The sequence below is a fragment of the Saccharibacillus sacchari genome, from assembly GCF_037722395.1.
Classification (GTDB): Bacteria; Bacillota; Bacilli; order Paenibacillales; family Paenibacillaceae; genus Saccharibacillus; species Saccharibacillus sacchari_A.
In genome coordinates this window covers 346,029-403,699 of the sequence record NZ_JBBKAR010000033.1, presented here as the reverse complement: position 1 = coordinate 403,699, position 57,671 = coordinate 346,029, and the positions used below count along the sequence as shown (strand labels likewise).

Here is a 57,671-nt window from a genome sequence, read left to right as displayed (position 1 = left end):
AAATAGATAAGGCAGGTAGAGCAGAACGCCTGACCCTGCCACGTTCAACGCTTCGGATACAGCCGGAAGCCCCCACGCTCCCCAGGGGAGACTGCCTGCGCTGAGCAGAATAGCCGCCGCAGGCAAGACCATCGTCGGGATCATCACGGCCCGGCCGAGCTGTTGAAGCGAACCTAACCAATTCAAAGACGTCCCTCTCCTCTCTTCCTCCAAATGTTAAGCTTTGAAAGAACGTTTGTCAAAGAAATTACGAGGCTGCCAAGGAAAGAAAAACAAGCATCCAGGCAGGATGAAGATATGGAAATCCGGCAAGCGAAGGTCCTTTTGCCGTGTATGCCCGTGATCGAAGATTGCAATTAAAAAAAGCGACCGCACTCGGGTGAAGTGAGGTCGCTTTTTTCATAAAAAGATGGACGCATAACTACAAATTTCGCTTATGGGATACAAATCACCGTCGGCTTCCGGCACCCGTTACAGCGTCTTCAACCTTGATGCAGCGATCCATGATGACCGTCAGGCCTGCTGCTCCGGCAATATCGGCAGCTTCGTCGCTAAAGACGCCGGATTGCAGCCAAAGCGTCTTGGCGCCTACCGCTACAGCTTCCCGGGCGACGTCCGCGCAAAATTCGCTGCGCCGGAACACGTCCACGATATCGATCGGTTCAGGCACGTCGGCCAATGAAGCATAACAGGTCTCACCGAGGATTTGTTGGCCGGCGGCAGTCGGGTTCACAGGAATGATCCGGTAGCCGCGAGACTGCATCGCTTGCGAGACCATATAGGATGTCCGGTCTGTTTTATCGGAAAGTCCGACCACGGCGATATTGCCTGCTTGTTCAAGCAATGTACCGATCTCGTCCCGGCTTGGGTTTTGAAAAGGCATAGCTATTCCTCCTTTTCTTATTCTTTTACCCATTCGACATTTGCGCCAAGCGCGATCATGTCATCAAAGAATCCCGGATACGACTTGGCAACGTGATGCGCATCCGTGATGGTCACCGGCTCGTCTGCTCTTAGTCCCACGATCGTCAGGGCCATAATGACACGGTGGTCGTAATGCGAATCGATCCGAACGCCGCCCGCAACGCCTTGCGGACGCCCGTGCACGATAATCTCGGCCTGCTTTTCCTCGACGTCGGCACCGGCTTTGCGCAGCTCGTTCAGATAATCGGTAATGCGATCGCACTCCTTGTAACGAAGATTCTCCACATTGTAAAAACGCGACGTACCTTCAGCAAAAACAGCCGCCGCTACCATCGCAAGCACGGCATCCGTCGCGGCATCGCCGTCGAATTCCAAAGCTTTCAGCCGACCGTTCCCTTTGACTACCGCAATATCATGTTCATGCGTCAATGGGGTTTCCATCATTTTCAAAACATCCACCACGGCTCGTTCCCCTTGCTTGCTGTGTACGGCCAAACGGCGCACGGTAACGTCGGACGGCACTACGGCAGCCGCCGAAAGAATCGCCGCCGATCCCGGATAGTCGCCTTGAACCGAATACTCGCCCGCACGATACGCTTGACCTCCAGGTACGCGGAACAGCGAGTAATCTTCGTTCGCTTCGACCCGGATGCCCGCTTGCTCCAACACTTCCAGCGTCTGGCCGACCACGACTTTCGATTTTAGGTCGCCGGTAACGGTGATCTCGCTATCCGCTTCGAGTAACGGCGTCAGGAACAGAAGAGCACTCAAATACTGCGAGCTGACTTCGCCCGATACCGTGATTTTGCCGCCTTGCACAGGTCCTTTAACCGTGATCGGCAGACGGCCGCCGTTGTCGTCGATTGTCGCGCCCATCTGCCGCAGAGCGTCGATCAGATCGTCGTGCGGGCGCTTGCCGAGGGAATCCGGGTACGTATTAACGAAATGAACCTCTTCCGACAAAGCCGCAACCGCGAGTAGGAAACGAAGCACCGCGCCTGCATTGCCTACATTGAGTTCCGCGACGCGCTTCGGATTGCGGCCAAAGCCTTTGATCACGATTTTCTCGTCGTCTTCTTCAAGCTCCGCGCCAAGCTCTGCAATACAGCGGCGCATCGCGTCGCTATCTTCGCTGTGTGCCGGGAAACGAACCGTGCTTGTTCCGTCCGCAAGCGCGGCAACCAGCAGGTAACGGGTTGTATAGTTTTTGGAAGAAAGTGCCTCGATCGTTCCTTCAAGCTTTTCTGTTCGTCTCACAATCACGTCCATACCGATATTCCTCCAATTCGGTTGCCTGACTTCCAGCGTAAATCGCGTTTTTAATCAGACAACCTGCTATATTTAAATTTGACACATCTTTTTCCTCTTCGCTATCATGGATTTATCCCAACCGAAAGAAAGGCAGGATTGCCATGAATTCTATTGCACAAATCCAACCATCGGAGCTGCGCGAGCGCCTCGAACAAGGTAATGTACCGCTGATGATCGATGTCCGCGAGCCCGAGGAAGTCGCTCAGGGAATGATCCCTGGCGCTATCCATATCCCGCTTGGCCAATTGGCTGGCCGATTGGACGAACTCGACCAAGACCGCGAGACTGTGTTTATTTGTCGCAGCGGCTACCGCAGCGAACGAGCTTGTGAATATTTGGAGCAGTCCGGATTCGACAAGGTGATCAATCTCGAAGGCGGCATGATTGCCTGGAGCGAAGACGAAGCCTGATCCGGAAAGGTAAAGTAAGTTCCTATTAGTAGGGGAGCTGGACGCTGCGGGAGAAATTCGTTCAAAACGCTGTTTCACTCGGAAAATGGATTGGGTTTGAATAAGGAATTTTCCGAGTTCAAAGGCGTTTTTCACTGAATTTCTCCCTCCGCTGGGCGCTTGGCCAGGAATAAGAACTTTATACCGTTGCACGTCTAGGAGCCGTCAGGCTCCTTTTTGGTGTACAGATAAAACCCTGAGTTGAATAGCTTGTGAGCTTGCCCGCTTCTTGTACTATACATGGTTTTGCTTTCTCATTCAACAATTAGACGCTGTGAAGCGTTAAAATATCGTTTGAATTCTACATAAATAAAAACGGCGGAGGGCAGTCCCGGAAGACGGCCCCCGCCGTTTTTGCGAATTCGATCGAGTTGAGCGTAAACGGATCGAAAGGATTGGCTTGAAAATTCGGGTCTTAGTTGTCCAGTTGCAGCCACTCGTGGTGGAACACGCCTTCTTTGTCGATACGTTTGAAAGTATGCGCGCCGAAGTAGTCGCGTTGCGCTTGCAGCAAGTTGGCTGGCAGGCGTTCTGTGCGGTAGCTATCGTAGTAAGCCAATGCGCTGGAGAAGCCAGGAACCGGAATACCGTTGGTTACAGCTGTCGCGATGACTTTACGCCACGAATCCTGGTAGTTCTCAACAACGTCCTTGAAGTAGTCGTCGAGGAGCAGGTTTGCGAGTGCGGCGTCTTTGTCGTAAGCGTCCTTGATATTTTGCAGGAACTGCGAACGGATGATGCAACCGCCGCGGAAGATCATGGCGATGTTGCCGTATTGCAGATCCCAGCCGTATTCGTCGGAAGCTGCGCGCATTTGAGCGAAGCCTTGTGCGTACGATACGATTTTACTTGCGAACAGTGCTTTACGCACGTTCTCGATAAACTCGGCGCGGTCGCCGGAGAAAGCTTCGGTTTTAGGTCCGCTCAGCACTTTGCTTGCCGCAACGCGCTCTTCCTTCATTGCGGACAGGAAGCGTGCGAATACGGATTCTGTGATCATGGACAGGGGAACACCCAGGTCGAGTGCGCTTTGGCTTGTCCATTTGCCTGTGCCTTTTTGGCCAGCGGAGTCCAGGATCACGTCAACCATCGCTTTGCCTGTTTCTTCGTCTTTTTGCGAGAAGATATCCGTTGTGATCTCGATCAGGTAGCTGTCGAGCTCGCCTTTGTTCCAATCGCCGAAGATTTGGTGCAGTTCGTCCGTGTCGGCACCTACGACGTCTTTCAGCAAATGGTAAGCTTCGCCGATCAACTGCATGTCGCCGTATTCGATACCGTTGTGTACCATCTTGACGTAGTGGCCTGCGCCGCCCGGTCCGATGTATGTGCAGCAAGGATCGCCGTTTACATGAGCCGAGATTGCCGTCAGGATCGGTTCAACCAATTCATAAGCACTCTTAGGTCCGCCCGGCATGATCGAAGGACCTTTCAGCGCGCCTTCTTCGCCGCCCGATACGCCCGTACCGATAAAGCGGAAGCCTTTGGCTTCAAGGTCTTCGCTGCGACGTTGGGTGTCAGGGAAGTAGGCGTTGCCGCCGTCGATGATGATATCGCCTTGATCCAGGAAAGGAATCAGCTGTTCGATGGTTGCGTCCGTTGCGGGACCCGCTTGAACCATGATGAGGATTTTGCGCGGTACTTCGAGGGATTGAACGAATTCTTCCACCGAGAACGTGCCGATCAGGTTTTTGCCTTTTGCTTCCTCGACCAGATCATGCGTCTTCTGCGGGGAGCGGTTATATACCGAGACGGTAAACCCTTTGCTTTCGATATTGAGTGCCAAATTTTTGCCCATGACGGCAAGGCCGACTACGCCAATTTGCTGTTTCGACATTTTAGGTTCTCCATCCTTCGCTTATGAAATAGAGTTGCAATATTTTTCATTGTACCCGTTTTGTTTAGTAAAGTGAAGTCCTCGGGATTAGGAATACATTCAAAATGATATATTTAATCCGTGTATTTCCAAAAAGATTGGGTCGCTTTAACGTCGCAAAGTCCGTCAGTAAGCCAAAAATGCGATTTTGTTCACCCGGAATCTTTTCAGAAAATAAATCCCGGCTTCATAAACTCTTCATGTTCCCCCTGCTTGTTCGCCCCCCTCCCGCCTATGCTATAATGGCCGATGAATCGCTTGGTACAGAGTATGCGCTTGTTCAAGCGGGTTATTTTGAAAGGGGCATAAACATGGATTTCCAGGGTTTTGTTGAAAAAGACTTTGCTGTTTTCGAAATAGAGGGGTTGGAGCCCCGGATGGACGCTCTGATCGCGAATGTTCGTCCAAAGCTGACTGAGTTGGGCAACACGCTGACTCCGTTTTTATCGGCCACCTGCGGCGAAGAAATGTTCCCGCATGTCGCCAAGCACGCTCGCCGTACGGTTCACCCTCCAGCGGACACCTGGGTGGCCTGGGCATCCAGCAAACGGGGCTATAAAGCTTTGCCGCATTTTCAGGTAGGCATGTTCGCGGATTATTTGTTTATCGTGATGGCGGTCATCTACGAGAGTCCAAATAAGACCGTGCTAGCCAAGTCCTTGATCCAACACCAGCGTCAAGCGCTGAATCTTGCACCCAACGAGCTGCGGGATCAGTTCTATTGGTCGATCGACCATACCAAACCGGGCGGCACGAAGCACTCGGAACTGGGCAAAGAAGGGTTGCAGGCTATTGCAGAACGTCTTGGCACAGTCAAAAAATCCGAAGTGATCTGCGGACGTTTTTTGCAAAAGGACGATACGCTGCTGCGAGACGGCGAAAAGCTTGTGAAAACGATCGAAGATACGTTCGAGACGCTGCTTCCTTTGTATAAAATGTCCTTTTGATTCGAAAAAGACCGCTGCTCAGCCGCATGTTCGATATGCGCGGGCAACGGTCTTTTGAATGTCCGGGATATCCAAGGACGCCTTGAATTTACGCGCCCGCTCATCTTGCTTACATCCCTTTGAACGAACCTCCGTTAACCGGATACTCCGCTCCGAACGCGTATTCCGCCCGATCCGACGAAAGAAACACGATCATCGACGCGATATCCTCCGGCTGCCCGATCCGTCCGACCGGCAGTTCGCGCACCTCGTCCACGAAGAAGCCGATCACCTCTTCTTTGGGCTTATCGAACTTCTCCGAGATCGCGTCGATCATTCCGCCCGGCTGGTCCCAAATATTCGTATGCGTCGGTCCTGGCGATACGGTGTTGACGCGCACGCCTTTTGCTCCAAACTCCATCGACAACGCTTTGCCTACGCTCAGCAATCCCGCTTTGAACGCCGAATAATCGACCGACATCGGCTGAGGCTGGCGCGCGTCTTCCGAAGCCACGCTGATGATGACGCCTTTGCCCTGCTCTACCATATGCGGAATCGCCGCTCTCGAAGTCCGTACCATGCTCATCAGGTTGTTCAGGTACGTTTCTTCCCACTGCTCGTCCGTCGTCCCCAAAAAACCGTCCAACCGGGAATGGGAAATACCGGCGTTGTTGATCAAAATGTCGATACGCCCGAATTTTTCGATAGCGGCTTGAATTAACTTTTTCGGGCCTTCCGCCGTACTCAGATCCGCTTCCACCGCCAACACCTCATCCTCGCCGCCCAATTCCCGAATTTTCGCGGGATGCCGGCTCGCCCCGACGACGACTGCCCCTTCTTCCACAAACAACTTCGCCGTAGCCAGTCCGATCCCCGAACTCGCCCCTGTCACGACCACGACTTTCCCGTTCAAACCAAGCTGCATCCGATATTCCTCCTCGTTGATTTTACGTATACGCGCCAAACAAAACTCACCTTTTTTGTTTAACCGTTTTAAGATTTTTTAACCGCAAGCCGGATTATGGAATATACAGGAAAACAAAAACCGCCTTGACGGCGGCATTACTGGGAAAGTCGTCTCGCGCGGGACATCGAAGCATGGATCAGCAGCAAGAAGGTCATGGAAATCGCGCTGGCCCAGAACGGAGCTTGCGGTCCGATATGGTCCCAAGTCCAACCTCCGGCCAGAGGCCCGATCACGGTACCCAGTCCCTGAAGCGTAAGGAATACCCCCCAGATCGCCCCGCGTTCTTTTTCGGGTACCAGTTCGGCCAAAAGCGTGTTCCAAGCCGGCAGAATCATCGCAAATCCCACTCCTGCCGTCAGTACAAAGCTCCAAACCAACAGCATGTCGTGGGTCGAGGCCAATCCGCATAACGCAACCACCGCAAGCAGAAAGCCGAGATGCAAAAACCAACGCGTGCCGAACTTATCGACGAGTTTCCCCACAGGGATCATCCCGACGACCGCCACGCCGCCGCCTACGATCAGCAACAGGTTAAACTGACCCGGCGTCATCCCCAGCTCGTTACGGATATAAACGGAAATAACCGGACTCAAAATCCCGATGACAAACGATTGCAGAAACATCGCCGGGTACAGCAGCGGAGTCAATTTCAACGCCGTCAACGCCCGGAATACTTTGCGCACGGAGTATACCGAACGGACGGTATGACGCTTGACCAGACGATGGACTTTTTTCGAAAAGGAAAACCCGGCATGCGGACGACGAATCAGCTTAGGCGTTAGCGGGGCGGTCATTTGGCGGGGCAGCAACACGGCGGCGGCGGTTACCACGGCCATGACGCCGAGCAGCACCCAAAACACGACCCGATACGTATCCCCGATAATCAGATTGGACACGACCGGGCCCGCTCCGGTTCCGGCCAGGGTGGCAATCTGAATGCTCGCCATCTTGGACCCTGTTCCTCCGTTTTGCTGAGCATCTATGCTAATCGTGCTCATGACGACGGGCCAGATCGGTGCCGTTCCGATTCCGAGCAGCGCGCAAGCGGTAATCAGGGAAGGCCCTGTCATAGAGAACGCCATCACGACCACCGCCGCCCATGACAACAATAGCCCGCCCATAATCGTACCTCGCAGGCCAACGTGTTCAGCCATCCATCCCGCCGGGCTGCGCAGCACGTTTTCACCCACGTATTGCAAAGAAAAGGCCACGCTGATCGTCAACGCCGACAAGCCCAACGTATCGTTCATGTATACAGGCAGCACGGCTACCAGCAATGCGCCTTTTACAAACTCAACCAGGAAAACGATGATCCACAAACAGGTAAAGACAGAAAAAAGTTTCGGCATCGACTTCCGGATCTCGATCCGTTTGTTCATAACATGTTGCCCCTTTCGGGCCGCTTGCGTGGTTATCGCAGCAGGCCTCTCCACATCCCGCGCCCGGTTGAACGCGGTTTTCTATTTATCGATCTGCCGATCATAGGTCATAAGTTTCTTATGCTATTATATCGGCTCGGCTGATTAGAAGTCTAACGAGTCGCCTGGCGCATGAGACAATAGGATCGATTCCGGCGTTCGCGATACTGACGTTCATCGTTCCCGTTCCCCCCGCATATCGGGCTCCGCAAAATTGCCTTCTTGCAATCCGGCCCCGTTTTGCTATACTCAGTTTGTTTGATTTTTTTATTCGTGCTTCAATATACTCTACGCACACGAAAGGTTGTGACAACCCTAATGGATCATGCTCGTACTCCGCTTTTCACTGCGCTTAAGCGCCATGCGGATCAAAATCCGGTACAGTTTCACATTCCAGGTCACAAGAAAGGAATGGGGACGGACCCGGAATTTCGTGAATTTATTGGGGATAACGCCCTTTCCATAGACCTGATAAATATCGCTCCCCTTGACGATTTGCATCAGCCTATGGGCGTGATCGAAGAAGCGCAGCAGCTTGCCGCAGACGCATTCGGCGCTACGCACACTTTCTTCTCCGTTCAAGGCACAAGCAGCGCGATCATTACGATGATCCTGTCTGTGTGCGGTCCCGGCGACAAAATCATCGTCCCGCGCAACGTGCACAAGTCGATTCTCGGCGCCATCATTTATGCAGGAGCAAAACCGGTATTTATTGCGCCGGAACGCGATACGAACCTCGGGATCGATCACGGCATTACGGTCAGCTCGGTGAAAAAAGCACTGAAGCTGCACGGCGATGCCAAAGCTCTGCTTGTTATCAATCCAACCTACTACGGCGTGTGCGCGGATCTGCAGCAGATCGTCGCATTGTCGCACAGCTACGGCGTTCCCGTGCTGGTCGACGAAGCTCACGGCGTCCTGATCCATTTCCACGACCAGTTGCCGTTATCGGCGATGCAGGCCGGAGCGGATATGGCAGCGACGAGCGTGCACAAATTGGGCGGCTCGATGACGCAAAGCTCGGTACTGAACGTAAATACGCGCAACGGTTACATCAATCCCAAACGCGTGCAGACGGTGATCAGCATGCTGACCACCACGTCCACCTCCTATATCCTGCTGGCCTCTCTGGACACGGCCCGTCGTCAGCTCGCGCTGAACGGATATGCGATGGCTGAGCGTGCGCTCGACTTTGCCGACTATGCGCGAAGCGCGATTAACCAGATCGAAGGACTGTATTGCTTCGGCGAAGAAATTCTCGGCAGCGAAGCGACGTACGACTACGATCCGACCAAGATCACGATTCAGGTGAGACGTCTTGGGATCACCGGATACGAGGCCGAGAACTGGCTGCGCGACAATCATAACATCGAAGTCGAAATGAGCGATATGTATAATGTGCTGTGCCTGATCACGTCCGGCGATAACGAGGGCACGGTCAAAATCCTGCTGAACGCGCTGCGCGAGATGGCCCAGGAATTCCGCAGTCAAGGCAAAGCGATCAAAGAACTGGCCGTAAAGATTCCGGAAATCCCGCACTTGGCCCTGCTTCCGCGCGACGCCTTCTACGGCGAGACCGAGTCGATTCCGTTCAAGGATTCCGCGGACCGGATTATCGCCGAGTTTATCTACGTATACCCGCCGGGCATTCCGATCCTGCTGCCGGGCGAAGTCATTACGCAAGAGAACATCGACTACATTACGGACCACGTCGAAGTCGGCTTGCCTGTCAAAGGGCCGGAAGACCGCAGCGTGCAGTTTGTAAAAGTTATTGTAGAACCGGGCGCGATTCGTTAAAAGAAATATTGCGCACGGTGTTCGGGGAGGCCGCTTATGCGGCCTTTTTGTTTTGTGTAGATAACGCAAAAACGGATGCGCTCGTTCGAGACATCCGTTTTTTTGCATCAAAAAAGCGGCCTCGCTCGGGGAGGCCGCTTCTTCTTATTATTCGCCTTGCGCCGCAACCAGCTCGTTGTAAGCCGCTTCGACCTTCGCCCACTCTTCTTCTTCCTCGATGTTGACGAGAACGGTCTCGCCGTCTTCTTCTTCGAGACGCAGAATAAAGCCGTCGGCTTCCGGATTATTGCGCTCAAGCAACAAAGCATAAACGTCTTCGCCAACGTCGAAAGTCTGTACGAGAACCATTTCTTTCTCGTTGCCTTCTTCGTCGCTGAATGCGACTACGATTTCTTCGTCGTGGCTATGGTCATGGCCGCAATCTTCGCCGTGCACGTGATTGTGGTCATGGTTGTGTTCATGTTCGCTCATTGTGGTAAAACCCCGTTTCTACAGCGTATCTGCTTATGCCTACACGCCCTGAATTTAATAGACACAAGTTATCCTACCATTTCACTTCGCGGAGGTCAATTTGCCGCAAAATCTTCATTTATTCAACCGCTAATCAACCGCGTTGATCGTCTTTTGCGCGACCATCGAATAGGAACCGCCGCTCTTTTTGATATAAAACTCGACATAATATTTGCCTGCCCGGCTGAAGTCATACGTGAAGTCGTACGTCTTGAACCAGAAGTTGTCCTTGCGGGAACTCAGTTCTTGCGACTGAATGTCTTTGACTTCTCCGGACGGATTGCGAATCGCTACTTTTACGGCTTCGATATCGGTATTCAGATTGTCGATTTGGGAAAAGATATAGAATTTCAGCTTCCCTACGCTGACGTTACCGAACGGCGTATCTCCTTTGAAAAGAAAAATATCGACGTTGGGTTTGGTAAAAGTTACGGTTTTCGTATTGTCGTTATACTCGGCCAAACCGTCGAACTCGCGAACCGGCACATATGTAGTTCCGTCGATCAGGTAACCGCCCGTGCTTACCGCGCTACCGTTGATCAGAACCCGTATTTTTTGAAAAGCCGAATCGGCAAACACGACGGAGCCGCTGAGCAGCGACAAAGCCAGCGTACAGACTGCAATTCTTTTCCACCTCATTTTCCGGCGTCATCCTCTCTTTTTCGTTGGAATCTTCGCAAGTCGAGGCACTTCCCCTCTGCATCGCTTGCAGGCCTTTTCATAAAAGCCTTTCTTGTATATGTATACTCCGTCGCCGCTGTCAAGTTGCGGTGCGTTTGTTGATTCCGACAGGGAAATCGTCCATAATAATGCAAAAGAAACGGCACGCGTCGGACAGGTCGCCGATGCTCGTCAACTACAGAAATGGGGGCCTTCGCAATGAAGCTGCAAATGATCGGAACAGGAAACGCTTTTGCCAAGAAATACTTCAATAACAACTCATTGATTGAACAGGACGGATTCAAGCTGTTGATCGACTGTGGCATTACCGCGCCTCTGGCGCTGTACGAGCTGGGCATCGGCATGGAGGAGCTGGATGCGGTGCTTATTACGCACACGCACGGCGATCATGTAGGCGGTCTGGAAGAGTACGGATTTCAAATGAAGTTCAAGCATGGACGCAAGCCTGTGTTGTACGTGGCCGACACGTTGGTCGAGCCGCTGTGGAACCATACGTTATCCGGCGGAATGACGCAGGAAGGCTTGGAAAAACTGGAGGACGCGTTTGACGTCAGACCATTGCGGGCGGGCGAAGTGCAAGAGCTTGCGCCGAATTTGTGCGTGGAGCTGCTGCGGACTCAGCATATTGCCGGTAAAAAAAGCTACTCCGTTATTTTGAACCGGGATGTGTTCTACAGCGCAGATATGACGTTCGATCGGGAATTGTTGACGACGTTAGTGCGGGATCGCGGCGTACGCCGGATTTTCCATGAGGTTCAGTTGGAAGGACCCGGTCAGGTGCATACGACGCTGGATGAACTGCTGTCGCTGCCGGAGGAAATTCAGGAGCTGACGAAGCTGATGCACTATGCGGATAATAAGGATCAGTTTGAAGGGCGAGCGGGGAAGATGAGTTTTCTTGAGCAGGGGGAGGTTTATTCGATCTGAGTTGGTGTTTAGGTGGGCGGGGCTGCGGGAGATTCCGTTTCGGTCGCGTGTTGCAATCGGGAAATTTGAATTGGGTTTTATTCGAATCAATCACATGAAGACCCATTACGTTGAAGGCGGAGGGCGAAAGACTTTAATCTTGCGAATCGGCAATAATAGAGCCGGATTCGGACTCATCCGGCTCTATTATTGCAAAAAAGCAAGAATTTATCTTGATTTCGGCTTATACGGCGGTAAAGTCCCTACATTGTTGCTTATTGGCATGAATAGAGCCATACGCCTATTTTTCGGGAAGCAATTGTTGCTTATTCGCAGGAATAAGCGCTTTTGCTTATAGAATCTCTTTCTGCTGACAACGGGCTAATACTCTGTCTGCGATGAAGGTAAGATGACTCTCGCCCGAAACGACCGTAAAGTGTGTACGTTTCAAGCGAACGTAACCCTCAAATCCCGGTCCACACATCCTTCACATAACGGCCGGATTTTTGAAGCTCGTCGAGCCAGCGAACGGCCTCTTCCCCGCTCGTCCCGTGCACGTCGCTATAAGCACGGCGCAGAGTGGCTTCGACGTCGGGAGCCATGTGGGTGCCGTCGCCGCAGATGTAGAAGATGCCGTCTTCGTCCAGCAAGCGGATGACTTCGGCGGTGTTTTCGGCCATCCGGTGTTGGACGTAGGTCTTCGGTTGGCCTTCGACTCGGGAGAAAGCGGTGTGCAGGTGCACGAGGCCTTCTGCGGCGTAAGCTTCCAATTCCTGCCGATACAAGTAATCCGTCTCCGGACTGCGGCAGCCGAAGTAGAGTTGGGCTTCGCCGAGAGCGACGCCTTGTTCGTGCTGGACATGGCGGGCTTGCAGGAAGCCTCGGAATGGAGCGATGCCTGTTCCGGGTCCGACCATGACGATCGGGGTCGTCGGGTCTGACGGCAATGCGAAGCCGCTGCCTGGATCGCGGATAAAAGCGGATAGTTCGGCGCCTTCAGGGAGCGAAGCCAGATAGTTGGAAGCGACGCCCGCATATTCGCCGTTGCCGCTGCGCGCAGGACCGCGGACGACGGCTACGGTCAAGGTCAGTTTGCTTGCATCGAGCTGCGGCGAGCTGGAAATGGAATAGTAACGCGGCTTCAGTGGCGGAAGCAGCGTCAGCAAGCGTTGGAATTCCATTTCGCAGGCTCGGTATTTTTCCAGAATATCCAGCATGGTCAGACGCTTGAACAAGACCTCGCGTTTATACGTCTCATCGTCGTTCATCAGAGCTTGTATTTCGACGCGATGCGGCGGGCAAACGGTTTTTTCCGCAAGTTCCTTGAGCTGGGCTCGGGTAGCGGGCTCCTGAAGTTCGACGCTGCTTGTCAGCAGTTCGCGCAGCCGTACGGGACGATCCAACGGCAGATGTGCCGCTGCGCGACCGCTGCCTTGAAGCCGAACTTGCGCATCTCCTTGAAGGCCGAACCGGGACAACACCCGATCTACCAATGCACGCGGATTTCGCGGCAGAACGCCGAGGTGGTCACCTTCCTTGTACGAAGCGCCGGACGGTACTTGGAGTTCCATATGCACGGTGCTGCGGCCGCCTTCCGGCTGTTGCAGCTCGAAGCTGCGCAAGATCGTCATCGGCACTGCACCGTACGTATCCGCGAGTGGCGAGAGCGTATCGGAAGCTTCGATAAATTCGACCGCAATCCCTCCTGCTTCGCCTTGTACCTCTTCCGGCATTGTCGCTTCGATCTTCAACGCTTGCAGGGCGGCCGGCCACAGTTGCGTTTTCCAATCGTCAAGCATTTGTTCGAAATCGTCGTTGGCGTCGCCCTCGCCGCGTTCCAGCACCTTTTGTCCGCCGAGCCGTTCCAGCGCATCGTCGACCAGACGGGGAATCCGCTGATAGGTACTTGCCCAATTGCGGTCACCGCAGCCGAATACGGCATAATGTAACCCTTCTGCTTCTTTGGCTTCGGCCTTTTCCACCCAGTCGATAAACTTGCCTGCGTTGGACGGCGGACGCCCGTTGTACGAAGCGGTGACCACGATAAGCAGACCTTCCTTCGGGAGGTTGTCTGTTGCGTTGTCCATTTTCGAAACGGTCGGCTGGAAACCAAAGCGTGCCCCCTCTTCAGCCAGCTCATGGGCGATGCCTTCTGCCGTCCCCAGGTTCGAGCCGTATAAAATCGTTAAAGGCGTCTGATGCTGATCGACTTCGATGGTTTGCTTTTGGGATTCCGCCTCGGCAACCGCTGCTGCGGATACGTCTGATCCCGGGCTACCGAACACCGGACCGACCGGAGCCATCGGCGTATTGGCGCGCGGACGCACTTGCATCGTAAAGCCGTCCGGCTTGAGCGTCAGCGTTTCCTTAATCTTCAGCTCGTAATTCGCACCATCCACCAGTTCAAAATGCCGCAGCAGCACACCCAATACCAGCGTTGCTTCATGCAAAGCAAACTGCTGACCGATGCAAGCGCGCTGACCGTTGCCGAACGGTTTGTACGCATCGTCCGGTACCTTCGAAGGATCTTCGAACCGTTCAGGTTGGAAAGCTTCGACGTCTTCTCCCCACGCGTCTTTGTCCCGGTGCAACACTGGAATCAGCACATTGACCGCTTCGTCTTTTTTCATCGGGTAACGTCCGGCAAGCAGCGTATCTTCTTTGGCTCGCAGGGAAAAAGCGGGAGCCGTCGGCCAAAGCCGCAGCGATTCGCTCAGAATCATACGGATATACTTCATCTCGCGCACCTGCTTGTACGTCGGCGCAGCGGAATCGCTCAGGATACGGTCTACTTCTTCCTGCGCTTTTTTCAACTTGTCCGGGTTATGCAGCAAGAAATACAGGGCAAAAGACAGCAGTCCGCTGGTCGTCTCGTGTCCCGCGATCAAGAAGGTGATGATCTGGTAGCGAATATTTTCATCGGACAACGCGTCGCCGGTATCGGAATCTTCGCCGCTCAGCATATTGTTCAACAGATCGTTTTCTCCCTGATCCCCGCGCTCGCGGCGTTCTTTGACGATCTTGTCGACGAGAGAGAACATGTAGTCGATATCTTGGCGCATTTGCGCCTTTTTGCCGATCATGAGCTTATTCTGCACGCCCAGACGCTGAAGCTGGCTCATGGCCTCGTCCAACGAGCGCGTCATGGCTTCGACAAACGGATGATTGGACTCCCGGTAAAAGCTGTTGAAACGATAATGGAAGCCGCAAAGTCCGATCGTATCGAGCGTCAGACGCGTCATATCTTCCGGGACTTCGACGAATTCGTCGGGATTCAGTCTCGCCCACTTTTGCACAAGCTGCATCGCGATATCGACCATCATATCGTGATAGCCGATCATGGCGCGTTGACTGAAGCTCGGCATTAAAATATTGTGCGCTTTGCGCCAATTCGGTTCTTCCGTCCAGCTTGTGAACAGTCCATCTCCGGCAAAGGAACGGACGTTTTGCAGCGGTGCCCAGACGTTTTTCTCGAACCGGGATTCGTCGCAAGCGTCGCCTACCAGCTCACGGCCGGAAATATAGAGATTGCCCGGACGACCGGGAAGATCCATTTTAAAAATAGGTCCCTGCTCCTCCGCCAGTTTCATCAAAGATTGAACAGGAGCTTTCGTATCGACGAGTGGCAAATTGCCGAGCGGACCGAATGTTTTGGGTTGAGGAATGATATTTTCTTGAGTTGCCATGTTTTCGAACTCCTTTCGAATCGCGCTTAAAACCATGTTTGACTTATCCTTTTGACCGAATGACCATTTCGAACATCCGGTTCTGTTTATTCTTTTAACCTTGTCCTTTTCTGCATGCGATGAATCAAATTCAAGCTAAAATAAGCAAAAAGCCCCCTGTCGCGCAATTGCAACACGACAAGGGACTCAGTACTACCCACTAAAACAAAAAAATGAAAAAGCGCCCGAAGGCGCTAAAGCTGTCGAGAAACTCCAATGTAACTGGAAGCGAGAAGACGGAGAGAAAAATTCAGTGAAAGACGCCTTTGAACTTGGAAAACTTCCACTAAAGTTCCAATCCAGTTTTCCAAGTGAGACAGCGGATTGAACTGAATTTTTCTCGCAGTCTTCTCGCTTCCCCGACCACGTAACTTTCGAGAGCAGTCCAAGCGCCTGAAGGCACTTTTCTCATCTCATAACAAACCTGCTTAATTCGCTTCCTGACCCGATGTTTTCCAAATGACTTCTTCGCCGTATTTTTTGCCCCAGTCGTACATCATGCGCAGGACCGGGGTTAGGCTTTCGCCGTAGGCGGTCAGGGAGTATTCCACTTTGGGCGGAACTTCACGGTAGACTTCGCGGTGGACGAGCAGGTCTTCTTCGAGTTCACGCAGTTGGTTGGTCAGCATTTTTTGCGTGATATTGGGAATCAGTTTTTTCAATTCGCTGAAGCGTTTGGTGCCTTCGAGTCCGAGATGCCAGAGGATGATGAGTTTCCACTTCCCTCCGATGACAGCCAGAGTGAGTTCTTTTTCGCAGTTGATTGCTTGCAGGTCGATCCGTTCTTTGACTTCACTTGCCATCGTTGAACCCCTCCGTTATATGCAATTCATGTCAATATTAGATGCGGTTAGTCCCAATAGTATACATCAGAACCGTACCCTCCCGCAAAGAAAGTAAGGATGAATCGGATACCGCCTTCGCGCAATCCCTTGCCCCGCGCAATAGTATCCTCCACGTAACTTCCTCACTTCAAAGTGCCTTCTTCCGCATCTGTCGGTTCAGGCTTACAATAAATCCACACGGCACGCTGCCAGGTTCGCACGGCGGCTAAGCATAAGTTCAACTGTGCCTTAAACCCACTTAACCGATAAGGAGTGTTACAATATGAAATTGCAATTGGCATTGGATCTGGTCGATATTCCTGGAGCGATCGAAGTCGTTAAAGAGGTAGAATCCCATATCGACATCGTCGAAATCGGCACACCGATCGTCATCAACGAAGGTCTGCACGCGGTCAAAGCATTGAAAGAAGCTTTCCCGCAACTCGACGTCCTGGCCGACCTGAAAGTAATGGATGCAGGCGGTTACGAAGTCATGAAAGCAACAGAAGCCGGCGCGAGTATCGTAACGGTGCTGGGTGCGTCGAACGACTCGACAATCCGCGGTGCGGTGGAAGAAGCGAAAAAACACGGCACGCAAATTCTGATCGACATGATCAACGTGCCTAACCTGGCTGAACGTGCGGCTCAAGTCGACGCGTTGGGCGTAGACTACATCTGCGTACACACCGGCTACGATCTGCAAGCAGAAGGCCAAAGCCCGTTCGAAGATCTGCAAACGATCAAAGCGGTTGTGAAAAACGCGAAAACGGCTGTTGCCGGCGGAATCAAGCTGGACACGCTGCCAGGCGTTATCGCGGCTCAACCGGACCTCGTGATCGTAGGCGGCGGAATCGCAGGCCAAGACGACAAAGCAGGCACTGCCGCCGAAATGCGTCGCCTGATTCAAGAAGGTTCCGCTGCGGCTCAGGTCTAAGTCGATGAGCAGTCAACCTTCGGCACTCGCAAGCACGACGGATTTTGCTGCACATGTGGCTGCCGAGCTGACCGAAGCCGTGCGCGGTATTGATCCGGCGCAGGCGGAAGCCTTCGTCGAGGCACTGGACAGCGCAGCAAACGTCTTTGCGACGGGTGCAGGACGCTCCGGCCTGATGGGCAAAGCGTTGGCGATGCGGCTCATGCACGGCGGTTCCGCGGCTCATGTGGTTGGCGAGACGACGACGCCAGGTATCGGTCCGGGCGACCTGCTGGTGATCGGGTCAGGTTCGGGCGAGACGCGCACACTGGTTCCTATGGCCGAAAAAGCACGGGAGCTCGGCGCCGACGTCGCAGTCGTTACATTAAAGCCCGACTCCACGCTCGCCAAACTGGCGACGCTGGTCGTTCAGCTTCCCGGAGCCTCCAAGTCCCGCGAAAACGACGACTATGCCACTATTCAACCGATGGGTTCGCTTTTCGAGCAAACGCTGCTGTTGTTTTTCGATGCCTCCGTGCTACGCTTGATGCAACGGCGCGGGCTGGACGGGAACAAAATGTACGGCAAACATGCCAATCTCGAATAGCTTTCGTATTGGGTCTTCGCAAAAAGCCGATTCTTCCTTATAAAAGAAGAGTCGGCTTTTTTCTGTTTTCGCCGAAATAGCTTACTTTTTTTCATATCAGGTCGATTAAAAGGTTACGGGCGCTTTTTTAGGTTTATTTTTAGATTAGACGTTTCCTTGCTCCCCTCTTATCCGCACTAACGCTCCTGTCCAATTTGAGAAAAAAAGGAGCCGGACCTCTATGTCCAACTATACCGTCTCGGATGCCATTCGTTACAAAACGCTTGCGTTGTTCGCGGAGCATTTCGGCATCTCGCCCGCGCGAGTATCGGTCATGGCGAACGACAGCTGCGTTATTATCTGCGCGGAACGCTTTCTTCAACCAATCGTGGAGTCGATGATTCACGAAGCTTCGCAAGGAGCGCTGCAATCGACGCGCGAGCTGATGGTCGGTTACCTGATACCGGAGCTATGCCGTTACATTCATAACGATTGCGGGCTTCCCTTAGACATGCACGGCTACGATTGGAACGACGACGATCTGTCTTGCCTGATCTTCATGCTGCTCAGAGAACCGGTCTGTTTGCGCGAAAACGAACCTTACGAGGGGCAGAACAAAATCCATCGCCATATCGCAACGTTGACGTATGACCTACAGCGTTTTCCGGAAAAAATTTATTCGTTTTGGATGGAACGCAGGCTGTTGATCATTATCCGGGACGGTACGCTGACCGAGGTGGAAAAAGCGTTGATCGAAGACGAACACTGCGAAGTGCTTCGCGTATCCAAACGGCGGGTGGAAAAAAAGAAATTTTGCGACGATCCGCCTTTCGGGGGGATCGCAAACCGAAGCGTGAAGGGCGTGTATATTGACTGGATTTTCCCGCACGACCGCAGCGTTTTGGTTTATGTGTTCGACAAAACCCAACCGAAGCTGTTTTACGATTGAAGCGGTCTTTAGGCATACGAGCACTAATTTATTCAAAGGAGAACCTTTCTTTTATGACCCTAAAAAAATTGACGCATTCTATCCAACAAACCGTTTTTTCTCTTTTTGAAAACAATTTTGGCAAAGTACCGGAAGCGGTAACGGTCTCGGCCAACGAACGATGTTTGATTATCCGGATCGAAGGCTTTTTGGGCAGCATTATCGAAACGATGATCGCCGAAAATTCGTATGGCGCGCTGGGTTCTACCCGCGAGCTGATCGTCGGTTATATGCTTTCCCAGCTCCGCGCCGATCTGAGCAGCGAGCAAAATTTGTCGGTGTCGCACTTTTATTACGATTGGAACGACGAGGATCTGAGCTGCATCATTTCCGTCGTGTTGGACGAAGAAGAACATTACGCGTCGGACCATCCGTATCCGGGCAAAGAAGACATTCACCGTGAAGTGTCCGAAATAACGGAAAACGTGCAAAAAGTGCCGGCTCAGCTAAATTCGTTCTGGGTCGACGATTTTCTTGTCATCATACGGCGCGGCTTGCTGATCGAATTGGAAAAAGCTCTGCTGGAAGACGGGCAGGAAGCCGCGCTGCGCAGCGCAAAACGAAAGGTCGAGAAAAAATACTTCGCCGATTCCAATCGTTTTGTCGATCTGCTGGGACGCAAACCGGTCGGCGTCTATCTGGATTGGGCATTCGATTTGGACAGCAGCATGTTGGTGTACGCTTTCGTTCCCGACAGCCGCTAAGCTTGCGCCGAAACGAATTTTGCATACAAAAAAGAACCGGCGAATACGTCCGGTTCTTTTTTGCGCGCTTCTTTTTTGACGACGGCAATCGCCTTATTCGTTTTCGCCGGTCATCTCGATTCGGTCGATTCCCTGAACCGTAATCGAAACCTCGAAACTTCCATCTCCGATCGGACTCATGCGCAGCAAGCCTTTTTCCGCCAAGTAACGGTAGGCCAGCTTCTTCTCCGTCTCACCGTTGATCTCATCACCGCTCAAAATGGAAGGTTCGCCGCCGCGTTCAAACCAGCCGTCGTATAGACGACCGAGTATTTCGCGCCGAAGACCGCGGCGACGATTGAACTGTCCCATGCGTTCCAAAGACCTCTCCTCCTTCGTGTATGGATCGCGGGGCTGTTCGCTTCGCTTCCCAAACGAAAGCCCTCACTCTCTATTACACGATTCAAACCCACTTCTCCCAACAAAGACAAGTAAAAGGGAAGCAAATAACGATGCTGGTTTAGAACGTCTACAGGTTAAAGCCCCGATTGGCGTTCATCCAGCTCTTGCAAAATACCGCGGGCTAACACATTCACTCTCTGAATCTCCAATTCCGTTTCGATATAGGCATACGGATTTTCCGGATCGGCAGGTTCCGGTTCGATAGCCGCAGCCTGTTCGGCCACAGCCAACAGTCGGTTTAACGCTTCCGGCTTGATCGTGTGAGGATCTATGCAGGCACAAGCGGTCAACACGCCTGCAAAAGCCAATCCGATCGGAATCGCTAAATCTTCATACTGCTTCCACTTTTGCTCTGCGAATGTAACCAGCGGCTCAGCCGCAGATGCGGGGCGGAATCGTTGCAGCGCTTCGCAGACGACCTCTTCGTCCGCAAAGCCCAATTCGTTCACCAAGCAGTCTACCGCCGTCTCGGAGCCCAGCTTGGCCAAAGCCTGGTACGCCAGCTTACGCTCGGCTTTCTTTTTGGACGAAGCCAGCTCCAGCAAGGCTGCTTCATCTTGCCGGTCTGCACCTCTGGCGATCAAAGCCGCCTTTAGTTTTTTCTGCTCTTTTACGGTTAGTTCGGGCGTTGCCGCTTCGGCTGCACGGAAAACCGGACGATCAGCCATTCAGCTTCTCCAACAGCTCGTTCAGCTTCTGCTCGCCGTCCGGTTTGGCTGCGAAGCCGACTGCGGCTCGAAGCGGCAGATACCGCCCGACCGCTTCCATCATGCCGGACTGATCGTGTCCGTCATCGTCTTCATCGCCGCTTGGCTCCGCATTGTCATCCTCCGCAGGCGGCGTGAACAATCCGCCTTGCAGGAAATCGTCCAGCAGCGCTTTCTTTTCCGGGGACAGACGTCCCGGCTGCATCAGATCGCCGATCAGCGAGTTCCGATGCACCGGTTCGAGCACAGGCTCGTCGCCTTCGATCTGCACTTCGGCCGTCAGCGCGATATCGCGCGAAGACGATCCGACGCCTACGTCGAACACGCCGCTCTCGACGCGCCAACTGCCTCGTTGAACGTCGTAGTAGGCAAAAGCTCTACGGTCGAGCGTCAACGATACCGTCTTGCTTTCGCCCGGCTCAAGCTCTACTTTTTCAAACCCTTTCAATTCTTGCTGCGGGCGGTCCACGGTGCTCTCCACGTCTCGCACATATAGCTGCACGATCTCTTTGCCTGCAACGCTGCCTGTATTTGTCACCTGCACGCTGACTTCCAGACCCGCGTCGGCCGAGGTTTGCGAAGCGTTCAGCTTAAGGTCGGAGTAGGCAAATTCGGTATAGGACAGACCGAAGCCGAAGGGGAACAACGGCTCGATCGCCTTTTTATCATAGTAACGGTAGCCCACGTAGATACCTTCCCGGTACTCGACGCGGTCGCCGACGCCAGGGAAGCTGAGGTACGCCGGCGTATCTTCGATGCGCACAGGGAACGTCTCGGCCAATTTGCCGGAAGGACTGACGTTGCCGAACAGAATGTCCGCGATCGCGCCGCCGAGTGCCTGACCGCCGAGATAAGCTTCCAGCAGTCCTTTGACCCCGTCCAGCCACGGCATTTCGACAGGCGAACCGTTGCTCAGGACCACGACCAGATTCGGCTGTGCCTTCGACAAGGCTTGGATCAGCTTGAGTTGGTTATCCGGCAAACGCAGATGCGTACGGTCATACCCTTCCGACTCGTAAGCATCCGGCAGTCCCGCATACAATACGGCCGCGTCGGATTCGGCTGCCAGCTTTACGGCTTCCGCGATTTTGTCTTCGTCGACGCTATCGCCTTTGAGACTATAGCCGCTCGCGTAGCTGACCTGAGCCTCGCCTGCTTCCTGCACGAATTCGTCGTACGGTACTTCGAGACGGGTCGGCTTGATATGCGAGCTGCCGCCGCCTTGGTAACGAGGACGCTTCGCCAATTCCCCGACAACCGCGATTTTGCCCGAGCGCTTCAGCGGCAGGAGTTGACCGTCGTTTTTGAGCAGCACCATGCTTTCACGGGCGACGCGGCGGGCGAGGGCATGATGCTCGTCTTGGTCATACGCGGCATTTTCGACTTTCTCGGCCACGGAGCGGAGAACGACGCGCAAAATCCTTTCGACGGCCGCATTCAATTTTTCCTCGGATAATGTGCCGTTCTTGACCGCTTCCACGATCTTGCTATCGCCGATTCCGCCGCTCGACGGCATTTCCAGCTCCAAGCCTGCCGCGAGACCTTCCGCCCGTTCGTTCACCGCGCCCCAGTCGGATACGACGAACCCTTCCAGTCCCCATTCTTCTTTTAAAATATCGTTCAGCAAGTATGGATGTTCGGAAGCATACGTGCCGTTGACGCGGTTGTACGAGCACATGACGGTCCACGGCTGGCCTTTTTTGACCGCGCCCTCGAAGCTTGCCAGATAAATTTCGCGCAGCGTGCGCTCGTCGACGACGGCATCCACGGACATGCGGCGATGCTCCTGGTTATTCACGGCAAAATGCTTCAGCGACGTGCCGACGCCCTGGCTTTGCACGCCCTGGATATGGCTGGCCGCGATCTCGGAAGACAGATACGGATCTTCGGAAAAGTATTCAAAGTTGCGTCCGCACAGCGGCGAGCGCTTGATATTCGCACCCGGTCCGAGCAGCACCGCCACGTTCTCCGCCTGGCATTCTTCGCCGAGCGCCGTACCCATTTGCCGGATCAGGTCGCGGTCCCACGACGACGCGATTCCGGCTGCCGAAGGAAAACAGGTCGCGGGCACGCTGTCGTTCAGTCCCAGATGGTCCGCGCCTTCCGCTTGTTTGCGCAGCCCGTGCGGGCCGTCGGTCACCATCACGGACGGAATACCCAGCCGCTCGATGCCTTTGGTATGCCAAAAATCCTGACCGGAGCAAAGGCCCGCTTTTTCCTCCAACGTCATTTGAGCGATCAGTTCTTGGATATTCGGTGTTTCCGTTGCTTGATTGTGCTGACTCATAGTCGATCTCCTCTCGGTATGGGGTTGGAGCGGCGAAGGTACTTGCAAGACTAACTAAATGGTTTATTGGACCGTTTGGCGGAATTTCAATCGTTCACGATTATTGTAGAGCGTTTTCAATTCGAAATTCTATTAAAAAAACGACCTTTTTTGTAGTTTTCGTAGCTAGGCTTTAAAATGAGAAGAAGATTGGGGAAGGTGAGGGATTGTCGCATATGGAAAAAGGGAGCAGCGAAATAGAAGATCGGGAGCTGTTGCGGAACCTTGCGCGGAGCCGGCAAAACCAACATCTGCACCATGACCTTCCGACCGAACGCAAAATGCTGAAATACATACGCGAAGGGCGCTGCGAAGAGTTGGAAAATTTTTTGAGCGATTGGGGACAGCGTGAGGATTTCGGTATTTTGTCCCGCAGCAGCCTGCTTCGCCATAAAAAAAATCTGACCATTTGCGGAGTGACGCTCTATACGCGGGCGGCGATCGAAGGCGGATTGAATGCCGAGATCGCGTTTACGCTCAGCGATCTGTTCATCCAACGCGTGGAGGAGCAACGTTCACTTGAGGATGTGGATCGGCTGTCGGCCGTCGCGGTACGCGAGTTCGCGCAGCGGGTACGGCAAGCGCGGGAGTCTTCCGGTAGCGGCACGTTCGAGGCTTGTCGGCAGTACATTTTCAACCATCTGTACGAAGAACTGCCTCTCTCCCGCCTCGGCGCCGCTACCGGGTTGAATCCGGGATATCTGTCTCGTCTATGCAAAAAGGAAACGGGGTTATCGCTGTCTGCTTATATCCGGCGGGAAAAGGTGGAGGAAGCGAAACGTCTGTTGGAGCTGAACGAGTATACGTTATCGGAGATCTGCGTGCTGTTGCGGTTTAATGACCAGAGTCATTTTACGCAGGTGTTCAAAGCTTGGAGCGGAGTGACACCGGGAGCGTATCGGAAAAGGTTTGCGAAAAAGAGTTGAAAAATTTGGAGGAAGTGCTTGCTATACGTCTGGGATCTATGGTATGATCTTTCTTGTCGACAAGAGTTTGAATCTTGAGCGATACATATGAAGGACGGTAGCTCAGCGGGAGAGCACTATCTTGACAGGGTAGGGGTCATGGGTTCGATCCCCATCCGTCCTATATTTGAAAAACCCTTATACGATAAGGGTTTTTCTTTTTTTCGTTCGAATAAAAATGCTCTACAATCATGAAGTGGTGCCGAAATTGGTGCCGCTTTTTTTTATTTCGACTTTAATAAACAAAATGCAAGCAAGCATATAGCTACGTATTCCTTTTTTTGGTATTGTCGATGTATACAAAAAAATGGAGGTTGATTTATTGAAAAAGAATAGTATAAGAGCTTTAGTCATCTGCATAATTCTCATCTTTATAATGCCGTTTATTGAGCAGAAAACAGAGGCCGCTACTTCAACCGTATATTCGTATGAATTTGAAGTATACTCCAATGACGGAACGGAATTCTTAGGCACACTTTCGACGAATCGTTATGACTCAGATTCTATTTTTAACAAGTACGGAAGCTATGGCAGTAAATATTCCAGTACAAGTATTTGGGATCCTTATGGTACTTACGGCAGCAAATACAGTATAGATAGTGCTTTTAACAAATATTCGACTTCGCCGCCAATCATTGTTTACAACGGTCAAGTGATTGCTTACGTTTCAGTGAATAAATATCTTAGAGGTCGATCTCGCCTTACCAACTTTGGAATGAAGCAAAAGCCATTGACGGTATGTAAAAGTCAAAAGCGTTAAATGTAGGTGAGTTCCTCCACGGACTCACTTTTTTCATGTTCACAACGACTCATTCAAAAAACCGCCCCTTTTAAAAAAGGAGCGGTTCGTACACTCAAACCTTATATAACAACTAAAATTTTATGCCTCTTCGTCCCCGTCTTCCTCTTCCCGAATATCGTAAAACCAGAAATACTTGATCGTCGCCGTGTTGATGGTGTTGCCGTCGATCTCGATCCACGCATTCGAAGTGATCTCTTCCGGCAGTCGTTCGAACTCTTCTTCACCGATTCCGATCTCCAGCACTTCTCCGTCTGTGAAATGAATCGCGATTACTGTCGTTGCTTCCGTTTCCATCTACACGCCTCCTATCGTTTTACTTTCATTCTAAAAGTCAATTCGACGTATGATGGCACATTTCCTTTTTGAATCCGTTATAAAATTCCCTCGTCTTTATTTGATCGTTAGGCCGGTTACATGATCGCCAACAAGGATATCCGAATCTTTCAAAGTTATCGGTTGTCCGTTCAGCGTCACGTTTTCGAATAAAATCTCGTTAACAAACCGTTCCTCATCGTATCCGGAGATATGAGAAGGATTCGGACAGCAGCCTTCAAAGTTGATATGGCGAAACGAGACTTGCTCGATCCGATAACCCGGCGCCGGGTTATATTTCTCATTTTTCATAACTCGAATATTGAACGGCTCGCCCAACTCGAACGGTTCGACGCGAATATTCTCGAATGCGGCAGCGCGCACCGTATTGTTGTCTCCGGCGTTGATCGCGATACATCCCCAATAATCCGGTTGCGGCTCATGATGTTCCAGAATGTCGATATCGCAAAACCGAAGATGTTCGATCAGGTTGCCTTCTCCTTCATAATCGCCATGCGTACCGATATTGATCGGATGGGCTACGTCGGCCCACAAGATCGCTCCCTGCACGCTTACGTTAACCGTATCGCCCCGAAACTCTCCCCGAGATGCGTAAACGGCTATGCAGTCATCCGAAGTTCGCAAAAAACCTCCTTCGATCTTGACGTCACGGCAGGCCATCATATCAATGCCGTCGCACCATCCACGCGAACTGAATGTTTTCAGATTGGAAATATGAATATTTTTCGACTGACCGAGCAGAACGGTATAATGCGGCGGATCGATCATCGTGATGCCTTCTATGGAAATATCGCTGGAATAACGAACATCCACGCCGCGGTAAAAGGTTGTTTTTTCAAAACCAGACAGGTCCAGCACGCCTCTCCCCCGGATTTCCACATCACGTACTGTATCGCAGACCAATCCGCCGCGTAAGACTGCTCCTCCCGCCAGATATACTGTAGTATGGGATGGAATGGATAAGCGGTCATCTTCCAGCGTATGCAAGCCCGGCTCGAATGCCAGTATACAACGGGCATCGGACGTTCTGATAGCGCTTCGTTGCTCCAACGCTTTTCGTATATCCGCTCCTCTATGAATGCCCGGTTCCAGTGTCAGCACCTCTTCAGCTTCGTTGAATGGGATATTTTTTTCTGGCGAATTGGCGAAAATGTGCAGATTGCGAAACCGTTCGCCGTTCGTTTCAAGAGAAAGCAAACGCGGGCCGTCCAATCGGAGTTTGATCGTCAAGTGTTCGACGGAACATTGGATGCCGGCAGACAGCGGTCGCACGATCGTTTCGTTTACGATGCCGCTCAAATGCTCGATCTCCAATTCCGCCGCTCCTTCGCAATCGAAACTCACCATGGACGCGAAACGAACATCGTGCATATCGACTGCCGCGCGATAAACGAATAAGCGCTACCATTCTTCTCCTGCTTTTCGGACTCTGACTCGATAATCGGGACTTTCCTCAATCCCTTCAGGTGACGGATAAACAACAAGTCTTGGGGTTACGTCCTTTTTTCCGTCATGCTTCAAGCTTGATTGATCTGCCATGCTCATTTTTGTAGGCTCCTATTCCGACAGAAAAATCCGGCCTGTACGCGATTTTATTACCGTGTAAAGCCGACCTTTTGCTGATCTTTCGTGTGTTTGATTTTTAACTTTGACGAGCTTCATAAATGGCTTGCGCTTCGTCGAGTTCGGCTTGTCCGCCGGAATTAATCCATTGCGCTTTGAAATCGTCGAAATCTTTGTACGTATCGGCTTCGCCGGTTATTGCTTTGATGTAGTACTGTGCTTGGAGTGTCGTCAAAATAGCTTCGTACTGCGCTTTCGAAGACATGACGGTAGATTGCATCAAGTCGGTCAGTACGTTGAGCCCTTCGATATTCGTATAGGTGTCCCGGAATTCGATCTTTTCCGGCGAGAAATGGTATTTCTCCATCGCCGATACTTTGCCGCCGAATGGATTGTAAAAGCTAAGTCCCCATTCTGCCGCATTGACCCCGTCTTTCAACACCGGCAAACCGTCTTGCAAGTCATAGGTTTCTCCTTCTTTACCGAACAATGTGGTCAAATAGCCTGTGTCGTCTGTCGCTACATATTCAAGCAACTCAAGTATTTTTTGACGTTTGGCGTCGTCTTTTTCAAGCTGAACGCCGAAGAAAAGAGGGGGTTGCAATGCCCCGTTGGCCATGGCGTATCTGTTGCCGTCCGGTCCGGTCAACGGCGAGCCCGGAACTAGATCGATGCCTTTGTCGGCCGCCACGAGACCGAAGTAACCGTCTGCATACAGATGGTGCCACATCCCTGTATCGAACATCCCGGTGCGCAGACTGATGAATTTGGTCTGAATTTCTCCATTGCCGTCCGTGATGAATTCCGGATCGATAATACCGGCCTTGTACCATTTGTTCAACAGCTTGAGCGCGCTGCGTGCTTCTTCCGTAGTCGCGCCGTACTCTACCTTGCCGTCCGCGCCGAGCTTGAACTGATAAGGATTCACGCCGTATGCCGCGAAAATCGAATTGAACATCTGGGTTTGCGCATCTTTGCCGCGTCCGGTCATTCCGTACGTATCTTTTTTGCCGTTACCATCCGGATCTTCGAACGTGAATTTGGTCAATACGTCTTCCAATTCTTCAAGATTTTTCGGCGGTTGATCGTAACCGATCGCGGTCAGCCATTGTCCGTTATAGGCAGGTAAAAATCCGGTTGCGCCATTGGACCAGACTTTCGGCACTCCCCAATTTTTGTCGTTATAACTGCCCGCCGCCCACGCTTCAGGATCAACGCTTTCGATATCTGCGGTGTATTTCGGCATGTATTGCTTGATTTCGTCGGCGGAAATGTTTGCGATAACGCCCTGGTCCGCCCACTGCACCATATCTCCTACCGTGCCGTCTACGGCCAGGATGTCGGGAATATCGCCGGAAGCCAGCAGCACGCCGAGTTGTTCTTTCCAGGTTTCCGTTTCGAATTTAACGTTTTTGATTTTGATATCGAATTTTTCCTCCAGATACTTTTGCACAAAATTGTTATCCGCTTCGGGCGCGTTCCAATTGTTCGCGATCGTGATCGTCATAGGCGACGCCGGATCGGACGAAGAGCCTCCAGCCTCATCCGATTCCGAACCTCCGCATCCGCTCAGCAGCGTCGAAACGGTCAGCAGCACAGCCAGCGTGGCGGTCAAGCCGGTTTTTTTTCGCATTTTGTTTTCCTCCTTTTGATTTAAACTGCGTTTTAGCCTTTCAGCGAGCCTACCATCGTTCCCTGAACGAAATACTTTTGCAGAAACGGATAGACCACGATGATCGGCAGCGCCGTAAACATCAGCGTCGCGGCTTTGATCGGTTCGGCATAGCCTAAAACAGTGCTTTGTGCGTCCGAAGAAAAAATGGAAAGATCTTCTCCTGTAATGACGACTCTGCGCAAGAATGTGGTCAGGACCTGCTTATGCGGATCTTGAATATATAGAACCGCATCGAACCAAGCGTTCCAGTGCGCCACGGCTGACCATAAAGATAACGTAGCGAGTACGGGAAGCGACAACGGCATAATAATACGGAACAAAATTTGCAGATCGTTCGCTCCGTCGATTTTGGACGAGTCTTCCAGTTCCTCGGGAATTGCTTGAAAAAAATTGCGCAGAATCAACAGTGAAAACGTACTGATCAGACCCGGAATGATATAGACGAGCCGAGTATCGATCAAGCCCAGATTTTTAATCAGGAAATAAGTCGGAATCAGGCCGCCGCTGAAAAACATCGTAAACACGATCAGCATGGTGAAAAAACTGCGGTGCGGCAAATATTTTCTCGACAATGGATAGGCTCCCATTGACATGAATACGATCGAACAGATCGTTCCGATAACGGTCCGAAAAACGCTGTTGCCGAAGCCGATCCAAATATCGTCCCGAGTAAGCACACGCTCCCAAGCATAGAAAGAGACTTCCCTCGGAAACAGATGAATCCCTGCACGCAGCGACTCGGCCGGCGTGCTAAGCGAGATCGAGAGCATATGTACGAAAGGATAAAGCATCACAATGCAAAGCAAAATCATAAACAAAATCAGAAAGGCCTGAAAAATCCGGCTTCCTCTTGTTGGTTTCACAATCGGCACTCCTTTCTTCGATTCATTCTAAAACAGGCCTTCTTGCCCTAATCTTTTGGCTACAAAGTTGGTCAGCAATACCAGAGCGAAAGCGACCAAATTTTTGAACAGGCCGACAGCCGTCGTCAGACTGAATTGAAAGTTTTGCAAACCTACGCGGTATACATACGTGTCCAGAATATCCGCGACTTCGTACGTTGCAGGCGAATACAAGTTAAGGATTTGGTCGAAGCCGGCATCGAGAATGCCGCCTGTTCGCAGGATGAACATCAGAACGACGACCGGCAAGATCGAAGGCAGCGTAATTTTGAGCGTTTGCTTCCAGCGACTCGCGCCGTCCATAACAGCCGCTTCGTACAGATCGGGCGAAATGCCGGATAAGGCCGCGAGATAGATGATGGTACCCCAGCCGATTTCTTTCCAAATCGCCGACGTGACCAGCGTGAAGCGGAAATAATTGGGATCACCCAGAAAATAAACCGGCTCCAGGCCAAGCAATTGAATCAGATAGTTCACCACGCCTGTCGAAGGAGACAACAACGTGAGCAAAATTCCCGACAAGATAACCCAAGAGAAAAAGTGAGGCAGATACGTCAACGACTGCGTAATCTTTTTGAATTTGGTCGAACGAATTTCATTGATCAACAATGCCAAAATGATCGGAGCCGGAAACCCAAAAATGATGTGATAAAAACTGATGACTACCGTATTGCGCAAAATTTTGAAAAAATCGGGCGAATGGAAAAACAGAAATTCAAAGTGCTTGAATCCTACCCATGGACTGCCCCAAATACCGTCCATGATCCGAAAATCTTTGAACGCAAGCTGAATCCCGTATAGCGGAGCGTAAGCAAATACCGCATACCAGATCAGTACAGGAGTCAACAGCAGAAATAAATATCTGCATTTTTTGTATTCTTTCCATGTCTTCGAAATTTTCGACGGCTTTTTGGGAACGGTTGCCGAACCGTCGAACTCCGAGGATGTTACCGGGTTCATCGTCTTGCTCCTTTCGTCCTTCGTCATAAAATCGCCGGGCGGCGCCTCCCGGTTCATGATTCCACTTTAGATGCTTTGTAAGCGTTCTTTCTAGGGTAACTTTTTTCGATTTCTTATGATTTCTTTCGATTCGACAAAAAAACCGTTACCGAAACGGCAACGGTTTTCAAATCGTTCAGTTGCAAAGCTCGCGATATCGCAGAAACGAATCTTCAGCTTTTTAAGGGTACCCAGTCTTCGTCTTCCCGCTTCGCTTTGCGGTATTGAACCGGCGTTACACCGTAACGGGCTTTAAATTTGCTATGAAAATATTGAGCATTTCGGTATCCGACTTGCTCCGCGATCGAGGCTACAGACATGCGCGGTTTTTCCACCAGCAGTTCGGACGCTTTTTCCAACCTTAGCCGCGTAACGTATTCCGTAAACGAATTTTTGGTTACTTCGCTGAACAGGGTTGAGATATAAGCGGGAGCCAACGAAATTTCGCGCGAAAGAATTTGTAAAGACAGATCTTCATGCAAATGCTGTTGGATATAGGTCTGAATTGTACGAATCACTTCCGCATGCGCATGATTGCTTTCCATGCTGCGGCTTTCCGCAACACGGTTCGACAACTCAAGGATTTGTTGCATCGTTTCTTCCAACGTATCGCCTTTCAATTCTTCGAACAACCCCGCTTCGGGCAGCAAATATTGAAGTTTCAATTCGATCATACATTGGTAAAGTTGGGCAATCAGTTGCAAAACGGCCAATTCGACTACGTCGATCTGCAAATCGCCCTTCTTGAGAGAGTCGGAAAAATGCGCGAGGAAGGTCTGAATTCCGCTTCGGTCTCCGGCTTTCAACGCATTGAAGTAATGTTCATGCCTGAACAGCAGCGGGTCGGAACTCTGCGTTTTCAGTGAGTCATGCACAATGATCGCATCTTCGCCGCGGATAAAATGGTAACGTGCGGCCGACAGTGCGGTACGATACGAATCCGCGATTTCGCTTTCGGTGCTTGCCAAGCAGCCGATAGAAGCGCGAAACGCAACCCGTGAGCATACTCCGTTGGCTAATTGTCGGATTTCTTCAATCCATTCCGCATATACCGGCTCTCTATCGAACGGAAATGTATACAAAATAACCGCTTCCCGCTCGTTCAGGAAAATCCATTCGCCCGAAACACAGAGGGAACGGTCGAAGGTTTGCCGCAGTTGATCCGTCGTCCCTTCGGTCATGTACAGATAAGCTGCGCGATAAGCCTTTCCTTGCGGCGACTGCTCCGTTTGCTCGAATTCCGGCCGCAGTCCCAGCAGTTGCCCAATCCTTTCGCTTCGGCGCGCCTGCGTTTCCAAATCGACGATTTTATCGTTCATGAACGAAAAGGCATCCCCGATCATCGTGTATTCGTTGGCATGCACAGAATGGGAAGGTGTGGGTCTTATACTACTTGCTTTGTTCAGCAATCGTTGCACCGGGATATATAACCTTTTCGAAAAGAACACCGACATCAACATCCCAAACAACGCAATGATGCCGCAAACCGTCAAAAGACCCGCTTTCAAGCGTTCCGTCAAAACAGTGACGGAATTCTGCGGACGGTACATGGCATATGTCCATTCATGATCCGAATTTTCAGCAGGAAGCTTCGAAACGATACCTGTCGATCCTTTTTCCGGTATGGTAGTAAAAGATTCGGTTTGTGAGTACGCCACCTTTGTCAAGATAGCGATAACAGATTCGTTTTCGCTGCCTACCGAGAACAATTGCCGTCCGGCGTCGTCGGTAATCAGCAATCGATCCTGGGCCGTTCCCAACATCGGGGTTATTGCATGCTGAAGATAGCGAATATCCACATCGATCAGGAAGTAGCCGTCCGGCTCGGCATTCGCTGCCGCATAAGGAAGCTTAATCATATACGATAAGACTTGATTGCCTTCCGCATCGGTTCTCGCGCTCCAACGTTTGAAAGGCTTTCTGTCAATGTTTGCGAAATAGCCAGCTTCGGGCGAATTGGAGGTTTTCATATAGAAACGTTTGGCATCGATCAAATAATCCTGTTTCGGGAAATAAACACTGACGTTCATGATGCCTTCGTTTTCCAATTTAAAAAATTCCAAGTCGCTTCGAAAAGAAGCGACCCGGCTCAAGTTGCCTTTCCAGCCTCCGTACAGCAGCAGATTCAAGTTACTGTTATTTTCAATAAACCGGACGGCCAACGCCTTATTTTGCAAATTATCTTCATACTTTTTGAGCAATGTGTTTTCGATAAACGACTGCGCCGCTCCGATCCGCGACATACTCTCGTTCACGATCTCCTGATGCATGACTTGATTGGCTTGAACGTACCAATATCCGCCCATGGCACCGACCAATAGAACGGAAAGAACGGTATACGATAAAATCAGATGATTGAATACCGTTTTTTTGATTCGTCTTCCGTTCATTGTATGTCCCCCTAATAGATCTTTCTAGCGTTTTGCAAGTCAGAATCAACCTTTTTTAAAGCGCTTACACTATGAAAAATCGACAACTGCTTTCTTTATATGAGGTTAAGGATACCTGATCGCTTACGCGGCGGCTATAGTAAAATCTTTCGATTCATTCCACTATATTTAAAAAAACGCTTTTGCCGTGGGCAAAAGCGCTGACTTGACAAGCTTTGGCGTCTTTTCGATCAAAGTTCACCGTGAAGCCGCAATTCGGCCATATTGCCGAACCAGGCACCTGCGTTATATAAACGGATATATCGATAAGCGGTATCGGATTGCGCGGTCAACGTCTGCCAATCGGCGGTTTTTGCGGCGCTCGTCGTCAGAGTTGTCCAGACAACGCCGTCATGCGATCCTTGGGCGACCGTTCCACCGATTCGTGTGTAATACCCGTCTTGACGCGCCAACAGTTCGATCTTCGACAACGAAACTCCGCTTTCGCCGAAGTCGAAACGGATATACCCCCCGCTCCCGCTTCCGTTTAAGCGAAAATCGGTGATCGTGCCTGGATTTGCGTCGAACAACGCTGTGACAATCGACTTGAGCTGCTGCTCGCTTCTACCGTTCGAATCTTGAAGCGTCGTAATCGAAGGAATATCGCGAAGCAGTTTCGTTTCGTCCGCGATGGTCAAAGAAGAGCCGTCGGTCGTCATCGTCGCTTCTGGCGCTTCTTCGCCGTCGGTCGTCAAATAATCGATCGTAAAATGTACAGTGCCGGATTCGAGATCGGCATCAACCGGAAGCTCCGCCGTCCAATTCTGCGCGTCTTCCGAGTGGGTCAGCGCTTCTCTTCCTTGAATGGTCGTCTGCACGTTGGTGATCGGTTCCGACGAACGGAAATTCAACCGGATTGTCGCGCCTTCCGACAACCGTCCTCGTACGGCGTTTTCGGCCGCAAGAACAATCGTTTCCAGTTTGTTTGAAGTTTCGACTCTTTGACCGAAGATACGGAATTCCGAAAGTTCTAGCATAGTGCTCGAAGGTTGAATCATGCGAATTTGCAAAAATCGGAAAGACTGTTCGGCAAGCTGCGGATCAACGTCCAATCGCTGCTTGTCTTCCGATACTTCCGTCATTCCCGGCGTCAAACGGGTCCAGTTCGAATTATCGTTGGAGCCGAAAATAGTCGTGCCGCCAATTCGTTCGGGAAAGCTTGCGCGTACCTGAAGTTCGAACGCTTCCGCGGTTACGCGGAAATCCGGTCCGAAATCGAACGTATGCGTTCGATTAACTGCGTTCCCGTAAAAAGCGAACGTATCTGGAGCGTCGTCAAGCAGCTTCGGTATTTCAGTGCCTACCGTGGACGAAACGATCATTTCCGAGTAATCCATGCTTCCGTCGGGTCGCAGCGGTGTCAATTCTTGCAGGCTTTCAGCCGCTGTTCTCAACTGCGTCAAAAAATTCAGGAACACGTCGTCTCCGGCACTGTCTATGACGTTTTTCGTTTCGTTGTAGACCTGAAGAAATTCGTTTCGCGTCTTGGACACATAAGCGCGATCTTCTTGGTACAAACCGGATGCCGACTCCATTGCCGCTTCCCGGTCTGCGCTAACGTTCACCCGCACCGTTCGGGCCGTAACGGAAACGCCGTCCGAGGCGCTAACCACGAATTCGTATACGCCGGTTTGGTCGGGCTTCCAGGAAAACGTTCCGGCCGTTTCGTTAAAAGATGCTCCCGACGGCAGATCGTCCGCACGATAAATCAACGTCTCGCCCTCTCCGCTATCATCCGCCTCAAACTCTTGCACGATCGGAACTTGCGATCCCGTATAGGTAAACAGATCGGCTTCAGCCTCTCCGCTGCGAAAAGTTGGTGGAGTCAACACTTCGTCGACATTCAGGCGGATATGGTCGATATCTACGTCCGTTCCGGTACCGAACACTTTTAAATAAGTCAGATCCCCAAGACCGCGAAAATCATCCATACGATAAACGACCGTTTGCCACTGCCCCTGCGTATTCGGCAAAACTAGGGTTTGGTCACTCCATCCGTTTACTTCCAATTTGGCAATGCCGTTTGTCCGAATGTTGAACCCTATCGTTTTTTTCGCTGTTGCCGTGGCGACGAGCGCAACCGCACTCCCCTCTTCCGCAGCTTCAACCCGCATGAATGAAGTTTCGTTTTCTGTTTCGACCGACGCACGTCCATCCAGACTGGTTGCGCGGTATTCAATCTCGTTCAGATTGTCGTCAGCAGAGGTCTTAGGCAATGTCGCTGTGCCTTCGGCTGCCGCTTCTGCCGGAATGAACAGCCAGTAATCCGCTCCGCCGTCTGGCGATTCCCAATAAAAAGGCAATCTTTTATCGAACATGTCCGCAAAATAAGGGGCTTCTTGCTCGATGTTGACGCCGGCTTCGTATTTGTAATGATAATACTGGCCGTATATGTTGCCGCCGATTCTTCCTCGGTAACCGGAAGCCGGCGCTTTATAGACAATTGTCGGATTTCCGTTCGGATCGGTATGCGCGGCAACGGGTGTCCAAGGAATATCGTATCCAAGCATAAAGCGCGCAAAATAATCCGAAGCCGCCAAAATTCGCTGATCCAAAAAGTCGTAAGCATCGACGGCCTGGTCTGTATCCGATACGGTTCCCGTCACCGGATCAACCCGCGTGTCTTGCGCTTGAAGCAGTCGGCTCAAAATCTCCGCGTTCGTCAGATCGCCTGCGCCATGAGCCTGGTCCCGTCCCATCTCCACATGCTGCACGCGCGGAGGAACGACCGGATCGCCGGTTAAAATGTCCTCGTCCACAAGCCGGAAAAGCTGCTTGATTGAACCGTTCTGCCCTTGATCCACAGCCGTTTCGTTTACCGTAAACCATTCCACGCCTTCGTCGTAGCGCTCCCGATTGCCTGTAAAAATGTATCCCGACATCGCGCCAAGCAGCGGATACAAATGCTGGTTCATGAAATAACCGTTATGATGCAAAAACGTTTCGGTGACAGGCACGATCAGATTGTCCGTAAAAGTCTGCGTATCGGTTTCTGTCCACTCCAGTTGCGGTTGTTGCGTATCGGTATAACGCAGAATCTCCGCGGCTGCTACCATCCGGTTAAGCGGAATGCCCATATGAATATGAGAATCCGTAAAGTAGGTGTATTGGTTCGGGTCCATCTGCTCCCAGATTCGGATAATCGCCAGCGCATTGGCCCGGTAAATCTCGTCACCGGTCAAAACGTACATAAGCGCTTGAGTGTAAGCTTTGAGCCCGTCCGCCACGAATGCGCCTTTACTGTTAACCGCTTGCGTTTTCGGCGTTGTCGGATTGGACGGATTGGCATTGCTGGACGTTACGTTTGTAGCTGCCGCAGGCGATTGGCTCATCTGCTCAAAATAAGAAATCCAGGGCTCTTGCTCTGCGGCAACCTGGTTTCTCGCATTTTCCAGCACTTCTTTGGTCAGCCCGATGCCGGGATGCTTGAAGCCCGAAGCATCGACCTCTTCGCGGATGTTCGGCAGCACCGTGATCGTTTCTTCGCTTTGCGCTGACGCTTTTTTGCGGTACATTCCGGGTTCTAATACGCTTAGACTTACGAACAGAATCAAAATCAGGGTGAAGCACGCTGTCTTTTTTAAATTAACCGTTTTCATTTTCATATTGTTCACTCCTTTTAAACGGATAATAATATTGCCTGGATTCACCATTACAAATTCAGGAACGAATTTCCAGTTCAATATTATTCGATTTATTGCATTTTTTTTAGAATGTTCAAAAATCTAATGACTGCGACGATTTATTTGTTGATCGCTACTGTTCAAAGCTTGGGCTGGCCCCTCCGCTTCTGGTAAACTAAAAAAGACTTCAACCAAAGGAGGATATTCATGCAGCTTACCCAACTGACCCGCCAGGGAGAAGATCTTCGCGAGAAGGTGAAAAGCGCCGAAGATTTCCGCAGCATCACGCTCTGGTTGTCCAGCGCCGCCGTTTATCTGGAAGCCCGGCACAAAACGCTCAAAGAAACCGCTTCGTTTCTCGCCGAAAAAGACAAGTTCAAATCGCTCGTGCTCGATAAGGAGGAGTATTCGATCAATCTGTTCGATTCCCTGATCGGAACGCTCAAAGCGATCGAGATGCTCGAAGACATGCAATCCCGTCAGCAAAGCGAATCCAGCCGCGGCGCGCGGAACTGGAACGACTTTTAAATACGGAACCCGAAGGAGGATGAACCCAGGTGACATCGTCGCAAGAAAAACATCTCGCAGCGCTGAAGCGCGCCGAAGACTCGGTTGCCGAAGCGCGGGAGCGCGTGGCGCAAGACCGATGGAGACCGCGCTACCATGTGGCAGCTCCGGCTTACTGGATCAACGATCCGAACGGTTTTAGCTTTTATCGCGGCGAATATCATCTGTTCTACCAGCACCATCCCTACTCCGTCGAATGGGGACCGATGCACTGGGGACATGTCAAAAGCCGCGATCTGGCCTATTGGGAGCATCTGCCGATCGCCCTGGCTCCGACGGAAGAGTACGAGCGCGACGGCTGTTTTTCCGGCAGCGCGATCGAAAAAGACGGCAAGCTGTGGCTGATGTATACCGGCAACGTATGGACAGGCGAAGATCGGGACAACCAATTGGAGCAAGTCCAGGCGCTGGCGCATAGCGAAGACGGCGTCAATTTTGAAAAGTTTGCGCATAACCCGGTGATCTCTGCGGCGCCGGAAGGCGATGTTCACCCTTTCCATTTCCGCGATCCCAAAGTATGGAAGCACGGCGAAACCTACTACTGCGTGCTCGGTTCACAGACGCTGGATCGACGCAGCGGCCAGGTTCTGCTGTATCGGTCAAGCAATCTGACGGATTGGAGCTTTGTCAGCGTAATGGCCGGTGGACAGGAGCCTAAGGAAAAGTTGGGCTTTATGTGGGAATGTCCGGATCTGTTCACCTTGAGCGGCCAAGACGTACTGCTCTGTTCGCCTCAAGGCATAGCTCCGGTCGGCGATTTGTATCACAATTCCAATCAGTCCGGCTATATGCTTGGGCAACTGGATTACGATACGGGGCGTTTTGAACATGGAGATTTGCAGCTGTTGGATTATGGCTTTGACTTCTATGCACCGCAGACTACCGAAGATGATCAGGGGCGTCGTATTCTGATCGGCTGGATGGCGATGTGGGAAGACAAAATGCCGGAGCAAGCGCGTGGCTGGGCAGGCACCATGACGATTCCCCGCGTGCTCACGCTTGAAAATGGACAGATCCGTAGTCGTCCGGCACCAGACCTCGCCCAATTACGCGGTGAAGGTGTAAGCTACGGCCCTGTGCGATTGGCTCCTTCCGCTTCTCGGCAAGAACTTGCGGGTGTTAACGGCGAATGTATCGAACTGGAAATGGAATTCGATGCAGGTTCAGCGACGTCGTTCGGGATCTCTCTGCGGGTAAACGAAGCTTCAGGAGAAGAAACGACGTTCACCTATGACCGGGCACGGCAGAAATTGATTTTGGATCGGGAACGTTCCGGCGCAGGCCCTGGCGGCGTTCGCAAAGCACCGTTCCTTTTACAACAGAATCGGCTGCAACTACGGGTATTCATTGACCGCTCTTCCGTTGAACTGTTCGCAGGAGACGGTGAGCTTGCGATGTCCGCACGGATCTATCCGAGTGTCGATTCGACAGGTATCCGATTCTTCGCCGAAGGCGGCGAAGCGACGTTGACGGCTTTACGCTGCTGGCCTTTGGATCGGTAAAGGTTAATTTTGTATCCCCTGATGGTGCTTCCGGCATTGAACGATTCCTGTATACACGTTGACGACTCATTGAAAAGAACGTGACTTAAATCACTTTTGTTGACGCTTACAAGGATTATGCTGGAAGGACTAATCAGGGAAGGTGGCGATGGAAGTGGCAACTCCCAATCTTCTGTACCAGATTTTAAAAGAAATCCAATGGGGAAAGGACCCAACGTCCCTCAGTCTCGGCGTGGATCAAAAGAAGTTCACACAGGCATTGCTCGAAGTCGATCAGGCAGGTTATGCGTCCAACATTTCATTTCTCCAGACGAACAATGGTGCGGCAATACCGTTTGCTGAGTACTCCAGGTTAAGACCGGCTGGTATGGAATTCATAAAAAGTTACGAACACGGCGTGCGATAATTCGCACACCGTGTTTTTATGTTGCGTTTGGATTTACGTTTTTACACACCCGCTACAGGCTTCTCGCCAACTTCGATAGTCCGGATAACGCGAGCGGGATTGCCGCCGACAATCGTATTGTCCGGTACGTTTTTCGTCACGACCGCTCCGGATGCGATCACTACATTGTCTCCGATCGTCACGCCCGGATTGATAATCGCACGACCGCCGATCCAAACATTGTGTCCGATCGTGATCGGCTTACCCAGCTCAGGTCCGGCAATTCGTTCGTAAGGATCGATCGGATGCGTCGCCGTATAGAGGCTCACGCCCGGTGCCAACATGCAGTTATCTCCGATTCGCACCTCGCAGACGTCCAAAATCGTACAGTCGAAGTTGGCAAAAAAGTTTTCTCCGACATGGATGTTGTATCCGTAATCCACGCGCAGGCTGGGCTCGATATATACATTTTCGCCTGTCGATCCGAAAAGCTGCTTCAGCAGCGCTACACGTTGTTCCGGTTCCTCCTCCGTCGTCGCGTTGAACTGACGGATCAGCTTTTTGGCATGCAAACTTTCGGCTCTAAGCTCCTCGTCCCAAGCTTTATACAATTCTCCGGCCAGCATTTTTTCTTTTTCGGTACGTTCGCGTTCCATCGTGCAATCATCCCTTCTTTAATAAAAATCGAAAACAAACTTGTTGGCCGCTTTGACTCAATAGCGCTTCTCCACGAGTTCCAACGAATACGACAAGCTCTCGGACGTCATCGCGATCAGCCCATTGATATACGGTTCTTCCGGCGACTCCAGCCAAAGTAACCGCGGCATATGCTCGGGAGGGATGAATTCAAGGCAGTGCTGGCGAATCATCGCAAGATCGCTTTCCTGCACCTGTCCGCCCGTGAGTGCGATCAATGCAGGATTGACGATCGCGGCCAGACTGGCTACGGCGTGGGCGGCAAGAGGGACAAATGTCTTTTTCGCGTCAAGTCTTCGCTGCTGCTCTTCACGCGATATCCCGAACGGCAAAAAAGAAACCTCTCCGGCAAAACGGCTGCTTCCCCGATGGATATGTCCGTCGATCATCAAGCCCGCTCCCGGAAAACAGCCCGAGACGAAAATCATCACGGCCAGCGTTCCTGGTTCTTCCCATTCGCGCTCCCGATATAAACCGTACACGGTCAGATTCATATCGTTTTCCACGATGACCCGAACTCCGTACTTCTCTCGGATACGCTGCTCCAACGGTACGCCAATCAACTTCTCCGCATCGCAAATATTGATAACGCCGTCATGAACCAATCCAGGAATCCCAATCCCGACTGCTTTGATCTGTGCATACTTGCCCAGCAGCAAGCCCACCAGCGTATCGATCGCAGATTCGTCAAGCACCGACACTTCGCGGGAGCGGCGCTCGATCACTTTTCCGGCCGAATCGGCAATGGCATACATAAGCCGTGGACGTCCCTGCTCGAATACGGCGCCAATACAGGCGATATACGAATAATCCGCATTATACGCAAAGCGTCTGGCCCGACGTCCCCCGCTCGAAGCTTCCGGCTCGTCTTCCAGCGCTTCTCCGCTCGCAAGCATCTCCTTCAGCAATGTCCCGCATGTCGCGATACTGAGTCCGGTTGCTTGCGCGATCGACGATTTGGTCCCGTATTCCGCGTGACGGAGCGCTTGGCGGACAAGTTCTTCGTTCATTTTTTTCACCTTGACCGAACTGTGCGTAACGGATGGCATGTTCTCACCCTTTCGTCGGTTCCGACTTTCAATAATACTTATCGAAAGTAAAATCATAAGTCCTACTATACCTATGCCGATCCCCTTTGTCCAGTTCAATGATAAAAAGTAAACTTAAAAAACGAACCGTTCGGAGTGTTCGTTTGTTGTATAGGCGAATCCACCAGAGAGGAGGCTGACCGTGACCAACAAAGAGCTATTCGAGACCTATCGTTCCGACGTCTATCGAATGTGCTATTACATGCTGGGGCAATCCGCTGACGCCGAAGACATCTGCCAGGAAGTATTTATGACAGCTTTTCGGAGCGATTGGACGAGCATGAAGAATGTGAAGGCTTGGCTTCTAAAGATTTCCGTTAACCAATGCCTGAATGTGCTAAGACGCCGCAGCAATCTGCGTTCCAAGTTAACGAAGCATTCGCATCGACTCGTCGGGAGTCCCGAACGTACGCCGGAAGAACAGTTCCAGGAGCGCGAAGGAGCGCAGGAGTGGGCCGAGTCTATCTCGCGCCTGCCGATCAAGATCCGTACCGTGATCTCGCTGCGCTTCGTGCATGATCTGGGTATAAGCGAAATCGCCGAGCTGCTGAATATTCCGCAAGGAACCGTCAAATCGAGGCAGTACAAAGGATTAAAGCTGCTTCGAAACCAACTTGAACGTGCCGGAAAACAAGCCGAACCCATCCAAGGAGGACGTTATGAATACCAAACTTACAAAGGATAACTCTGCGTTATTGGAAAAGTTGGAAACGACGCTGCATCAACAAATCGGACCGCAGGCCGCTGTGCGTGAGCCGGATTATGATGCGATGTGGCTGCGAATGGAAGTGGAATTGGAGCGCGGCACTCGTTCTGCGGCAGGGAACCGTACAACGTCTCGGACCCGTGTGCGCAAGGTTGCGTTAGCCGCCACACTTGGAGCCGCTCTGATCGCCGTTCCCGCGTATGCGGCTATTCAATACGATTGGAGTGCCTTGCTTCACGGCCGCGAGGGTATTCAGACGGCGTTGGCGCAAGGCTTGGGGCAAGAAATCGAACGCTCGATCACCCATGACGGCGTGACGCTGACTTTGCATACCGCAATCATTGACGAAGGCCGGACCTTGATCTTGTACAGCCTGGACGGCGAGGCGCGCAGCGATCGGTTCTCCGGTTTCTCCTCGATCACGATCACGGATACGGACGGTAAGACCTTCGAAGTTTATGAGTATGTGGCGCAATCCGCTGACTCGGAAAAAGGTTCCCTCCTTGCTACAGGCTATTTCCAAACCGATTGGTCACCTAACGCTTCTTCCGAAGCCGTAAGCTTCAGCGTAGACGGGATCACGTTCACCACAGATGCCGAAACCCCGCTGGCTTTCAATGCTGCGGATACCGGAACCTATCGCAAAGATGTGCATCAATCAGGGATTGCCCAGGTTGAACTTGGCGCCTTCGCCCAACCTGACGGGCAAACGTTGATCCGAACGACGCTGATTCCGGAATCCGGTCAAGAACAAGCCCCTTCCGGCAGTCTTGTCGCATATGACCGTACGGGAAAACCTATTCAGCCTGTAAAAGGGAGTATGTATGGAACGCCCAACGGTAGCGGTGGATTCTTCAACCAGGATACCTTTTCCGCAACCGATCTTCTGCAAAAGGGCGTGACCTACAAGCTGCTATACAGCAAACAAAGTGAGAAGATTGACGCAGCCTGGGATTTCCCGCTGGTTTTGGACAAGTCTAAAATGGCTCATGCCAGTACGAAGCAAAAGCTGGATATCCGGCTCGGGTCCGGGGAAACGGCTGTACGAATCAATCAATTAACGGTCACTCCCGCTCAGATTCGTATTGATATAGAGCTTGGGAAGTTGCACTACTCGCCATTCAAGGACTATGAGTTATGGGTGGACGGAAAAGCAGTCGATTTGGCATTTGGGTTGAATAGAGAAAAAAATCTCGGAGACGCCTTCCTCTCCATAGATCGCCCTGCTGATTTAAAATTGACGTCCGATTCCTTAATCGAACTGCGAGCGCGTCATGAAATCGTGATTCATCAAGGCGATCTGCCGGCTCCTGTACAACTTACAAATATCAGCGGGCAAAAACAGTCTTTGACCGTGGACGTCGGCGGCTATCCCGTCGTATGGACGTATTACAAGCAAGACGGGAATCTGGTCGTTCAGACCTCCAGCGAAGACCCGAACTTCGGCGGAATCGGCCAGACGTACATCGGCAGCAAACGCACGCTGTCCGACGAACGTTCCTCAACAATAATCGGAGATGCAGGCAACTCGCTGACAGAGGTCTACAAAAATTACGAAAGCGACTTTGCGGAGATGCACATTTTCAGTTACATCGAGCACCGGCCGGAGCAGGAAGCGAAAGCCGTTCTTTATTCTCCGACGCAATAAGCGCTAAGTAAGAACGCTACAAAATAAGCAGGCTCTTCCCTTTTCAAGGAGGAACCTGCTTATTCGTATTTTCCGATCCGATTCAATTTGCTGCATGCGTTATTCCGACAACTTGTAGCTCACCGTAGCCTTTTGTCCGAATAAGGGTCCCGGCGCAATACGTTTGTAGGTAAAGATTAATTGCTCGCCTTCCTGTCGGTCGAAGCGAAGTCTCGCATTAAGCAGCAGATCGCCGATATCGCCGGACACTTTCGACCATTCGCCGGCTTCCTTATCGTCCAATAGCTCCTGATCCAGTCTCGATGCTTCGCCTGTTCGAAGATTCACGACGGTCGGCTGGAGAGTATCGAAAGCACGGACCAGCAAGTAATCCGCCGTTACCGATTCCACGATAAACGGCCCGGTCTGCTTGGTCAGCTCTTGCAGATCATATTCAGCCGCCAGACTTCCTCCCGCGCCAACCACTTGAACCGTTTGCCCGTCTGTCAGGTAGGCTCGTTGTGCAGGCAGTTTTTGCGGCCCCAGTTCTGTAGGCAAATACATACCGGAGTACCGGAAATGGGCTTGCTGCTTCACGACACCGTTTTTTACGAGAAACTGAAAGCGGTTCTGCACGGCCTGCATGGAAGCCCCGTATTGCCGTTCCACCGTCAGCACATAAGCGTTCCCGCCCAAGCCCCGCAGATCGACGGTTCCCCATTCCAGTTCCGAGACGTCCGCTTGCGCAAGCTTTTTCGGAATGCCCGATTCCAACGAGTAGACCCCGCCCGAATAAAAAGATACCCACGCCGTGCGTCCGCCGGACGTATCCATGCGATAACGCTCGGGATCTTCAAAAGTAGCGCTTCCCGTGGCGGAATCCCAGCCTGCTTTCGTTTTGAGCGCTGTCGAGAGCGTGCCTAGCGGAACAAATACTTGACCGTTTTCCGAAAATGCCGCCGTGCTCTTCACCTGTTGCCCGTTGATCTCTGCCGCCCCGTTCCCAAGCTTCATCCGAATGGTGGTATCCGGACGCAGCAGAGTGAGTATCTTCGAGTCCCGGTCATACTGAACAAGAAACCCAAGCAGCTCGGAGAGCCTGTTAACCGGCATATAGGTATGTCCCGCACGGACTTCAAGCTCGCTACTCTCTACGGAAGCTCCGTTAATGGATAAAGCTACCGGCTTGGACGTAGCGGCCTGTGCTTCTTGATGCGGCAGCGGTGCGATCAACAAGCTGCCTGCAAGCAGTCCCGCTACCCATTTGACCCATCTATTTTTCATCATATATGTATTCCCTCCGGTTGATATCAAGGTTTCGTTTCTGAATTTCTCGACCTTTTTTCCATTTTACCTCAAATGTAGTCAGTTAGGGGCTTTTTCGGGTAATACACATGCTGTACGCCCAAATCGAAAGGAGCCCAAAACCGATGAGTGAAAAAGTCTTTATCAGCCCGGGCAAGTACGTGCAGGGCAAAGATGTTGTAGACAAAGCCGGAGAATACGCAAAAGCGCTCGGCAAATCGGCACTGGTGATCGCAGATTCGATTGTCTGGCCGATCGCAGGCGATCGCGTCGCCGTCAGCCTAGAAGCCGCAGGCATCTCCGTCACCAAAGCCGAATTCAAAGGCGAAGCGTCCCGCGGGGAAATCAAACGGATCGCGGAACTGGGAAAAGATATCGACCTGGTGGTCGGCGTAGGCGGCGGCAAAACGCTCGATACGGCAAAAGCCGTTAACGACGTGCTCGATGCCGCATGTGTCATTATCCCGACCACCGCTTCGACCGATGCGCCGACCAGCGCTTTATCCGTATTATATACCGACGACGGCGCGTTCGACGCGTATTCTTTTTATAAGAAAAACCCGGATCTGATTCTGGTGGATACCAAAGTCATCGCCGGTGCGCCGCCGCTGTTCCTGACTTCCGGTATTGCCGACGCGCTGGCGACCTGGGTCGAATGCCGGGCGGTGATCGAAGCGCGGGCAACGACGATGGCAGGCGGCCTGACTACGCTTGCAGCCGAAGCTATCGCACGTAAATGCGAAGAAACGCTGTTCGATTACGGCCTGCTCGCCTACGAGTCGGTCAAACGCAAGGTAGTCACTCCGGCGCTGGATGCGGTCATTGAAGCCAATACCCTGCTAAGCGGATTGGGCTTCGAAAGCGGCGGCTTGGCCGGAGCGCATGCGATCCATAACGGCTTTACCGTGCTGGAAGGCGATATCCACCATATGACGCACGGGCAAAAAGTGACGTTCGGCACGCTGGTGCAGTTGGCGTTGGAGCGTCGTCCGATCCGCGAGATCGAGCGCTACATCGACTTCTACCTGAAGCTGGACCTGCCGGTCACGCTGGAGGATCTGCATCTGAAAGACGTCTCGAACGAAGATCTGTACCGTGTGGCGGAAGCCGCGACGAAAGAAGGCGAGACGGCGCACAACCTTCCATTCCCGGTAACGGCCGGCGACGTGCTGGATGCGATTCTGGCGGCGGATCAGTATTCGCTGGCGTATAAGGCGAAGATTGGCGGCTAATCTGATTTTACGCAAAAAGACCCCGATTCCGAAAACAAAGGAATCGAGGGTCTTTTTTTATTGAATCCGTTCGAAACCAACAGCTTGTTCGTTCTCGCCGCCGGATACCGGTTCAGACCGTGTGGGTCATTCGAAAAGGCCCGCGAAGCAACTGCTCCACCCCGTCCGCAGGTAGCGGCCGGCTCAGATAATAGCCTTGCACCTCGTCGCAGCCCGCCGCGCGCAAAAATTCCAACTGCTCAAGCGTCTCGACGCCTTCGGCCAGCACTTCCATATTCAGGCTGCGCCCGATCGCGATGATCGCTTGAACCATATTGCCGCGTTCGGTCTCGACATCGATCCCGTCCACGAAAAAGCGATCGATTTTCAGCAGATGAGGTTCAAAAGTACGCAGATATTTTAATGAAGCGTAACCCGTGCCAAAATCGTCGATCGCCAGCCGGATACCGGTGTCGCGCAGCAAACGAAGCTGGGCCGATACCTTTTCCACGTCCCGGATCGCCAGCGATTCCGTCACCTCGATCGTCATGTTGCGCGGATCGACTCCCGTTTCGCGCAATGTATGCAAAATTTTTTCCACAAACAATTCGTCCTGGAACTGGTAAGGCGACACGTTCACGCTCATCCGAAGACAGCCATGCCCCCGGTGCATCCACTCGACCTGCTGACGGCAAGCCGTTCTCATCACCCACTCGCCGATCGGAATGATCATGCCGGTTTCTTCCGCAATCGGAATAAATTCTACGGGAGAGATCGGGCCGAGCGTCGGATGATGCCAGCGAATAAGCGCTTCGACGCCGACGATCTGGCAGGTCTGGATATTTTTTTGGAGCTGATAATGCAAAAAGATCTCTCCGCGCTCGATCGCGCCGCGCATCTCGTGTTCCAGTTCGACTTTGTAAGCCAGACGTTCCCCCATATTCGGCTCGAAAAACAAACTTTTCTGGTGCCGGTTTTTTTTCGCCTCGTGCATCGCCATATCCGCGCTTCGCATCAGTTCGTCCGCCGTCTCGCCGTCGCGCGGATACAAGGCGGCGCCGATGCTGGCCGAACCGTAAAGCACGACGCCGTTCAGCATGATCGGCTTTTTGAATACTTCTTCGATCGCGGCGATCGTCCGGTAGGCTTCGACTTCTCCTTCGAGCGGATCGACTAACACGGTAAATTCGTCGCCTCCCTGCCGGGCCAGCAAACGGGAAAGCGGAATGTATTCGCGCAGCCGGTCGGCGACCACTTGCAACAGTTGGTCCCCTACCGTATGTCCCAAACTATCGTTGACATGCTTGAAACGATCCAGGTCGAAAAAAAGCAAAGCCAACTGATGCCGATCGGTTTTCGCCTGCTCGACAGCCCGACGCAGCTCTGCATCGAACTTGCGCCGATTCGGCAGTCCCGTCAGCGAGTCGTGATTGGCTTCGTGCTCTTTGACTTCGACCGTGTGGGTCAGACGTCCGAGCAAGTAGTCGTTTTCGATGAATGTCAAAATCAATCGCGCAATAATCAGCAGAACCGCCAAAGCACTGCCGACGACCATCACGTTGAATTCGGACAATTCTTCGAGAATGATGGCGAATAGAGCAATCAGGCTGACATAAGGCAGCAGGCGGCGCAACCAGCTCAAAGGCGTCGTCAACTTCGTCGATATTCGGCTTGTCCGTTTGATCGGTCCGCTTTGCAAAGAATCCATGCCGGCGACGGCCAAAAGCAGAATCGAAGCCGTCCATGTCAAATCAACCGGACTGCCGAGCAAATACGTCTCGTTCAACTGCATATACAAATAAACCGAGTCGCCTACGGTCAGCAGCAACACGCTCGCGATCAACATTTTGTCGGTGCGGGAATTGCCGATCGTCTGGTTGGAAAATAACAGCAGACTCAACAAAAACAGATTCCCTAAGTCGATAATCGGATAGCTAAGATTGATAAACGCCTGGATACCGTCTTCGTGCGCGGAATTCGTCAACAAAGGCGCTATGATCAGGCTCCAGCTAAATACCGCCGTCGTCGACATAAAGATGGAAGCGTCGAGCAAATATTGCATCAGCCGAAGACTTTTGAGCCGTTGATAGACGACAATCAGCAAACCCAGGAACAAAAGAGCGCCTTCCGCTACCCAAAACAAATCGGCGAGGCCGGGCGAAGACAGCGTAATGCGTGACGAAAGAGTATCGGCGAATAACAAGAGCAGCGACAACAAATAAAAAGAACTGCTTAATGTCGTGAACAGCCAAAACAAACGATTTTTGTTGTCCGAACGCTGCGTGACTATTATCAATAGCAGGGTACAGATCAAAACCGGCACGATATTCAAGTGGCCGATCCACGTAAGCGCGGTCTCGTTCCCTTGATTGAAATGGGACAGGCTCAAAAAAAGAACGAGATACCCCGCAGAGAGTCCATAAAAAAGGCTTTTATATTTCATTTCTGCGGCCTCCGATAAAAATTTGAAAAATTAATTCGAGACAAGCTATTGGCTTCAAACAAGGTATTATTGTGTATATCGGCTTCACTTCGCACAGCGCTTAGTCATTTTTACTTTTTATTACATAGTTCAAAACTAAAGCTAGCTACCAAAACGCGAATTTTTATCGAATTTGAAGCGTCGGCCGCATTTTTACGCACAAAAAAGACCGATGCCGAAGCATCGGTCCTGCGTTTGATGATGAAGCCGGGTTAGGATTCGCTCGTATTGGCGGTCGTGCCCAGAATGCTGCGAATCTCGCCCAGATCGCCGGATGTTTCTTCGAGCAGCAGCAGGATCGAACCTTCGTTCACCGCTTCGGCGTATTTTTCGGCTTCTTCATCGCTGAACCCCAGCGAAGTGAAGTCTTCTTTCCATCCATGACCGCCGGAGTACGTATCGGAACCGATAAAACGGTGAGCCAGCGGCCCCGCCGCCACGTACGGACCTACATTGGTAAATTCGCTGTCGCCTGAACTCGTGAATGTATCGCGAATGCTATGCAAAAACCCTTTGGATTCTTCCGGTTCCGTGTTCGCTTCAGGCGATTCGAGGTTGGTGTCTTCTGCGATCTCCTCGATCGGGTTGGGATCTTGTCCGACTACGGTAATCCGATCGTTACCCACCCCTTGTGCCTTCAGTTGGTGAATAGCGTCGAGTGCCGCCTGTTCGGTAGGGAATACGCCAATAATCGTTCGATTCGTCATGATGTCGTCCTCCTGTCTCGTCCTTCTCGATTTCGTTTCCACTTCATCAGCTTTCCTTCTTCCTATTAACCGCTTACGCTGCCTTCTAACCGAGCAGTCCGTGACAAGATGCGACATGGATTTTTCGGGGCGGCTTGGTTATAATGAATCCTTGAGTCGCAGAAGAACCTGCGCAAACGGACGAGTAGGAGGACTTCCCATGGAGAACTTTAAGATCATCGCGGTTGAAAACGAAAACCAATTGGCCCGCTGCCTGTCTGTACGTCGGGAGGTCTTTGTAAACGAACAGCAAGTCCCCGAAGAACTGGAAGTCGACGATTATGACCGCCTAGATTCCACGGCCAAGCATGTAGTGGTGGAAGGCTCGAACGGAGATGCTGCCGCGGCACGCTTTATCCCGTACAAGGACGGAGCGGCCAAAATGCAGCGGGTAGCTGTTCGTTCCGCTTACCGGGGTCAAGGGCTTGGGCGCGTGCTGATGAGCGGACTTGAAGACGCGGCTCGTCAAGCCGGATATTCCCGCTGCATCCTGGACAGCCAATGTCACGCCGAAGGCTTTTACCGGTCGCTCGGCTATCGCACGCTTCCCGGCGAACCGTTCTATGATGCCGGCATTTTACATGTACGGATGGAAAAAGAACTGCAATAAGGATGTTGGCAAGGCATCAGTTCAGGTCCAGTCGGAGAATATCGGTTCCGTCCAATCCTTTGACGACCAATCCTTGTTCGTCCAAAATGCCGTAAGACGGTGCATATCCTCCTTTGGGAAGCGCAACCGAACCGGGATTGAACAGATGGATACCCGCGCGCGTCTCCGCAACCGGAATATGCGTATGTCCCTGCATAAATACATCGCCCGGACGCAGCTCCGGCAGATTGTCCATATGGTGATGATGACCGTGCGTGATGAACAGTTTACGGTCGCCATGCAGCAAAATCGCGTACTCGCCCATAATCGGGAATTCGATCAGCATCTGATCCACTTCCGCATCGCAATTGCCTCGCACCGCGAGGTCGATCTGTGCTTTTCGCGCGTTAAGACGGTTGGCTACTTCCTGAGGATCGTATCCTTCAGGCAGCGGATTGCGCGGTCCGTGGTAGAGCAGATCGCCAAGCAGCAGGATTCGCTTGGCTCCTTCCCGGTCCGCCTGCTCCAACGCACGATCCAGCCCGGCCAACGATCCATGAATATCCGAAATAATCGCCAGTTTACTCATTGTGTTGATCTCTCCTTTAAGAAAGGCTGCCGAGATGTTCTCGACAGCCTGATACTTAACATAAAAAATCGGACATGCGGTACGTTCTTCTGCTAATTATCCGCGGAAAGAACGCACAACGAAACGATGCTCGCGTTTGTCGAGCACGGTCCCGTCTTCCAACGTGACCGCCTGGTCGTTATGCTTGACCAAGCGTGCTCGCGGAACCAGCAGCTTGTTCCCCTGCCAGACCATGACTTCTGAGCGAAACAGGACGGCATGCTCAAACTGACGCATCGTCCTCATAACGTATCCTATCGAGTTTGGACGTCCCGCAGCCTGACGGCTTTCTTGCGGAAGGACGTCGATTTCCCGAATCGACATAATATCTTTCATGCCGATCCGGACTCCGCCGGGGCTGAGTACAATGTATTGTTCTTTGTCGTTCCAGCGGATCAGGGTCCCGTAGCGCTTCGTCTGATACGGACCGCCGTTGTCGACAACCACTTTTTTTCCTACCCAATATTTCAAAGCGCGCACCTCCGGGCAGCCGCTTTACAGCGACGGTATTTCCCAATTTATCGGCTGGATGCCGTGTGAATTCAAATAATCATTACTTTGCGAATAAGGCTTGCTGCCGAAAAATCCGCCTCTGGCCGACAAAGGGCTTGGATGCACGGATTTCAATACGGCATGGCGCTCGGCGTCGATCAGCGCTTCTTTCTTCTGGGCGTGAGCGCCCCACAGAATGAAGACCGCCGGCTGTTCCCGCTCGCCAACTGCGCGGATTACGGCATCGGTAAAACGCTGCCATCCCAGCTTTTGATGCGAAGCCGCTTTGCCTTCCTGCACGGTTAACACCGTATTAAGCAGCAATACGCCTTGCTCGGCCCAATGGATCAAGTAACCGTGGTCCGGTGCCTCGATTCCCAGGTCCGAAGCCAGTTCTTTATACATATTTCGCAGTGAAGGCGGAATTCGCACACCCGGTAAAACGGAGAAGCTTAGTCCATGAGCCTGTCCCGGTCCGTGATAAGGGTCTTGACCGAGAATAACGGCCTTGACGGCGGCAAAAGGGGTTAGCTTTAGCGCCTGAAACAAAAGCGGCTCCGGTGGATACACGGTATGCGTCCGGTATTCTTCCTCTACCCGTTGCATCAACTCCTCAAAATACGGCTGACGAATCTCGTCTTTCAGTACCTCATCCCAATCGTTGCCAAACATTCGCTTCGCTCCTTTCCAAATTTTCCGACACGGTATGAAAGAAATTCGTCCCGGCCTTCATTACCCCAAATTCACGCGTACGCTCCGAATGCCCCAAAACGGTCAAAAAGCCGACTCTCGCGCGAACAAGAGCCGGCCTGGCGGTCCGGTAAACGTTAGAAATTATACTAGCACGTTTGGGGGTACGGCGCAATTTGGTGAGCGCTTCGGGACGCTTATTTCCTGCCGTAATCGGCTTTGATTTCGCCCCAATCCCGGGTTTCCCATTTCATGATCTTCGTGCTGTACGGATGCGTCTCCAGCCACTGAACCGCCCGATCGACCAGGGTCCAGATTTCTTCGGTTGATTGGTCGCGCGGCAGCGTGGAAGACACTCTTCGTTGCTTGACCCACTTCATGGCATTGACCGAGTCGCTGTAGACGGACTTATCGCTGCCTTCCTTTTGGATATGGGCCAGTGCATGCACGATCGCGAGAAATTCTCCGAGATTGTTCGTTCCCTTGGCAATCGGTCCGTGCGAAAAGATCACCTCGCCGGTCGCCGTATCCACCCCCTTATACTCAACGGGTCCAGGATTTCCGCGCGTGCCTACGTCTACCGAGATGCTATTGTAGTCGATGTCGCCTGCTGGCTTGGCACCAGGCTTCGGTTTGCCCGCTTTCTTGGCATTTCCGGCAAAGCCGGACCGTATGTAGGGCTTGGCACCTTCGGCATATGCTGCTTCTGCTGCACTTCTCGATTCGAACGATTTGTATCTGGCGCCCGGAAATCCGTCTACCTGAGCCTTGCATTCTGCCCAGGTCGCGTAGACGCCGGGTTGTTGCCCCGTCCAGACCACGTAAAATTTTGACTTGCTCATGCGCACCTCCAGCCTATGATGACGTTTTTGTGTAACACTTCATTATAAGTGTTACCCTGATGCAAATGCAACCAGGCAATCTGTTTCCAAAGACCTAAAAACCGCGCTGCAAAGCCTTTTTTTACAACAAAGCGCCAGTTCGAATCTTATCCGGCAGACTGGCTTTTTCATCCTGATTTGCGGCATAATAAAAAGGAAAGCGCGTACGGAGAACCCGTGCTGCAAAACCGGAACGAAACTCGAATAACGGAGGGATTGCTGATGTTGACTTTGGAAAACCGATACGACCGACGGTTTCTGATCGTTCATGCGGACGATTTCGGAATGTGCCATTCCACGAACCGGGCGATTCTCGATCTGTGGAACCGCCGCGCCATCACTTCGACCACTCTGATGGTCAATTGTCCGTGGGCGTTGGAAGCCGCAGCCGCCGCGACGATGGACCCCGAGCTGGACGTCGGCGTGCATTTGACCTCGACCAGCGAATGGGAACGGTACAAATGGGGCCCGGTGCTGAATCAGCCCGGTGCGGAGACATTGACGGACTCCGGCGGTCATTTCCCGCCGGACGCCGCGTATATGCCGGACGTCGATCCTGCTATCGTACGTGCGGAGATGAATGCTCAGATTCTACTGGCGAAGTCATGGGGACTTGAGCCTACCCATCTGGACAATCATATGGGCAGCCTGCGCAACGTTCATCATCGGTTATTGATCGAGCTGGGCGCGGAACATGATCTGCCGGTACGTTTCTCGATCCATCCGGCGTATCCGACAGGCGACGAAGCGGAGATCGCGGCGCTTGCCGAAGAACTCGGCGTGCTGCACCCGGATGAAGTGATCGGTTTGCCGTTCACTTACGGCGAGGACCAGGATTACGCCTTCGCCCGCGATCACGTGATCGGGTTATTGCGCAAGCTTGAGCCGGGCGTGACGGAGATGCTGTTCCATCCTTCGCTGGATACGGACGAACTTCGGGCAATCACCGACAGTTGGCCGTCCCGGGTATTCGATTACGATTTGTTTGAGGATGCCGCCGTTCGTCGCGCGATCGAAGAAGAAGGAATCGTGCTGATCGGCTGGCGGGAACTGCGCGAGCTTCAGCGCGGCATGACGGGGCGCTGAGCCGAATCGAACCATCCGAAAAAGCCGCAAAAAAATACGTATACCCGGAAAACAAGGTATACGTATTTCTTTGCGGCCATGCAGGCATCGAACACCATACATCAGTCATATTGCTGAAGCCATTCGCAATCCGGCGGTTAGACCGATTCATTTGCGGCAATCGGTTCCGAAATAAATGCGAAAATGCAACTATTTCGCTCGAATCGAGCTGGAATTTGAAAATAAGTGCTCGAATGCAACTATTCAATAAAAAACGCGAGAAACGACGAGAAATCGAGATTTTAATTGTATATATGCACTTATTTCTTCTAAAAGGCAAAATAAATCTGAATTAGATGGAGATTCGCACTTGTTTGCGAATCTCCTTTCGATATATTCCCTATTGTGCTAAATGGATTTCTCGTTCTGGCGAACATGCACCACGTCTTATCGAACCGACTCCTTGCTCTAATGAGCGTCTACCAACTCCAGCCGAACGGATTGCATATTCTGCCGAACCCGATGCCGCTTCCTGCCAAACCTGCCCGACGCTCTATCCCCGAGGCATTCGCACCAATTCGTCCACTTTCACCGCCCGGCCTTGCGCGATCGAGATATTGGCCGCTATTCCGGTCAGGATGGAACGCGCGCCGTCGATATGGTTGGCGGCGCGGTTGAAACGATCTTCGACCGGTTCGCCGAACAGATCATTCAGCAGCACGGGATCGCCGCCGCCGTGGCCGCCTTCGGCTTCTTCGAATTCGGCTTTGTACGCTTCGCCGAACATCGGGAAAACAAGGATATTCGCGCCTTGCAGCGCGCCTTCGAGCGCTTTGTCGCCGCCGGAATTGACATAGGACTGTTCGATCACGTTGGCTTCGATACGACCTTTGGTGCCGTTGAACGCAATCCGGTAGCCTTCCCAGGGCAGATAAGCGTTCAGCGAATACGTCAGCAAAGCGCGGCTTTTGTACCGGACGGTGACGCTCATCGTGTCTTCGATCGAGATTCCGTCACTGAACACGCTCTGATCGCGCCGGTAGCCGTCTTCGACTTCGGCGTCCAGGTACATCGCTTTCAAATGCTCGTTGTCATCCAGCGTCAGCGCGAATGGATCGTCTTTTGCATTCGGATTCCCGGTGGCCCGGTCGTAGAATTTGGTTACACCGCGTTTTTCCGCATTTTCACGACCGTAGAAGAGCAGATCGCCCATCGCGAATACAGTTTCCGGCTGTGAACCGATCCAGAAATTCACAAGGTCGAAGTGGTGGGTTGATTTGTGGACCAGCAGACCGCCGCCGTTGCGCTTGTCCCGATGCCATCTGCGGAAATAATCGGCGCCGTGCTTGGTGTTCAGCAACCATTCGAAATGCACGGACGTGACGTCGCCGATCGTGCCGTCTTCGATCAGCTCGCGAATTTTGGTATGATGCGGAGCGTAGCGATAATTGAAGCTGACCCGCACGTTGCGGCCGGTACGTTCGACGGCGTCGAGAATCTCCTGGCATTTTGCGGCGTCGGTCGTCATCGGCTTTTCCGTAATAACGTCGCAACCCAGCTCCATAGCCCGTATGATATACAAATGGTGAGTACGGTCAACGCTGGTCACGATCACGCAGTCCGGCTTCAATTCGCGGATCATATCGTCGAATCGGTCGCTAGTGTACGTTTTAACCTGCGGATAATCGTATTTTTCCTTCAAAATCCGATTGGAGTAATCCATGCGCACGGTATTGATATCGCAAAAAGCCAACAGTTCCGACGTTTCCCGAAACTGGCTTGCGATCGCTCCATAGAAAAATTCCGCACGACCACCTGTACCGACCAGGACATATGTTTTTTTGCTCATTCCCTTGCTCCTCCTCTGCTTGCTTTTCTCGCATGTAAGCGTACCGCAAATTTTGCCGAGACTCTCCGCTTTTTATACGGCGATATCCTGAACCCCGCTTATTTTGTGCTTATCGAACCGAAAGGTGCCTATACTGCGATTCTGGGGCGAAGATCCAATAGCTTTTCTCCAATTTCGGACAGGAGTCAAGCCACGCAAAAAAAGCGGACTGCATCAGCTCAAGCAAGAGCATGGGCAGTTCGCTTTTTTTCTTTCATCCTTCAAGATTGAAACCGAATGGCTCCAGTCTCTGCCTCAAACTCGATCTTTTCAAAAAGATGTAATACGGGCCTTTCTTCTTCGAAACGAATCGGCAGCATCACATAACCCGACTGATCGTATTGCTGCGCATTCCAACGGTCCGAGACATACAAGAATTCGCCTTCCGAACGTTTCAGGACAAAAGCAGGCTGCGTGCCATACGTCGTCTCGTCACCGAAATTTTCGAGCAGGCTCCAGTTCCCTTCCATCGAATCGGCGATACTGTACTTTCCTTGATTGGGCGCCCATCCCGTGCAAAAGGAAGAAAGCATATAATACCGTCCGCCCCGTTTGAACACAGCCGGCGCTTCGCGATACTCGCCTTGCCACAGCTTGTGCACCAGACGGTCGACATTGAGATAATCATCGGCCAGTCGGTACACATGCAGATCCGCATTGTCTCTTGCAGCCGAGATGAAGTAAGCGCGGCCGTCATCGTCTTGGAATAACGTGCAATCGCGCGACATATAACCCTATGGATTGAAGCTGCCGTGATACACAAACCCTTCGTCGGGGCGGTTAGAGGTGGCGATCGCGCAAGCAGCTGCACGATAATCTTTGCCGTTCTCATAATGCGCCCACAGCACGAAGGTACGCGTACGCTCGTTATACAACACCTTGGGACGCTCCAGATTGACCTTGCTTTCGTCTTCGTTCGACAGCCGCAGATCGGTTCGGACGCGAATCGGTTCGGTCTTGGTGTTCGTCGTTAAGATGGCTCCTCGAAACTCCCAACGGAAAAGATCGGTCGAGCGATAACAGGAGACGTAACGGTCTGCCCGACGGTCTTCCCCATACCAGTAATAAAAGCCTTCATGCCACAGCATATGGCCGCCGTGGGCATGGATCGGTTCGCCTTGCCCATCTGCCCATACTTCTCCGTTAATCAAGATGTTCGGCATTCGCTGCTCCTTTCGCGTATCGAGTCCCTTACGCTCTTTTTATTGCAGTCCCATCTTGCTCATGACTTCGTCGATATTCGTTTGTCCGTACCAATCATTGATTTCCTGAGTGACTTGTTCCCCGCCTTTGGCATACCAATTCGTGACGAAGGCGTCGTACGCGTCAAGCGGTTCGTTGCTGTAAATAATCTTGGTAAATGTTTCTTTTTCCATCGTGCTCAGTTGTTCCCAAGAAGTCTGCATCGTCGGTGTCGGCGGGCCGTTAAAAGCATTCGGCAACAGACTGTCGCGATTTTCATACGAGATCACGAAGCCTTCTTGAGTCGTAGGCAACGCCGAAGCGGAGCGCAGCAGCACGCCGTTGTCGGCTTCGACGCCTTGCGCCAGATCATAATAAGACTTACCCGCAGGATCGGCGCTCGGCGTATTTTTGGTAAAAGCCATTTTGCCTACACCTTGCACAGCCTCCAGCGGCTCATTGAATTTTTGCGGATCGAATACCGGTTTTCCGTCCACGATGTCATAGTCGTACCCTTGCGCGTAACCATAAATAAAGTCGCCTGTACCAAATGCCGCATCATAAAGCTTATCGTAGTACAAGAAGAAAGCTTCCATATTGTTAAAGTCTTGATTGAACATAAAGTAACCGTCGTTCAACTGTCCGGACTGATAGGTCGGTTCCCCGCTTACTCCTTGGATCGTCGGATACGCCGCGATTTTCGCGCCGTCCACATTCTTCTCGACGTCGCGCACGCTATCGTACAACCACGGACGGCCGACGATGATTCCGGCTTTGCCTTCCGTGAAGTCGGCCAGAGCGTCCCAAGCGCCGAGCGTCGCCAACTCTTTGTTCAGATACCCCGCCGAGTACCAGTCTCGCAGTTTCGCCAATGCTTCTTTGTTGCCCTCGACGACCGAGCCGTACACCAGCTTGCCGTCTTGTTCCTGCCATTGGGCCGGAATGTTTTTGCCGGTATATGCGCTGAAAATCATGACCGGATCGCTGACCCAACCCGTGTTATAACCGTCTTTGCCGGAAAAGGTGAAGCCGTACGTGTCCTTTTTTCCGTTGCCGTCCGGGTCCTGATTGGTGAACGCGTCGATGACCGTCTCGAATTCGTCGATGGTGGTCGGTGCTTGGAGATTCAGCTTGTCCAGCCAATCCTGTCGGATCAGCATCACTTCGCCTTCCGTCAGATTCGGCGAGATAGCGAGTCCGTACACCTGCCCGTCGCGAACGACCGGATTGAAGGTGGCGGGATATTGCTTGTAGATTTCTTTCAACCTTTCCGGCATGTACTGCTGGATATCGGCCGAAATTTCTTTGACCCGGCCGGATTCGATCAGATCGTTCGCCAGCGTCGTATCGTAGACCGGAAACAGATCAGGCAGCTTTTCCGAACCCGTCAGCGCCAGGCGCAATTTCGTGTTGTAGTTGGTCGAATCGCCGCCGAGCAGCGTTGTTTGCGTACGGATGCCGAGATTGTCAGCCGCCCAACGGGTCAGCACATTGTCATCGACGCTTTCGCCTTCTTTGTATTTGCCGGCGTTTTCGTCCAGCTGCTTGCCGATCGCGATCGTCACGGGAGGATCGTATTTGCCGTCTTTGAGCACGCCTGCCGCCGCAGTTTCCGATTCGCCGCCCGAGCCGCAGCCTGCCAGCAATCCGGTGAACATCGTTACGACTGCGAGC

At 52.2% G+C, this 57,671-nt stretch carries 51 protein-coding genes and 1 tRNA gene (2 of these 52 cut by a window edge); 19 read left to right on the top strand and 33 right to left on the bottom strand.

What is annotated here, in order from left to right:
• The 3 genes from WKI47_RS10680 to aroA all read right to left on the bottom strand — a co-directional run.
• A protein-coding gene (locus WKI47_RS10680) for a glucose PTS transporter subunit IIA (protein ID WP_340227114.1) crosses the window boundary here: on the bottom strand, positions 1-186 show its start. Its footprint begins 1,692 nt before the window's first position; the window shows 186 of its 1,878 coding nt (coding positions 1-186); the start codon lies at positions 184-186; its stop codon lies off the left edge, out of view.
• 262 nt (positions 187-448) lie between these two features.
• On the bottom strand, positions 449-883 hold the full coding sequence (locus tag WKI47_RS10675) for a CoA-binding protein (protein ID WP_340227113.1): 435 nt from the start codon (positions 881-883) through the stop codon (positions 449-451).
• Positions 884-900: 17 nt separating this feature from the next.
• Positions 901-2,193 (bottom strand): 3-phosphoshikimate 1-carboxyvinyltransferase, encoded by a 1,293-nt coding sequence (gene aroA / locus WKI47_RS10670; protein ID WP_340227112.1) that lies wholly within the window; start codon positions 2,191-2,193, stop codon positions 901-903.
• 143 nt (positions 2,194-2,336) lie between these two features.
• On the opposite strand from aroA, the gene WKI47_RS10665 reads away from it, so the two are divergent.
• Positions 2,337-2,645: a rhodanese-like domain-containing protein gene (locus WKI47_RS10665; protein WP_340227111.1), complete on the top strand. Its 309-nt coding sequence runs from the start codon at positions 2,337-2,339 to the stop codon at positions 2,643-2,645.
• 454 nt (positions 2,646-3,099) lie between these two features.
• Here the strand turns inward: WKI47_RS10665 and gndA are convergent, their stop codons facing one another.
• Positions 3,100-4,518 (bottom strand): NADP-dependent phosphogluconate dehydrogenase, encoded by a 1,419-nt coding sequence (gene gndA, locus WKI47_RS10660; protein ID WP_340227110.1) that lies wholly within the window; start codon positions 4,516-4,518, stop codon positions 3,100-3,102.
• A 350-nt stretch (positions 4,519-4,868) separates the two neighbouring features.
• On the opposite strand from gndA, the gene WKI47_RS10655 reads away from it, so the two are divergent.
• Complete coding sequence (locus WKI47_RS10655) at positions 4,869-5,504, top strand: DUF1054 domain-containing protein (RefSeq protein WP_340227109.1); 636 nt, start codon at positions 4,869-4,871, stop codon at positions 5,502-5,504.
• A gap of 109 nt (positions 5,505-5,613) precedes the next feature.
• Here WKI47_RS10655 and WKI47_RS10650 read toward each other — a convergent pair whose 3' ends face one another.
• Both WKI47_RS10650 and WKI47_RS10645 read right to left on the bottom strand, forming a co-directional pair.
• Entirely contained in the window at positions 5,614-6,408 is a 795-nt protein-coding gene (locus WKI47_RS10650) for an SDR family oxidoreductase (protein WP_340227108.1), read from the bottom strand.
• A gap of 137 nt (positions 6,409-6,545) precedes the next feature.
• Positions 6,546-7,829, bottom strand: coding sequence for an MFS transporter (locus WKI47_RS10645; protein ID WP_340227107.1), 1,284 nt, complete (start codon positions 7,827-7,829; stop codon positions 6,546-6,548).
• A gap of 357 nt (positions 7,830-8,186) precedes the next feature.
• On the opposite strand from WKI47_RS10645, the gene WKI47_RS10640 reads away from it, so the two are divergent.
• A complete protein-coding gene (locus tag WKI47_RS10640; protein ID WP_340227106.1) occupies positions 8,187-9,665 on the top strand; it encodes an aminotransferase class I/II-fold pyridoxal phosphate-dependent enzyme in 1,479 nt (492 codons plus the stop codon).
• 147 nt (positions 9,666-9,812) lie between these two features.
• On the opposite strand, the gene WKI47_RS10635 is transcribed toward WKI47_RS10640, so the two are convergent.
• Positions 9,813-10,136 carry a DUF1292 domain-containing protein gene (locus WKI47_RS10635; RefSeq protein ID WP_340227105.1) on the bottom strand — a complete coding sequence of 108 codons (324 nt, stop codon included), beginning with the start codon at positions 10,134-10,136 and terminating at the stop codon, positions 9,813-9,815.
• Positions 10,137-10,265: 129 nt separating this feature from the next.
• On the bottom strand, positions 10,266-10,814 hold the full coding sequence (locus tag WKI47_RS10630) for a copper amine oxidase (RefSeq protein WP_340227104.1): 549 nt from the start codon (positions 10,812-10,814) through the stop codon (positions 10,266-10,268).
• Between the two features lie 240 nt (positions 10,815-11,054).
• On the opposite strand from WKI47_RS10630, the gene WKI47_RS10625 reads away from it, so the two are divergent.
• A complete protein-coding gene (locus tag WKI47_RS10625) occupies positions 11,055-11,783 on the top strand; it encodes an MBL fold metallo-hydrolase (RefSeq protein WP_340227103.1) in 729 nt (242 codons plus the stop codon).
• A 443-nt stretch (positions 11,784-12,226) separates the two neighbouring features.
• Here WKI47_RS10625 and WKI47_RS10620 read toward each other — a convergent pair whose 3' ends face one another.
• Both WKI47_RS10620 and WKI47_RS10615 read right to left on the bottom strand, forming a co-directional pair.
• Positions 12,227-15,448, bottom strand: a complete 3,222-nt coding sequence (locus WKI47_RS10620; protein ID WP_340227102.1) for a bifunctional cytochrome P450/NADPH--P450 reductase — start codon at positions 15,446-15,448, stop codon at positions 12,227-12,229.
• Positions 15,449-15,915: 467 nt separating this feature from the next.
• The gene (locus tag WKI47_RS10615; RefSeq protein ID WP_340227101.1) at positions 15,916-16,290 is read right to left on the bottom strand and encodes a helix-turn-helix domain-containing protein; all 375 of its coding nucleotides are present in this window, start codon (positions 16,288-16,290) and stop codon (positions 15,916-15,918) included.
• Positions 16,291-16,594: 304 nt separating this feature from the next.
• Between WKI47_RS10615 and hxlA the strand changes: the two genes are divergently transcribed.
• The 4 genes from hxlA to WKI47_RS10595 all read left to right on the top strand — a co-directional run bounded on the left by hxlA (position 16,595) and on the right by WKI47_RS10595 (position 19,502).
• Positions 16,595-17,245: a 3-hexulose-6-phosphate synthase gene (gene hxlA / locus WKI47_RS10610; protein ID WP_340227100.1), complete on the top strand. Its 651-nt coding sequence runs from the start codon at positions 16,595-16,597 to the stop codon at positions 17,243-17,245.
• 4 nt (positions 17,246-17,249) lie between these two features.
• Entirely contained in the window at positions 17,250-17,831 is a 582-nt protein-coding gene (gene hxlB, locus WKI47_RS10605) for a 6-phospho-3-hexuloisomerase (protein WP_340227099.1), read from the top strand.
• Positions 17,832-18,051: 220 nt separating this feature from the next.
• Positions 18,052-18,759: a hypothetical protein gene (locus WKI47_RS10600; RefSeq protein WP_340227098.1), complete on the top strand. Its 708-nt coding sequence runs from the start codon at positions 18,052-18,054 to the stop codon at positions 18,757-18,759.
• Between the two features lie 53 nt (positions 18,760-18,812).
• Entirely contained in the window at positions 18,813-19,502 is a 690-nt protein-coding gene (locus WKI47_RS10595; protein WP_340227097.1) for a Na-translocating system protein MpsC family protein, read from the top strand.
• Between the two features lie 93 nt (positions 19,503-19,595).
• Here the strand turns inward: WKI47_RS10595 and WKI47_RS10590 are convergent, their stop codons facing one another.
• From WKI47_RS10590 to WKI47_RS10580, 3 genes are all read right to left on the bottom strand, one after another.
• On the bottom strand, positions 19,596-19,862 hold the full coding sequence (locus tag WKI47_RS10590; RefSeq protein WP_340227096.1) for a hypothetical protein: 267 nt from the start codon (positions 19,860-19,862) through the stop codon (positions 19,596-19,598).
• Positions 19,863-20,017: 155 nt separating this feature from the next.
• Positions 20,018-20,611, bottom strand: a complete 594-nt coding sequence (locus tag WKI47_RS10585; protein ID WP_340227095.1) for a hypothetical protein — start codon at positions 20,609-20,611, stop codon at positions 20,018-20,020.
• Positions 20,604-22,937, bottom strand: a complete 2,334-nt coding sequence (locus tag WKI47_RS10580; RefSeq protein WP_340227094.1) for a beta-glucosidase family protein — start codon at positions 22,935-22,937, stop codon at positions 20,604-20,606. Before WKI47_RS10580 ends, WKI47_RS10585 begins: the two co-directional genes overlap by 8 nt.
• 215 nt (positions 22,938-23,152) lie before the next feature.
• On the opposite strand from WKI47_RS10580, the gene WKI47_RS10575 reads away from it, so the two are divergent.
• The 3 genes from WKI47_RS10575 (at position 23,153) to WKI47_RS10565 (ending at position 24,701) form a co-directional block, all read left to right on the top strand.
• A complete protein-coding gene (locus WKI47_RS10575; protein ID WP_340227093.1) occupies positions 23,153-23,902 on the top strand; it encodes a helix-turn-helix domain-containing protein in 750 nt (249 codons plus the stop codon).
• Between the two features lie 91 nt (positions 23,903-23,993).
• Positions 23,994-24,065: transfer RNA gene (locus WKI47_RS10570), tRNA-Val, on the top strand.
• Between the two features lie 198 nt (positions 24,066-24,263).
• On the top strand, positions 24,264-24,701 hold the full coding sequence (locus WKI47_RS10565) for a hypothetical protein (protein ID WP_340227092.1): 438 nt from the start codon (positions 24,264-24,266) through the stop codon (positions 24,699-24,701).
• Between the two features lie 120 nt (positions 24,702-24,821).
• Here WKI47_RS10565 and WKI47_RS10560 read toward each other — a convergent pair whose 3' ends face one another.
• From WKI47_RS10560 to WKI47_RS10530, 7 genes are all read right to left on the bottom strand, one after another.
• Positions 24,822-25,037, bottom strand: coding sequence for a hypothetical protein (locus WKI47_RS10560; protein WP_340227091.1), 216 nt, complete (start codon positions 25,035-25,037; stop codon positions 24,822-24,824).
• A 96-nt stretch (positions 25,038-25,133) separates the two neighbouring features.
• Positions 25,134-26,447: a glycosyl hydrolase family 28 protein gene (locus WKI47_RS10555; RefSeq protein WP_340227090.1), complete on the bottom strand. Its 1,314-nt coding sequence runs from the start codon at positions 26,445-26,447 to the stop codon at positions 25,134-25,136.
• 271 nt (positions 26,448-26,718) lie between these two features.
• Positions 26,719-28,272, bottom strand: a complete 1,554-nt coding sequence (locus WKI47_RS10550; RefSeq protein WP_340227089.1) for an extracellular solute-binding protein — start codon at positions 28,270-28,272, stop codon at positions 26,719-26,721.
• 32 nt (positions 28,273-28,304) lie between these two features.
• A complete protein-coding gene (locus WKI47_RS10545; RefSeq protein WP_340227088.1) occupies positions 28,305-29,177 on the bottom strand; it encodes a carbohydrate ABC transporter permease in 873 nt (290 codons plus the stop codon).
• Between the two features lie 27 nt (positions 29,178-29,204).
• Positions 29,205-30,176, bottom strand: coding sequence for an ABC transporter permease (locus WKI47_RS10540; RefSeq protein WP_340227087.1), 972 nt, complete (start codon positions 30,174-30,176; stop codon positions 29,205-29,207).
• A gap of 212 nt (positions 30,177-30,388) precedes the next feature.
• Entirely contained in the window at positions 30,389-32,605 is a 2,217-nt protein-coding gene (locus tag WKI47_RS10535; protein ID WP_340227086.1) for a helix-turn-helix domain-containing protein, read from the bottom strand.
• A 230-nt stretch (positions 32,606-32,835) separates the two neighbouring features.
• Positions 32,836-36,249 (bottom strand): putative Ig domain-containing protein, encoded by a 3,414-nt coding sequence (locus WKI47_RS10530; protein ID WP_340227085.1) that lies wholly within the window; start codon positions 36,247-36,249, stop codon positions 32,836-32,838.
• Between the two features lie 225 nt (positions 36,250-36,474).
• Here WKI47_RS10530 and WKI47_RS10525 point away from each other — a divergent pair, with 225 nt between their 5' ends.
• The 3 genes from WKI47_RS10525 (at position 36,475) to WKI47_RS10515 (ending at position 38,742) form a co-directional block, all read left to right on the top strand.
• A complete protein-coding gene (locus tag WKI47_RS10525; protein ID WP_340227084.1) occupies positions 36,475-36,795 on the top strand; it encodes a hypothetical protein in 321 nt (106 codons plus the stop codon).
• 29 nt (positions 36,796-36,824) lie between these two features.
• Positions 36,825-38,336, top strand: a complete 1,512-nt coding sequence (locus WKI47_RS10520) for a glycoside hydrolase family 32 protein (protein ID WP_340227083.1) — start codon at positions 36,825-36,827, stop codon at positions 38,334-38,336.
• A 148-nt stretch (positions 38,337-38,484) separates the two neighbouring features.
• A complete protein-coding gene (locus WKI47_RS10515) occupies positions 38,485-38,742 on the top strand; it encodes a hypothetical protein (RefSeq protein ID WP_340227082.1) in 258 nt (85 codons plus the stop codon).
• Positions 38,743-38,783: 41 nt separating this feature from the next.
• Here WKI47_RS10515 and WKI47_RS10510 read toward each other — a convergent pair whose 3' ends face one another.
• A complete protein-coding gene (locus WKI47_RS10510) occupies positions 38,784-39,377 on the bottom strand; it encodes a sugar O-acetyltransferase (protein ID WP_340227081.1) in 594 nt (197 codons plus the stop codon).
• A 57-nt stretch (positions 39,378-39,434) separates the two neighbouring features.
• Positions 39,435-40,466 (bottom strand): ROK family protein, encoded by a 1,032-nt coding sequence (locus tag WKI47_RS10505; protein WP_340227080.1) that lies wholly within the window; start codon positions 40,464-40,466, stop codon positions 39,435-39,437.
• Between the two features lie 181 nt (positions 40,467-40,647).
• Here WKI47_RS10505 and WKI47_RS10500 point away from each other — a divergent pair, with 181 nt between their 5' ends.
• Both WKI47_RS10500 and WKI47_RS10495 read left to right on the top strand, forming a co-directional pair.
• On the top strand, positions 40,648-41,190 hold the full coding sequence (locus tag WKI47_RS10500; RefSeq protein WP_340227079.1) for an RNA polymerase sigma factor: 543 nt from the start codon (positions 40,648-40,650) through the stop codon (positions 41,188-41,190).
• Positions 41,165-42,859 (top strand): DUF4179 domain-containing protein, encoded by a 1,695-nt coding sequence (locus WKI47_RS10495; protein WP_340227078.1) that lies wholly within the window; start codon positions 41,165-41,167, stop codon positions 42,857-42,859. Before WKI47_RS10500 ends, WKI47_RS10495 begins: the two co-directional genes overlap by 26 nt.
• Positions 42,860-42,958: 99 nt before the next feature.
• On the opposite strand, the gene WKI47_RS10490 is transcribed toward WKI47_RS10495, so the two are convergent.
• A complete protein-coding gene (locus WKI47_RS10490) occupies positions 42,959-44,125 on the bottom strand; it encodes a copper amine oxidase N-terminal domain-containing protein (RefSeq protein WP_340227077.1) in 1,167 nt (388 codons plus the stop codon).
• A 143-nt stretch (positions 44,126-44,268) separates the two neighbouring features.
• On the opposite strand from WKI47_RS10490, the gene WKI47_RS10485 reads away from it, so the two are divergent.
• Positions 44,269-45,375 (top strand): glycerol dehydrogenase, encoded by a 1,107-nt coding sequence (locus WKI47_RS10485; protein WP_340227076.1) that lies wholly within the window; start codon positions 44,269-44,271, stop codon positions 45,373-45,375.
• A 112-nt stretch (positions 45,376-45,487) separates the two neighbouring features.
• Here WKI47_RS10485 and WKI47_RS10480 read toward each other — a convergent pair whose 3' ends face one another.
• Both WKI47_RS10480 and WKI47_RS10475 read right to left on the bottom strand, forming a co-directional pair.
• Positions 45,488-47,797 (bottom strand): putative bifunctional diguanylate cyclase/phosphodiesterase, encoded by a 2,310-nt coding sequence (locus WKI47_RS10480; protein ID WP_340227075.1) that lies wholly within the window; start codon positions 47,795-47,797, stop codon positions 45,488-45,490.
• 251 nt (positions 47,798-48,048) lie between these two features.
• Positions 48,049-48,543, bottom strand: a complete 495-nt coding sequence (locus tag WKI47_RS10475) for a general stress protein (protein ID WP_340227074.1) — start codon at positions 48,541-48,543, stop codon at positions 48,049-48,051.
• Positions 48,544-48,742: 199 nt separating this feature from the next.
• Here WKI47_RS10475 and WKI47_RS10470 point away from each other — a divergent pair, with 199 nt between their 5' ends.
• Positions 48,743-49,192 (top strand): GNAT family N-acetyltransferase, encoded by a 450-nt coding sequence (locus WKI47_RS10470; RefSeq protein WP_340227073.1) that lies wholly within the window; start codon positions 48,743-48,745, stop codon positions 49,190-49,192.
• 16 nt (positions 49,193-49,208) lie between these two features.
• Here the strand turns inward: WKI47_RS10470 and yfcE are convergent, their stop codons facing one another.
• The 4 genes from yfcE to rnhA all read right to left on the bottom strand — a co-directional run bounded on the left by yfcE (position 49,209) and on the right by rnhA (position 51,823).
• The gene (yfcE, locus tag WKI47_RS10465; RefSeq protein ID WP_340227072.1) at positions 49,209-49,760 is read right to left on the bottom strand and encodes a phosphodiesterase; all 552 of its coding nucleotides are present in this window, start codon (positions 49,758-49,760) and stop codon (positions 49,209-49,211) included.
• Positions 49,761-49,856: 96 nt separating this feature from the next.
• The gene (locus WKI47_RS10460; protein ID WP_340227071.1) at positions 49,857-50,270 is read right to left on the bottom strand and encodes a hypothetical protein; all 414 of its coding nucleotides are present in this window, start codon (positions 50,268-50,270) and stop codon (positions 49,857-49,859) included.
• A 24-nt stretch (positions 50,271-50,294) separates the two neighbouring features.
• Positions 50,295-50,963: a uracil-DNA glycosylase gene (ung, locus tag WKI47_RS10455; protein ID WP_340227070.1), complete on the bottom strand. Its 669-nt coding sequence runs from the start codon at positions 50,961-50,963 to the stop codon at positions 50,295-50,297.
• A 215-nt stretch (positions 50,964-51,178) separates the two neighbouring features.
• Positions 51,179-51,823, bottom strand: a complete 645-nt coding sequence (gene rnhA, locus WKI47_RS10450) for a ribonuclease H (RefSeq protein ID WP_340227069.1) — start codon at positions 51,821-51,823, stop codon at positions 51,179-51,181.
• Between the two features lie 261 nt (positions 51,824-52,084).
• Here rnhA and WKI47_RS10445 point away from each other — a divergent pair, with 261 nt between their 5' ends.
• A complete protein-coding gene (locus WKI47_RS10445) occupies positions 52,085-52,948 on the top strand; it encodes a polysaccharide deacetylase family protein (protein ID WP_340227068.1) in 864 nt (287 codons plus the stop codon).
• A gap of 532 nt (positions 52,949-53,480) precedes the next feature.
• Here WKI47_RS10445 and WKI47_RS10440 read toward each other — a convergent pair.
• From WKI47_RS10440 to WKI47_RS10425, 4 genes are all read right to left on the bottom strand, one after another.
• Positions 53,481-54,776, bottom strand: a complete 1,296-nt coding sequence (locus WKI47_RS10440; RefSeq protein WP_340227067.1) for a Gfo/Idh/MocA family oxidoreductase — start codon at positions 54,774-54,776, stop codon at positions 53,481-53,483.
• A gap of 260 nt (positions 54,777-55,036) precedes the next feature.
• Positions 55,037-55,543: a family 43 glycosylhydrolase gene (locus WKI47_RS10435; RefSeq protein ID WP_340227066.1), complete on the bottom strand. Its 507-nt coding sequence runs from the start codon at positions 55,541-55,543 to the stop codon at positions 55,037-55,039.
• A gap of 6 nt (positions 55,544-55,549) precedes the next feature.
• The gene (locus tag WKI47_RS10430) at positions 55,550-55,978 is read right to left on the bottom strand and encodes a hypothetical protein (protein WP_340227065.1); all 429 of its coding nucleotides are present in this window, start codon (positions 55,976-55,978) and stop codon (positions 55,550-55,552) included.
• Between the two features lie 39 nt (positions 55,979-56,017).
• A protein-coding gene (locus WKI47_RS10425; RefSeq protein ID WP_340227064.1) for a hypothetical protein crosses the window boundary here: on the bottom strand, positions 56,018-57,671 show its 3' portion. Its footprint extends 26 nt past the window's final position; only the last 1,654 of its 1,680 coding nucleotides appear in the window; its start codon lies off the right edge, out of view — the gene reads right to left on this strand; it ends in the stop codon at positions 56,018-56,020.

What these genes read in the sequence shown, in the direction of transcription:
- WKI47_RS10675 (WP_340227113.1), bottom strand. Translation starts at nt 883, where the DNA reads ATGCCTTTTCAAAACCCAAGCCGGGACGAGATCGGTACATTGCTTGAA.
- aroA (WP_340227112.1), bottom strand. Translation starts at nt 2,193, where the DNA reads ATGGACGTGATTGTGAGACGAACAGAAAAGCTTGAAGGAACGATCGAG.
- WKI47_RS10665 (WP_340227111.1), top strand. Translation starts at nt 2,337, where the DNA reads ATGAATTCTATTGCACAAATCCAACCATCGGAGCTGCGCGAGCGCCTC.
- gndA (WP_340227110.1), bottom strand. Translation starts at nt 4,518, where the DNA reads ATGTCGAAACAGCAAATTGGCGTAGTCGGCCTTGCCGTCATGGGCAAA.
- WKI47_RS10655 (WP_340227109.1), top strand. Translation starts at nt 4,869, where the DNA reads ATGGATTTCCAGGGTTTTGTTGAAAAAGACTTTGCTGTTTTCGAAATA.
- WKI47_RS10650 (WP_340227108.1), bottom strand. Translation starts at nt 6,408, where the DNA reads ATGCAGCTTGGTTTGAACGGGAAAGTCGTGGTCGTGACAGGGGCGAGT.
- WKI47_RS10645 (WP_340227107.1), bottom strand. Translation starts at nt 7,829, where the DNA reads ATGAACAAACGGATCGAGATCCGGAAGTCGATGCCGAAACTTTTTTCT.
- WKI47_RS10640 (WP_340227106.1), top strand. Translation starts at nt 8,187, where the DNA reads ATGGATCATGCTCGTACTCCGCTTTTCACTGCGCTTAAGCGCCATGCG.
- WKI47_RS10635 (WP_340227105.1), bottom strand. Translation starts at nt 10,136, where the DNA reads ATGAGCGAACATGAACACAACCATGACCACAATCACGTGCACGGCGAA.
- WKI47_RS10630 (WP_340227104.1), bottom strand. Translation starts at nt 10,814, where the DNA reads ATGAGGTGGAAAAGAATTGCAGTCTGTACGCTGGCTTTGTCGCTGCTC.
- WKI47_RS10625 (WP_340227103.1), top strand. Translation starts at nt 11,055, where the DNA reads ATGAAGCTGCAAATGATCGGAACAGGAAACGCTTTTGCCAAGAAATAC.
- WKI47_RS10620 (WP_340227102.1), bottom strand. Translation starts at nt 15,448, where the DNA reads ATGGCAACTCAAGAAAATATCATTCCTCAACCCAAAACATTCGGTCCG.
- WKI47_RS10615 (WP_340227101.1), bottom strand. Translation starts at nt 16,290, where the DNA reads ATGGCAAGTGAAGTCAAAGAACGGATCGACCTGCAAGCAATCAACTGC.
- hxlA (WP_340227100.1), top strand. Translation starts at nt 16,595, where the DNA reads ATGAAATTGCAATTGGCATTGGATCTGGTCGATATTCCTGGAGCGATC.
- hxlB (WP_340227099.1), top strand. Translation starts at nt 17,250, where the DNA reads ATGAGCAGTCAACCTTCGGCACTCGCAAGCACGACGGATTTTGCTGCA.
- WKI47_RS10600 (WP_340227098.1), top strand. Translation starts at nt 18,052, where the DNA reads ATGTCCAACTATACCGTCTCGGATGCCATTCGTTACAAAACGCTTGCG.
- WKI47_RS10595 (WP_340227097.1), top strand. Translation starts at nt 18,813, where the DNA reads ATGACCCTAAAAAAATTGACGCATTCTATCCAACAAACCGTTTTTTCT.
- WKI47_RS10585 (WP_340227095.1), bottom strand. Translation starts at nt 20,611, where the DNA reads ATGGCTGATCGTCCGGTTTTCCGTGCAGCCGAAGCGGCAACGCCCGAA.
- WKI47_RS10580 (WP_340227094.1), bottom strand. Translation starts at nt 22,937, where the DNA reads ATGAGTCAGCACAATCAAGCAACGGAAACACCGAATATCCAAGAACTG.
- WKI47_RS10575 (WP_340227093.1), top strand. Translation starts at nt 23,153, where the DNA reads ATGGAAAAAGGGAGCAGCGAAATAGAAGATCGGGAGCTGTTGCGGAAC.
- WKI47_RS10560 (WP_340227091.1), bottom strand. Translation starts at nt 25,037, where the DNA reads ATGGAAACGGAAGCAACGACAGTAATCGCGATTCATTTCACAGACGGA.
- WKI47_RS10555 (WP_340227090.1), bottom strand. Translation starts at nt 26,447, where the DNA reads ATGCACGATGTTCGTTTCGCGTCCATGGTGAGTTTCGATTGCGAAGGA.
- WKI47_RS10550 (WP_340227089.1), bottom strand. Translation starts at nt 28,272, where the DNA reads ATGCGAAAAAAAACCGGCTTGACCGCCACGCTGGCTGTGCTGCTGACC.
- WKI47_RS10540 (WP_340227087.1), bottom strand. Translation starts at nt 30,176, where the DNA reads ATGAACCCGGTAACATCCTCGGAGTTCGACGGTTCGGCAACCGTTCCC.
- WKI47_RS10535 (WP_340227086.1), bottom strand. Translation starts at nt 32,605, where the DNA reads ATGAACGGAAGACGAATCAAAAAAACGGTATTCAATCATCTGATTTTA.
- WKI47_RS10530 (WP_340227085.1), bottom strand. Translation starts at nt 36,249, where the DNA reads ATGAAAATGAAAACGGTTAATTTAAAAAAGACAGCGTGCTTCACCCTG.
- WKI47_RS10525 (WP_340227084.1), top strand. Translation starts at nt 36,475, where the DNA reads ATGCAGCTTACCCAACTGACCCGCCAGGGAGAAGATCTTCGCGAGAAG.
- WKI47_RS10515 (WP_340227082.1), top strand. Translation starts at nt 38,485, where the DNA reads ATGGAAGTGGCAACTCCCAATCTTCTGTACCAGATTTTAAAAGAAATC.
- WKI47_RS10510 (WP_340227081.1), bottom strand. Translation starts at nt 39,377, where the DNA reads ATGGAACGCGAACGTACCGAAAAAGAAAAAATGCTGGCCGGAGAATTG.
- WKI47_RS10505 (WP_340227080.1), bottom strand. Translation starts at nt 40,466, where the DNA reads ATGCCATCCGTTACGCACAGTTCGGTCAAGGTGAAAAAAATGAACGAA.
- WKI47_RS10495 (WP_340227078.1), top strand. Translation starts at nt 41,165, where the DNA reads ATGAATACCAAACTTACAAAGGATAACTCTGCGTTATTGGAAAAGTTG.
- WKI47_RS10490 (WP_340227077.1), bottom strand. Translation starts at nt 44,125, where the DNA reads ATGATGAAAAATAGATGGGTCAAATGGGTAGCGGGACTGCTTGCAGGC.
- WKI47_RS10485 (WP_340227076.1), top strand. Translation starts at nt 44,269, where the DNA reads ATGAGTGAAAAAGTCTTTATCAGCCCGGGCAAGTACGTGCAGGGCAAA.
- WKI47_RS10480 (WP_340227075.1), bottom strand. Translation starts at nt 47,797, where the DNA reads ATGAAATATAAAAGCCTTTTTTATGGACTCTCTGCGGGGTATCTCGTT.
- WKI47_RS10475 (WP_340227074.1), bottom strand. Translation starts at nt 48,543, where the DNA reads ATGACGAATCGAACGATTATTGGCGTATTCCCTACCGAACAGGCGGCA.
- WKI47_RS10470 (WP_340227073.1), top strand. Translation starts at nt 48,743, where the DNA reads ATGGAGAACTTTAAGATCATCGCGGTTGAAAACGAAAACCAATTGGCC.
- yfcE (WP_340227072.1), bottom strand. Translation starts at nt 49,760, where the DNA reads ATGAGTAAACTGGCGATTATTTCGGATATTCATGGATCGTTGGCCGGG.
- ung (WP_340227070.1), bottom strand. Translation starts at nt 50,963, where the DNA reads ATGTTTGGCAACGATTGGGATGAGGTACTGAAAGACGAGATTCGTCAG.
- rnhA (WP_340227069.1), bottom strand. Translation starts at nt 51,823, where the DNA reads ATGAGCAAGTCAAAATTTTACGTGGTCTGGACGGGGCAACAACCCGGC.
- WKI47_RS10445 (WP_340227068.1), top strand. Translation starts at nt 52,085, where the DNA reads ATGTTGACTTTGGAAAACCGATACGACCGACGGTTTCTGATCGTTCAT.
- WKI47_RS10440 (WP_340227067.1), bottom strand. Translation starts at nt 54,776, where the DNA reads ATGAGCAAAAAAACATATGTCCTGGTCGGTACAGGTGGTCGTGCGGAA.
- WKI47_RS10435 (WP_340227066.1), bottom strand. Translation starts at nt 55,543, where the DNA reads ATGTCGCGCGATTGCACGTTATTCCAAGACGATGACGGCCGCGCTTAC.
- WKI47_RS10430 (WP_340227065.1), bottom strand. Translation starts at nt 55,978, where the DNA reads ATGCCGAACATCTTGATTAACGGAGAAGTATGGGCAGATGGGCAAGGC.